37 protein-coding genes and 2 pseudogenes are annotated in these 57,292 nt (G+C 45.8%); 18 read left to right on the top strand and 21 right to left on the bottom strand.

Going from position 1 to position 57,292, the window contains the following annotated elements:
• The first annotated feature begins 507 nt into the window (after positions 1-507).
• From QZW47_RS21130 to moeB, 4 genes are all read left to right on the top strand, one after another.
• Positions 508-1,743 (top strand): ATP phosphoribosyltransferase regulatory subunit, encoded by a 1,236-nt coding sequence (locus tag QZW47_RS21130; protein ID WP_293130875.1) that lies wholly within the window; start codon positions 508-510, stop codon positions 1,741-1,743.
• 151 nt (positions 1,744-1,894) lie between these two features.
• Positions 1,895-2,122, top strand: coding sequence for a ferredoxin family protein (locus tag QZW47_RS21125; RefSeq protein WP_293130872.1), 228 nt, complete (start codon positions 1,895-1,897; stop codon positions 2,120-2,122).
• 205 nt (positions 2,123-2,327) lie between these two features.
• Positions 2,328-2,807 carry a M67 family metallopeptidase gene (locus QZW47_RS21120; RefSeq protein ID WP_293130864.1) on the top strand — a complete coding sequence of 160 codons (480 nt, stop codon included), beginning with the start codon at positions 2,328-2,330 and terminating at the stop codon, positions 2,805-2,807.
• A 79-nt stretch (positions 2,808-2,886) separates the two neighbouring features.
• Entirely contained in the window at positions 2,887-4,056 is a 1,170-nt protein-coding gene (gene moeB / locus QZW47_RS21115) for a molybdopterin-synthase adenylyltransferase MoeB (RefSeq protein WP_293130861.1), read from the top strand.
• A gap of 495 nt (positions 4,057-4,551) precedes the next feature.
• Here moeB and QZW47_RS21110 read toward each other — a convergent pair whose 3' ends face one another.
• The 4 genes from QZW47_RS21110 to alaS form a co-directional block, all read right to left on the bottom strand.
• Positions 4,552-6,072, bottom strand: a complete 1,521-nt coding sequence (locus tag QZW47_RS21110; protein WP_293130858.1) for a hypothetical protein — start codon at positions 6,070-6,072, stop codon at positions 4,552-4,554.
• Complete coding sequence (locus QZW47_RS21105) at positions 6,059-6,427, bottom strand: hypothetical protein (RefSeq protein WP_293130855.1); 369 nt, start codon at positions 6,425-6,427, stop codon at positions 6,059-6,061. Before QZW47_RS21105 ends, QZW47_RS21110 begins: the two co-directional genes overlap by 14 nt.
• 261 nt (positions 6,428-6,688) lie before the next feature.
• Positions 6,689-10,036 carry a CHAT domain-containing protein gene (locus QZW47_RS21100; protein WP_293130852.1) on the bottom strand — a complete coding sequence of 1,116 codons (3,348 nt, stop codon included), beginning with the start codon at positions 10,034-10,036 and terminating at the stop codon, positions 6,689-6,691.
• Between the two features lie 317 nt (positions 10,037-10,353).
• Positions 10,354-12,996, bottom strand: a complete 2,643-nt coding sequence (gene alaS, locus QZW47_RS21095; RefSeq protein ID WP_293130849.1) for an alanine--tRNA ligase — start codon at positions 12,994-12,996, stop codon at positions 10,354-10,356.
• Between the two features lie 1,235 nt (positions 12,997-14,231).
• On the opposite strand from alaS, the gene QZW47_RS21090 reads away from it, so the two are divergent.
• The 7 genes from QZW47_RS21090 (at position 14,232) to QZW47_RS21060 (ending at position 28,899) form a co-directional block, all read left to right on the top strand.
• On the top strand, positions 14,232-14,840 hold the full coding sequence (locus tag QZW47_RS21090) for a hypothetical protein (RefSeq protein WP_293130846.1): 609 nt from the start codon (positions 14,232-14,234) through the stop codon (positions 14,838-14,840).
• Positions 14,841-14,846: 6 nt separating this feature from the next.
• Positions 14,847-17,675, top strand: coding sequence for an OmpA family protein (locus QZW47_RS21085; protein WP_293130844.1), 2,829 nt, complete (start codon positions 14,847-14,849; stop codon positions 17,673-17,675).
• Positions 17,676-17,677: 2 nt separating this feature from the next.
• Positions 17,678-18,214 carry a Rab family GTPase gene (locus QZW47_RS21080; protein WP_293130841.1) on the top strand — a complete coding sequence of 179 codons (537 nt, stop codon included), beginning with the start codon at positions 17,678-17,680 and terminating at the stop codon, positions 18,212-18,214.
• Entirely contained in the window at positions 18,211-19,764 is a 1,554-nt protein-coding gene (locus tag QZW47_RS21075) for a PAS domain-containing sensor histidine kinase (protein WP_293130838.1), read from the top strand. Before QZW47_RS21080 ends, QZW47_RS21075 begins: the two co-directional genes overlap by 4 nt.
• 456 nt (positions 19,765-20,220) lie before the next feature.
• Entirely contained in the window at positions 20,221-23,013 is a 2,793-nt protein-coding gene (locus tag QZW47_RS21070) for an adenylate/guanylate cyclase domain-containing protein (protein ID WP_293130835.1), read from the top strand.
• A 335-nt stretch (positions 23,014-23,348) separates the two neighbouring features.
• On the top strand, positions 23,349-27,794 hold the full coding sequence (locus QZW47_RS21065) for a PAS domain S-box protein (protein ID WP_293130832.1): 4,446 nt from the start codon (positions 23,349-23,351) through the stop codon (positions 27,792-27,794).
• 4 nt (positions 27,795-27,798) lie between these two features.
• Positions 27,799-28,899 carry an ATP-binding protein gene (locus tag QZW47_RS21060; RefSeq protein ID WP_293130829.1) on the top strand — a complete coding sequence of 367 codons (1,101 nt, stop codon included), beginning with the start codon at positions 27,799-27,801 and terminating at the stop codon, positions 28,897-28,899.
• 259 nt (positions 28,900-29,158) lie between these two features.
• Here QZW47_RS21060 and QZW47_RS21055 read toward each other — a convergent pair whose 3' ends face one another.
• A complete protein-coding gene (locus tag QZW47_RS21055; RefSeq protein WP_293130826.1) occupies positions 29,159-30,364 on the bottom strand; it encodes an FAD-binding oxidoreductase in 1,206 nt (401 codons plus the stop codon).
• A gap of 176 nt (positions 30,365-30,540) precedes the next feature.
• Positions 30,541-30,714 carry a hypothetical protein gene (locus QZW47_RS21050; protein WP_293130823.1) on the bottom strand — a complete coding sequence of 58 codons (174 nt, stop codon included), beginning with the start codon at positions 30,712-30,714 and terminating at the stop codon, positions 30,541-30,543.
• 26 nt (positions 30,715-30,740) lie between these two features.
• Here QZW47_RS21050 and QZW47_RS21045 point away from each other — a divergent pair, with 26 nt between their 5' ends.
• Both QZW47_RS21045 and QZW47_RS21040 read left to right on the top strand, forming a co-directional pair.
• On the top strand, positions 30,741-31,019 hold the full coding sequence (locus tag QZW47_RS21045) for a hypothetical protein (RefSeq protein WP_293130821.1): 279 nt from the start codon (positions 30,741-30,743) through the stop codon (positions 31,017-31,019).
• Positions 31,020-31,068: 49 nt separating this feature from the next.
• Complete coding sequence (locus tag QZW47_RS21040) at positions 31,069-31,608, top strand: DUF2231 domain-containing protein (RefSeq protein WP_293130819.1); 540 nt, start codon at positions 31,069-31,071, stop codon at positions 31,606-31,608.
• Positions 31,609-32,166: 558 nt separating this feature from the next.
• Here the strand turns inward: QZW47_RS21040 and cutA are convergent.
• The 5 genes from cutA to QZW47_RS21015 all read right to left on the bottom strand — a co-directional run bounded on the left by cutA (position 32,167) and on the right by QZW47_RS21015 (position 36,946).
• The gene (gene cutA / locus QZW47_RS21035; protein ID WP_293130817.1) at positions 32,167-32,490 is read right to left on the bottom strand and encodes a divalent-cation tolerance protein CutA; all 324 of its coding nucleotides are present in this window, start codon (positions 32,488-32,490) and stop codon (positions 32,167-32,169) included.
• A 314-nt stretch (positions 32,491-32,804) separates the two neighbouring features.
• Positions 32,805-32,930, bottom strand: coding sequence for a hypothetical protein (locus QZW47_RS21030; protein ID WP_293130815.1), 126 nt, complete (start codon positions 32,928-32,930; stop codon positions 32,805-32,807).
• Complete coding sequence (locus tag QZW47_RS21025; protein WP_293130813.1) at positions 32,931-33,830, bottom strand: pentapeptide repeat-containing protein; 900 nt, start codon at positions 33,828-33,830, stop codon at positions 32,931-32,933.
• A gap of 251 nt (positions 33,831-34,081) precedes the next feature.
• Positions 34,082-36,595 (bottom strand): VIT domain-containing protein, encoded by a 2,514-nt coding sequence (locus QZW47_RS21020; RefSeq protein WP_293130811.1) that lies wholly within the window; start codon positions 36,593-36,595, stop codon positions 34,082-34,084.
• A gap of 126 nt (positions 36,596-36,721) precedes the next feature.
• On the bottom strand, positions 36,722-36,946 hold the full coding sequence (locus QZW47_RS21015; RefSeq protein WP_293130809.1) for a hypothetical protein: 225 nt from the start codon (positions 36,944-36,946) through the stop codon (positions 36,722-36,724).
• A 22-nt stretch (positions 36,947-36,968) separates the two neighbouring features.
• Between QZW47_RS21015 and QZW47_RS21010 the strand changes: the two genes are divergently transcribed.
• The 3 genes from QZW47_RS21010 (at position 36,969) to QZW47_RS21000 (ending at position 40,753) form a co-directional block, all read left to right on the top strand.
• Positions 36,969-37,982: an Rpn family recombination-promoting nuclease/putative transposase gene (locus QZW47_RS21010; RefSeq protein ID WP_293130807.1), complete on the top strand. Its 1,014-nt coding sequence runs from the start codon at positions 36,969-36,971 to the stop codon at positions 37,980-37,982.
• A 240-nt stretch (positions 37,983-38,222) separates the two neighbouring features.
• A complete protein-coding gene (locus QZW47_RS21005) occupies positions 38,223-39,881 on the top strand; it encodes a CTP synthase (RefSeq protein ID WP_293130805.1) in 1,659 nt (552 codons plus the stop codon).
• A 446-nt stretch (positions 39,882-40,327) separates the two neighbouring features.
• Complete coding sequence (locus tag QZW47_RS21000; RefSeq protein WP_293130803.1) at positions 40,328-40,753, top strand: hypothetical protein; 426 nt, start codon at positions 40,328-40,330, stop codon at positions 40,751-40,753.
• Between the two features lie 185 nt (positions 40,754-40,938).
• On the opposite strand, the gene QZW47_RS20995 is transcribed toward QZW47_RS21000, so the two are convergent.
• The 6 genes from QZW47_RS20995 to QZW47_RS20970 form a co-directional block, all read right to left on the bottom strand.
• Complete coding sequence (locus QZW47_RS20995; RefSeq protein ID WP_293130801.1) at positions 40,939-41,862, bottom strand: ROK family protein; 924 nt, start codon at positions 41,860-41,862, stop codon at positions 40,939-40,941.
• Positions 41,863-42,066: 204 nt separating this feature from the next.
• Entirely contained in the window at positions 42,067-43,485 is a 1,419-nt protein-coding gene (locus QZW47_RS20990; protein WP_293130798.1) for a hypothetical protein, read from the bottom strand.
• Positions 43,486-44,377: 892 nt separating this feature from the next.
• Positions 44,378-44,821 carry a hypothetical protein gene (locus tag QZW47_RS20985; protein WP_293130795.1) on the bottom strand — a complete coding sequence of 148 codons (444 nt, stop codon included), beginning with the start codon at positions 44,819-44,821 and terminating at the stop codon, positions 44,378-44,380.
• On the bottom strand, positions 44,818-48,042 hold the full coding sequence (locus QZW47_RS20980) for a tetratricopeptide repeat protein (RefSeq protein WP_293130792.1): 3,225 nt from the start codon (positions 48,040-48,042) through the stop codon (positions 44,818-44,820). Before QZW47_RS20980 ends, QZW47_RS20985 begins: the two co-directional genes overlap by 4 nt.
• A gap of 1,309 nt (positions 48,043-49,351) precedes the next feature.
• The gene (locus tag QZW47_RS20975; protein ID WP_366930911.1) at positions 49,352-50,533 is read right to left on the bottom strand and encodes a murein transglycosylase A; all 1,182 of its coding nucleotides are present in this window, start codon (positions 50,531-50,533) and stop codon (positions 49,352-49,354) included.
• A 41-nt stretch (positions 50,534-50,574) separates the two neighbouring features.
• Positions 50,575-50,832: a hypothetical protein gene (locus tag QZW47_RS20970; protein WP_293130789.1), complete on the bottom strand. Its 258-nt coding sequence runs from the start codon at positions 50,830-50,832 to the stop codon at positions 50,575-50,577.
• Between the two features lie 800 nt (positions 50,833-51,632).
• Between QZW47_RS20970 and QZW47_RS20965 the strand changes: the two genes are divergently transcribed.
• On the top strand, positions 51,633-52,586 hold the full coding sequence (locus QZW47_RS20965) for a glycosyltransferase (protein ID WP_293130786.1): 954 nt from the start codon (positions 51,633-51,635) through the stop codon (positions 52,584-52,586).
• 276 nt (positions 52,587-52,862) lie between these two features.
• On the opposite strand, the pseudogene QZW47_RS20960 reads toward QZW47_RS20965, so the two are convergent.
• Both QZW47_RS20960 and QZW47_RS20955 read right to left on the bottom strand, forming a co-directional pair.
• Positions 52,863-53,309 (bottom strand): annotated as a pseudogene (locus QZW47_RS20960) (MBL fold metallo-hydrolase); the annotation flags it as partial.
• Between the two features lie 58 nt (positions 53,310-53,367).
• Positions 53,368-54,651 (bottom strand): transposase, encoded by a 1,284-nt coding sequence (locus QZW47_RS20955; RefSeq protein WP_293130783.1) that lies wholly within the window; start codon positions 54,649-54,651, stop codon positions 53,368-53,370.
• Between the two features lie 68 nt (positions 54,652-54,719).
• On the opposite strand from QZW47_RS20955, the gene tnpA reads away from it, so the two are divergent.
• Entirely contained in the window at positions 54,720-55,133 is a 414-nt protein-coding gene (tnpA, locus tag QZW47_RS20950; RefSeq protein ID WP_293130780.1) for an IS200/IS605 family transposase, read from the top strand.
• Positions 55,134-55,205: 72 nt separating this feature from the next.
• On the opposite strand, the pseudogene QZW47_RS20945 reads toward tnpA, so the two are convergent.
• Both QZW47_RS20945 and QZW47_RS20940 read right to left on the bottom strand, forming a co-directional pair.
• Positions 55,206-55,631: pseudogene (locus QZW47_RS20945) on the bottom strand (ferredoxin); the annotation flags it as partial.
• A gap of 154 nt (positions 55,632-55,785) precedes the next feature.
• A complete protein-coding gene (locus QZW47_RS20940; RefSeq protein ID WP_293130777.1) occupies positions 55,786-57,033 on the bottom strand; it encodes an HhoA/HhoB/HtrA family serine endopeptidase in 1,248 nt (415 codons plus the stop codon).
• Between the last annotated feature and the right edge of the window lie 259 nt (positions 57,034-57,292).

Below are 57,292 nucleotides of genomic sequence, written 5' to 3'. Positions count from 1 at the left end.
AGTTGACAGTTGACAGTTGACAGTTGACAGTTGACAGTTGACAGTTGACAGTTGACAGTTGACAGTTGACAGTTGACAGTTGACAGTTGACAGTTGACAGTTGACAGTTGACAGTTGACAGTTGACAGTTTTGATAAACATATAGCCTTTCTCAAAAAGTTAAGGTATGTAGTTGGGATGAGAGCCCTATACGTTTAATGGTTATATAAGCTGTCAGTCATACCTCATCTATCTGAGAAAGGCTATAATACGATACGGTGGTTTCAAGCTTCCGGTGTTGTGAACCGAAGTGTATTGTTGATACTTTAATTTGTTAAAGTCGAATGTTAGACTGATGGCGTTCGACTTTAACACAGTCTCCTAAAGGCAAGCTTCTAAGTCCAATCAAATACGATTTTCAATTAAAGAATGGGGAATAACTGACTGCTTGAATGTTGGGAACTTGCCTAAAGTGGTATTCTTTTGTGAAATTGGTATAAAATCTAAGGTCTAAAATCTAAAATTGATATGGTTCACCAACCTCCATCGGGTGCAAGAGATTTATTGCCCCTTGACGTTGCTCAAAAAATTGCGATCGAACGGCGCTTACAGCAGGTGTTTCACCGCTGGGGCTATCACCGGATTATTACCTCTACTCTAGAAAGGCTGGAGACGTTGATGGCTGGGGGCGCGATCGACCGATCGACCTTAATTCAACTCCAAGATGCTGAAGATGGAGAACTTGGCTTGCGGCCGGAATTGACAGCATCCATCGCCCGCGCGGCTGCAATGCGGATGTCCGGGACAAACTGGCAGCCCCAGCGCCTCTACTACAACGCGAACGTCTTCCGCAAAGGCCCGGATACTGGTTCAGGCGGGCAACAGGAGTTCTATCAAGCGGGGGTAGAACTACTCGGCGCGGGCGGGAGCGTTGCAGATGCAGAAGTGCTGCTGCTGCTGTCTGAGTGCTTGCAAAACTTAGAAATTGATGACTGGCATTTGGTGCTGGGAGAAGCGGGCTTGACGGCAACTTTGCTAGAACCGTTTGGGCCAAACGTGCGCCAAAAAGTGCGATCGGCGATCGCAAATCTCGATCGCATAGCCTTGGAAACATTGCCACTGTCGGACGAATTGCGATCAAGAGCTCTGCTGTTATTTGACTTGCGCGGCCGGCCAGAAGATGTATTGGAGATTGTGGCGAAACTGGATTTAGATGTGCCACAGCAAGCCGCGTTAAATGAACTCAAATGTGCGATCGAGCTACTGGACAAATGTCAAGCAAAAATCCCCAACTTGAAATCTCACATCCACCTCGATTTGAGTTTAATTCAAACCTTTGACTACTACACTGGAATAGTGTTTGAAGTTGTCAGCGGCAGCAAAAGCGGACAGCGAGTGTTAGGACAAGGCGGACGGTACGACCAACTGTTAGGACTGTTCGACCCCCAAGGGCAAAATTCCCCCGGCATCGGGTTTTGTTTGAATATTGAAGATTTGCACCAAGTGTTGCTGACAGAGGGTCAATTACCCGCAGAGACAGCAGCCAGCGAATGGTTGGTAGTGCCTCAAATACCCGAAGCCGCAGCCGCCGCCTTTGATTATGCCCGGAAACTCCGAGAGTCTACTCCGCAAGTGCGAGTGGAGATAGATTTGGCAAATCGCGAGACAGAAGAGGAGGCCAGAGACTACGCGCGCGATCGTAGAATTGGTCAAATTGCCTGGGTAAATGCCGAAGGTTCCCCAACAATTGAAAAGGTAAATTAAGCTAATTGGTAATTGGTAATTGGTAATTGGTAATTGGCAATTGGTTAAAAATCACCCGATATGATATTATGTATCCTGCTGATTCAGAAAAGGTTTTGCCAATTGCTAATTGCTAATTCCCGATCTAACTAAAATGTTTTGAGAGAACACTATGGCGCACACTATCGTTACAAATATCTGCGAGGGAGTTGCTGATTGTGTCGGCGCTTGTCCAGTTGCTTGCATTCACCCCGGCCCCGGCAAAAACGTCAAAGGTACCGACTGGTTTTGGATTGATTTTGATACCTGCATAGACTGTGGCATTTGTTTGCAAGTGTGTCCAGTCGAAAATGCGATCGTTGCAGACGAAAGACCAGAATTGCAGCAAACACCAACTTGATAGTAATTGATGGCTAGATAGCCCATCACTTACAGACAGCATTATCAATCCGGTTTCTTCAAAAATTATGCGTTAACAAACTCAAAATTTATGAAAAGAAACCGGGAATATTTGACATTAGTTATAAACTCTTTCCCTTCCCTTCTCCTCTTTTCCTTCGCGCCCTTTGCGCCTTCGCGGTTCGTTAAAAAAAGCCTATAAAAAAATGCAAAATATCCTACTTACCCCCGAACAAATATTATCAATCCGCAGCCACGGCGAAAGCGCTTATCCCGCAGAATGCTGCGGTTTATTATTAGGTACAATCGCCGAGGGTGTGAAAACTTTAGTAGAAATTTGGCCGGCTGAGAATGCTTGGAGTGCAGAAGCCCAGGAGAATTGGCCCGAACAAAAAGACTTGACAGAAAAACGCAGATATGCTATCAAGCCAGAAGAGATGTTGCGGGCGATGAAACATGGGCGCGATCGCAATTTCCACATCATCGGCATCTACCATTCTCACCCGGATTGTGCCGCAGTGCCCTCAGAGTGCGATCGGACAATGGCCTGGGCCGAATACTCTTACATCATCGTATCCGTCAAACAAGGCAGTTCAGAAGACCTCCGCAGTTGGAGTCTCGACGCCGAGGGGAACTTTCAATCAGAGGAAATTGTCACAGCCGAACCGACTCAGATTAAGAAATAATTACTAAACATAACAAACACGCAAAAATGCGAAAGATTCAGATAGGATGTAATTCAAAATCTGGATATAACAGAATATCATGCTAAATCCTAATCTGGACGAGATCCAGCTCAACAAACAAGAATACGAACGCTACTCTCGCCACCTCATCCTCCCAGAAGTTGGATTGGAAGGCCAGAAGCGTCTCAAAGCCGCGAGTGTGCTCTGCGTCGGTACGGGAGGACTTGGTTCGCCACTGTTGCTGTATTTAGCAGCCGCTGGTGTTGGCCGCATTGGGATTGTAGACTTTGATGTTGTTGACCATTCCAATTTGCAGCGCCAAGTAATTCACGGCACTTCTTGGGTTGGGAAGCCGAAGATTGAATCGGCGAAAAATCGGATTTTAGAAATCAATCCTTTTTGTCAGGTTGATTTGTACGAAACTCGCGTTAGTTCCGAAAATGCGATCGCCATTGCCACTCCCTACGATATCATCATCGATGGCACCGACAACTTTCCGACTCGCTATTTAATGAACGACGTTTCCGTGCTTTTGAACAAGCCCAACGTCTACGGTTCCATCTTCCGATTTGAAGGACAAGCAACTGTTTTCAACTACGAAGGCGGCCCGAATTACCGCGATTTGTACCCAGAACCCCCACCTCCTGGGATGGTTCCTTCCTGTGCCGAAGGCGGCGTTTTAGGCGTTTTACCTGGAGTCATTGGCTGCATTCAAGCCACAGAAGCTATCAAAATTATCTTAGGTCAAGGCACAACTTTAAGCGGCAGATTGTTGCTGTACAACGCCTTAGATATGACATTCCGCCAGTTGAAATTACGGCCGAATCCAGTGCGCCCCGTAATTGACAAATTAATCGATTACGAACAATTCTGCGGCATTCCTCAAGCGAAAGCCGAGGAAGCAGAACAACAGAAAATTCCCGAAATGACTGTCACCGAACTTAAAAAGTTAATCGACAGCGGCGCCAAGGATTTTGTATTATTAGATGTTCGCAATCCCAACGAATATCAAATTGCTCAAATTCCTGGGTCGGTTTTAGTGCCTTTACCGGATATCGAACACGGCCAAGGCGTTGCTAAAGTTAAGGAATTGTTGAACGGACATCGCTTGATTGCACATTGCAAAATGGGCGGCCGTTCCGCGAAGGCCTTGGCTATTTTGAAGGAAGCGGGAATTGAGGGAATTAATGTTAAGGGCGGGATTACTGCTTGGAGTCAAGAAGTAGATTCGTCTGTTCCTCAATATTAAGAAGACGGGGCGAATGGAATTCGCGGCGACATAGCCCCGGCGATTGAAATCGCGGCGACACAGACAAAACCCGCCTCCGCGGGTTGAAGATGTCCCGGTGATTGAAATCGCGGCGACACAGCCCCGGTGATTGAAATCGCGGCGACACAGCCCCGGCGATTGAAATCGCGGCGACACAGACAAAACCCGCCTCCGCGGGTTGAAGATGTCCCGGTGATTGAAATTATCTCATTTTCTTGAGTCCGCGGAGGCGGACATTGTTTGTGTAGACGCGGTTTCAACCGCCGGGGCATCTTCGTTTAATTTTACCGAGTAGATTGTTTTGTTCCTTAATATTAAGAAAACCCGGCGATTGAAATCGCGGCGACACAGACAAAACCCACCTCCGTGGGTTGAAGATGTCCCCGGTGATTGAAATTATCTCATTTTCTTGAGTCCGCGGAGGCGGACATTGTTTGTGTAGACGCGGTTTCAACCGCCGTCTCAACCGCCGTCTCATCTTCCCTTAATTTTACCTAGTACATTCTTGAAATTAGCGCCAAACATCACCAAAGACCAAACCACAACCCCCGCGCCAATACTAATCAACAAAACCAGCACAAACGAATTGATTCCCACCTTCATAAAAGGCAAAACAACCACCTGATTCGGAGGGTCTTGTTTGATCAAATAAGGAGAACTCCCAGCCACTACGCCCGCAACTCCCAAACCAAACCCCACAGCTTGAATCGTCACCTCTAATTTCGCATCCCGATAAGCTTCTTCAATGGCGACAACACCTCGAATGGCTTCCATTGCTTTGTCTAGCAAGCCGATGCCGTGGGCGAAATAGCCTAAGTCGGCTTTGATTTGTGCTTGAAACTGCGGCGACGTTTCTTTGCTGAATAATTCGAGAAAGCTTAAATCGCACTGAGTATCAGTGTACAGCTTCCGGGATTTTAAGTCAAGACTTATCTGATTTAACTTATCTTCGTAGTTTTTGGCGTTAATTGCGATCGTATTTTGCCGAAATTCCAAATCTATCAGCAAGCGCGAATACTTGACAGCGCGTTGCGGCATCTCCATTGTCTGACGTTTTAGACCTTCTAATTCCTCTTCCTTTAAACCCGCACCTTTCAATTGCCGCTGCTGGGCTTCGTGTGGCTGCAAATACTTAAAAGTCGCCTCGATATTGAGTTCAATTTGTTTGTATTCCTCGCGAGTCACCAAGTAAAGTTTGCGGGTGTCTCGATAGGCGCGGATAATCTTATTGCGGTACAAAAATAACTCGACAAAATCGCTGTACCGCGTCTCATCCCAGATTTCATCAGTTGCAGAAGTGTTGAAAAACCAGACTATAACGTGGCATTCAGTATCTTGGCGACTGGGATTGCCGTATTCTAAAATTGGGCTACCAAATAACTCGCCTTGACGGTAAAAACTCGGCAGATTGTCACCGGAAATCAACTTTTCTAAACACTGTTGGGCTAATTTATTAAGAAACTGCCCATCTTCCCGCGCCGCCTGGTTTTGTTCGACACTCAGCCAAGCCGTAACTAGCAGAGTTTGACCGAAATAGCTTTGCACAAAATCCGGTAGCAAGCAGTTATCGGGATTAAAGTGTTTGAAAATGCTAACATCGACAGAGGGCGTTTTAGTATTGTTAACTTTTTCGGGAACGTAAATTTTCAAACCCAAAGCATAGCTATCATCAATCCGCAGCGGTTGGGCGAAACCTTTGAGGCTAATTTGCTGGTTATCGTGGGAAATATCCTTAGCAAAACCGAGAGAATTGCGGCCGCCGACAACTTGTTTATCAATCAGGTTAACTCGCCATCCGAGAGGTTCATCTTTTTTGGATAAATAGCTGCCGTTGAATGCTTTACCGACTGCTAATTTAGCTTGCAATATCTCGTTGCACTTTTCCCACAGTTTGGTTAATTCTCCAGGAGAACTTGACTCTGTTTCTGAGGGTTTGCAGAGGTGATAGGCAAATAGATAGACATTTGGGGCATAGATTTTACTATTTTGAGTCATTGCCTTTATCTGATTTCTGTGCATCGAGTTGTTGAAGTTTTTGACAAGCTTCTTCAATGGCTTGACGCAGAGTTTGAGTGGTATTGGTTAACATCTGTTGTGTAGCTGGAGTTGGTTCGCCCGCATCGCCGAAATCTTTTTTATTGTTAGCTACATCTGCTTTTAAAGTTTCTCCCAATCCATGATGGGCACACCACTTGCTGATAGTCATCGCAATCGGGAATAATTCATCATCGGCTGATTCAGCTATTTCTGTATCTAGTTTGGGTAAATCTTGCCATGCTGTCGGCATGAAAATGCTCGGATTTTCGCGCAGCCATTTGAAGAAAATAATGATAACTTTTTCAGGTTCCATAAAACAAGTCTCCGTTAATAAAATACAGGTTCGTAGTGAGGACTTCAGTCCTTCTCCCAGGTTCGTAGTGAGGACTTCAGTCCTTCTTCCAGTTTCGGTTCGTAGTGAGGACTTCAGTCCTTCTTCCCAAAGCCTCAAAGGACTAAAGTCCCTACTACGAACCTATGCTGGACTTTAGTCCTTCTTCCCAAAGCCTCAAAGGACTAAAGTCCCTACTACGAACCTATGCTGAATATTTTACCTTAAATTTGGTGTTTCCACCTAATATCCAGTAGCACAAAATGCCGCCCAATATATGGGATCACTAAAAGGCTGTTCCTCTGTCGATGCCGCTAACCACAGTTCCACACGTTGCCCAGATTCTTTATCTAAACTTAAGGATTTCACCCAAACTCCAAAATCTTCCTTGCTGACTGCGCGCATCCAGTTTTGGGCGGCGTTCAAAGCGACGGCGACTGAAACTTGATGTAGCAATTCCTGATAAAATCTGATCATTAAAATCGCCGTTTCAAATTCATGGACTGACCACAAAGTGCTCACAACATTCATACTCCCAGCATACAAGAAGCCGCTGGGTAAACCAATGTACTCATCAGTCATTTCAGTTGAACTGGTTAACCCGGTTTCGCAGGCGGAGAGTGTCACGAGATTGCACTTGCTTAACTCTAAATTGGCAAAGATTTCTCGCAAGGTTAGGCATTTTTCCGGCATGGCTTTTCGCCCGCTTCGCATTGTCACGTAGCGGGGAGTTTCGGGATTATCATCTTGAAGCCCCCCCTTAGCAAGGGGGGGTTGGGGGGGGTTAATTTCTGATTCAAGCCCCCCCTTAGCAAGGGGGGGTTGGGGGGGGTTAATTTCGGGGATTGATTCGATGGAATCGGCTAGGACTAGAAGGGACAGCAGCGGATCGTCAAAGTTAAATAATCCGTGACAGGAAAAGTGGATGTAGCTGGCATTCGAGAGGTTTTTGAGGTTTTCTTTGAAGGCGATTTTTGTGGCTTGTTGTTTGATTAAAATGTCATGGGTATCGAATCTTTGTTTGATGATTTGTACTTCCATGTCGGCGTTCTTTAAATCTTCGGTGGGATTCTGAATCGCAAATAATGGCTGAAGTTCGGGGGCGGGAGATGTGCGGGTTTGGATGCGGTTTTGGACGAGTTGCAGGAGTTGCAAACTGGGGGCGTATTTCACGCCGCTGGGGAAGCAGTCTAGGAGGTTTCCGCGAAACATTGTTTCTTGGGTGAACCGGGTTTGTGATGTGAATGGTAGGGCGTGGAGGGGGAATAGGTGCAGGTAGCGATGGGGTACTAATATTAGTTGGTGGCAATGTTTGGGGATTTTGGCGATTATCTCGTTGAGGCGCAAGATTTCGGAGAGTTTGTGCAGTTTGGCGGATAGGGTTTGTTGCCAGATTTTTTGTTTGGCTTGGTCGCGGTATTCGTTGAGATAGTCGTTTTTCCAGGTTTCTAATTCGGCTAATTCGGTGGCGGTTATTTGTATTAAATCTATTTGGTTGCGGGTGATGATGAAGGCTGCACCTCCCCAGTCTTGGTTGTTAAATTTGGGGTTGCCGATGTACCATTCTACTATTGCTGTTTCTGGATCTAATGTTTGTTGGAATTCGGCGATGTTTATGGGTTCGACTTTTTGGGTTAGGGTGAATTCTGGTTCTCGCTGTTTTATCTGTTGCAGCAGTTGTTCTAATTGTTGTAATGTTGTTTCTAGTTTGTCTTTTTGTTGTTGCAATGATTCGGGGCTGAGGGTGCGGGTTTGAGTTGCGCGTTGTGTGTCGAAGTCTTCTGGAACCCCCCCCAGCCCCCCCTTGGTAAGGGGGGGAGTTGGAGTGGGAGAGGATGATTGTGTTTCTAGGAATTGTTGGGAGGCGGCGATTTGGCTGCGTAAGTTTCTGAGTTGTTGTTTTTCTGATTCTGTGGCCGTTTTGGGATAGATTTCGCTGTTGGTGAAGAGTTCGACTAGGTAGCGGGATTTGCTGCGTTCTACGGTTTGGATGGCTTTGTGATATTGTTGGTGGTTGATGCAGGATTGCATCATTTTTTCGTAGATGTTGAGATTTTCTTCTATTAGCTGTCGTTTGCGGCTTGGGGATGTTACCCACTCGCGGGTTTGTTCGACTGATTGGATGGCTTTTTCGTAGCCGAAGATGGCTGTTTCCCACAAGCTTTCGTCAAATCCTAAATCGCCTAAGTTCTGCGCCATTAGAAGACAATTAAGGGGTAAGGTAGTAGGAGTATAAACTTGTAAAGCAGCTTGATAAAATTTAATTGCAATTTCTAAATTATCACCCGTGTCTCCCTTGATTCTGTTACTGTAAGCAGCAGCCAAATTATGTTGAATCATTGCCCAATTTTGGGGAAAAGCATCGCGGGTACAAACTTGTAAAGCTGCTTCATAAAATTTAATCGCCGTTTCTAAATTATCACCCGTGTCTCCCTTGATTCTGTTACTGTAAGCAGCAGCCAAATTATGTTGAGTCATTGCCCATCTTTCGGGAAAAGCTGTGCGGGTATAAACTTGTAAAGCTGCTTCAAAAAATTTAATCGCCGTTTCTAAATTATCACCCCTGTCTCCCTGGATTCTGTCACGGTAAGCATTTGCCAAATTATTTTGAATCGTTGCCGATGTTTCGGGAAAAGCTGGGCGGGTGAGAACTTGTAAAGCTGCTTCAAAAGATTTAATCGCCCTTTCTAAATTATCACCCCTGTCTCCCTGGATTCTGGAATAGTAAGCATTTGCCAAATTATTTTGAGTCGTTGCCCAATCTTTGGGAAAATCTTCGTAGGTGTAAACTTGTAAAGCTGCTTCAAAAAATTTAATCGCCGTTTCTAAATTATCACCCCTGTCTCCCTTGATTCTGTTTTTGTAAGCAATTGCCAAATTATTTTGAGTGTCTGCCCATTTTTCGGGAAAAGCTGCGCGGGTGCGAACTTGTAAAGCTGCTTCATAAAATTTAATCGCCGTTTCTAAATTATCACCCCTGTCTTCCCTGATTCTGTCACCGTAAGCATTTGCCAAATTATTTTGAATATCAGCCCATTCTTCGGGAAAAGCTGGGCGGGTGTAAACTTGTAAAGCTGCTTCATAAAAGGCGATCGCTCTTTCTAAATTATCACCCCTGTCTCCCTTGATTCTCTGACAGTAAGCAATTGCCAAATTATTTTGAGTATCTGCCCGCATTGCCAGATAAACATTGCGGTAGTTCTGCATAAGTAGTGATGCGATTTGATATAACCGATTCTGTATGAGAAGATAAAATGTAAAAACCACTACTTGTTCAGCAGAATCGCGAGTCCAAACGGTTAATGCTATTTTGTTACAAATAATAGCAATTTCTAAGTTGCTTGCCCGACTACCTTGCTGAAGATTTGTAAATATAATACTCAAATTATTTAAAAATCTAGCGAAGAGGTCTGCTTTACCTACTACATCCAAACCTGCTAAAATTTTAGGAACGATATCTCGCAAAAATTCGGCAAATTCATCGTCTAATAATTCTAGATTGGTTTGCAGGATGGCGGTTTGTTCTTCGCTGTCCAAGGTGAGGAGAGATTCAATCAGAGTGAGATAGGCTTGGCGGCGTGCTTTGTTCATTTTTTATAACCCATGTTTGTTGAATTTTACATTTTTTGAGCTGGGAAATCAAGGGGTTTTTCACGATAATCTGAGGTTTGCATTTTAACCGCAGATAAAGGCAGATAAACACGGATGGACGCAGATGTAAGCGCCCAGAAATAACGCGCTTTCCCACATTCCGGCGGAGGTTAAAACCCCCGCCTCAAAGCGAAAGTCCTCTAAAGAGGACTAAAGAACTTATTACTCATTAGTCCTCTTCAGAGGACTTTCGCTATTAGCCAGGGGTTTTAACCCCTGGTGGCTTACGCACTGGCGGCTTACGCACAAAACCCCGATTAACCCAACCCTTCAACTAACAAATTGCGAGCACTATCCAACGCTTCCTGCAACTTACTAGCATCGCGTCCCCCAGCCTGCGCCAAATTAGGCCGCCCGCCGCCTTTTCCGCCGCAAAGTTGAGCAATTCCCCCGATAAACTTGCCAGCTTGCAATCCTTTCCGATTAACTTCTGGACTAAAAGCAGCCACCAAACTCACCTTATCTACATCAGCAACCGATGCCAAAACTACCGCAGCATTTCCTAACTTTTGCTGCAACCTTTCGGCCGCAGTTTTCAGCGCTTCTGCATCCACATCTCCCAATTGAGCTACAATGATTTTGAATTCACCGATCGCCTCAGCCGCATTTAACAACTGGTCAGATTTCACGATCGCCAATTCCGACTTCACAGCAGCCAACTGCTTCTGAGTATCCTTCAACTCATTCTGCAAATTAGTAATCCGGTTCGGCAATTCTTCCGGCTTCGCCTTAAATCGATCGCCCAAATCGCGTACTACCCTGTCTCGCACGTTCAAATAATCCAACACAGCCTGGCCCGAAACCGCCTCAATCCGGCGAGTACCGGCGGCCACCCCAGCCTCGGAAACAATCTTAAACAGCCCGATTTCTGCCGTATTGCTGACGTGAGTCCCCCCGCACAATTCCATTGAAACGCCCGGAAAATCGATAACCCGCACCACGTCGCCGTACTTCTCGCCAAACATCGCCGTAGCGCCTTTTTCTCGCGCTTGGGCGATCGGCATTTCCGCAACTTCCGCAGCGTGGGCTTCGGAAATCCAACTATTAATTAAATCCTCAATTTTCTCCAACTCTTCTGCTGTCACAGCGCGCGGAGAATTGAAGTCAAACCGCAATCTGTCTGTCGATACCAAGGAACCAGCTTGGGAAATTGAATTATCCACAATTTGCCGCAAAGCTGCTTGTAATAAGTGAGTTGCTGTGTGGTTCGATTGAATTCGGCGGCGGCCGCTATTGTCAATTTTGGCTGTCAAACTATCGCCAACTTTCAGTGTTCCCCGTTCTACAAAGCCGAAATGTACAAAGAAATCGGATTCCTTCTTCACATCATCAACTCTCACCAACAAACTCTCTCCACTGTTCAAATAACCTTTGTCCCCAAGTTGTCCGCCGGATTCTGCATAAAACGGCGTTTGGTTCAACACAACTTGTATCTCGGTTCCCGCCTCTGCTGATTCCACAACTTCACCGTCAACCAAGATAACTTTTACTTCGGCTAAACTCGATAATTCAGTATAACCGAGAAACTCGGTTTTCTGAATTGTATTAGCCAATTTATCCAAGGAACCTTGCACCGTTAAATCAATAGTTTGATGAGCTTCTTTGGCGCGAGTTTGCTGTTCCTTCATCGCGACTTCAAAGCCGTTCAAATCGACAGTAATTCCCTGTTCCTCAGCAATTTCTTGTGTCAGTTCTAACGGAAAACCGTAGGTATCGTAAAGCGTGAAAGCATCTTGTCCGCTGATTTGGAGATTGGCTTGTTGTTTTGTGCGATCGACAATTTCCTCAAGCAGCTTCTCTCCCCGTTCCAAAGTCTTGAGAAACTGCGCCTCTTCCCTTGCCAATTCTGCCTTAATTTGAGCTTCGCGGAGGCGCACATTCGGATAAGCAGCTTCCGAAAGGCCGATCGCACTTTCAGCCACCCGCACCGTAAACTCACCTTCAATCCCAATCAGCCGCCCGTGGCGCACCACCCGCCGAATCAACCGCCGTAAAATGTAACCGCGGCCCACATTTGACGCGCGAATTTCGTCTGCAATCATGTGCACCACAGCCCGAATGTGGTCGCCAATTACTTTTAGCGAAACCTTGACATTTTCATCGCTATTGTGGTAATCAATTCCGGCAATTTCCGCTGCCGATTGGACGATCGGGAAAATCAAATCTGTCTCGTAATTGTTAGGGACTTTCTGGAGGATTTGCGCCATCCGTTCCAATCCCATCCCAGTATCAATATTTTGATTTTGCAGCGGTGTTAAATTGCCCTCTGCATCCTTATTGTACTGCATGAAAACCAGGTTATAAAATTCGATAAACCTGCTATCATCTTCGAGGTCAATATTATCGCCTCTTTCCGGGTGGAAATCGTAATAAATCTCGGAACATGGGCCGCACGGGCCTGTGGGGCCAGATTGCCAGAAATTGTCGGCTTCTCCCATGCGTTGAATACGATCGCCCGGAATGCCAATTTCATCGCGCCAAATCGCAAAAGCCTCGTCATCTTCGCGGAAAACGCTAACAACTAAATTGGATGCTGGTAAACCGAAAACTTCCGTAGAAAGTTCCCAAGCCCACGCAATTGCCTGTTTCTTGAAATAATCCCCAAAACTGAAATTCCCCAACATCTCAAAAAACGTGTGATGGCGGGCGGTGCGGCCCACGTTTTCGATGTCGTTAGTGCGGATGCACTTTTGCGAAGTCGTGGCGCGCGGTGATTCTGCCGCCCGCTGGCCGAGAAATATCGGTTTGAATTGTAGCATTCCGGCGATCGTCAGCAACACCGTCGGATCTTCGGGCACTAAGGAAGCGCTGGGCAGAATTTTGTGTCCCCGCTGGGCGTAAAAATCGAGGAATGTTTCGCGGATTTGGCTGCCGCTTAGAGACTTAGGAGTAATAGACATGACAAAAATTGTTAAGTATGTAAAGTTGTAGCAACAATAGAATTTATAGGAATTGAGCACAGGTGTCCAGAAACCGGGTTTTTATACCAGAATAGTTGCTTAAAATCCTCAATCTCGGTGAAAAAACCCGGTTTCTTTGCGGATGAGTGCGTGAGTCCTAACTGACATCTATGTGGATATTTATATCATTATACTTAGTAATGTAAAGACCTATCAAGTTTTACAAATTGTGCTTTACTCGTTTCAAAGACCGTGCTAACTTAACAATAGACACCGGGACAGAAAGAAACAGGAGGTCGCTATATTTAGAAGCAAAGTTCAAGGATATAGACATGGTGTCTCCGGTCTAAATTCCCAGGCGCAGCCGAAATTAACCGAACACAACTTGGAATAGTGGCGACGCTGCCATCGTGCAGTCAAGCCAAACCGCAGTCGAGTCAGACTTATTGTGCTTGCGGAATAAAAGTAAAGCTGCACAAGTTGTAAACCCTAGTAAGAAATTGTTCTCTACCGGAAACACATCTCGTTTGTTAAACAAAACAAAGCTCTCATATTATTGGGTCTGGTCGCTGTCGATCGGGCCCTACGCTTTTTGATAGGGGAAGGGGGAGAGAGGGATAGGGGGAGAGAGGGATAGGGGGAGAGGGGAATTATCTCGATTTTATCAAAAGCTTTTTTGGGGAGTGCGATCTTTGGGCTCGCTTGCTGATATTTAGCGAGATATCCGACTCGGACTGCTGTGAGTCGATCGAGCTTTTAAGTTATATCTTATACATTACGGGCGATCGTCGGGCCCGCTTTTTGCCGTGGGCCGGCGGTGTGGCATTAGGCACGGTCAAAGATGCGATATCATTGAAAAGTAAGTACCAGAGATTAAAACCTACCTCGCGATCGGGGCGAAAGTCTACGAGTGAGGAGCTTGCTGCAAGGCAAGGATAGCAAATCGCTATTTTTGGGGTGCCTGGTTCTGGCTCTGATGATTGCCTCCAAAAACCTCAATTTCAGGAGATTTAAAGTTAAACTTCTCAAAAATATCATCCCCGACTAAGGGGTGGGAGTGTCTAACCGTCGAGCTGTGCCAAGTCAAAAAGCCCCTGTATCTGACAACTGTCAGCAATCACAGTAAAAGTCGGCATCACCTCTTTTGGGCCTGGTTAAACGGTTTGACTAGCAGTTTAACAAAAAATATAGTACAGTTCTTAAACTCACAATTTTAGGAGATTCGAGGTAAAATCATGGCCGAAATCACCAAAGAAGAAATGCGCGAACGCCTGGGAAATATTGACCAGATTCGCGATATCATTTTCGGAGCGCAGCTTAGAGAATACGACAATCGTTTCGATAAAATAGATTCTGAATTGTCGATGATGCAGCAAGATATGCAGGCTCGCATCGAACAGGTGAAAACAGTTCTGACGGCCGAAATGAGGGCGGCAGTTGATTCGTTTGAAAAGAAAGTTAAATCCCTTACCTTAAACACGCAAGAAGAAAGCGCCGACCTGCGGCAGCAAATCGATCGCGTTAACCGCAAATTTTCCAGCAGCATCGAAGCCCTCGACGAGGCGATCGACAATCAAACCAATTCGATTCGCGACGAACTCGGACAAAGCAGAGACCGACTCTCCGAAGAAACCCGCACTCTAAAAACACAGGTTTTTGAAGAACTCGACCGCCGCTTTTCCATGCTCAGAGATGTTAAAGTGTCTAGAGACGACATGGCAGAAATTCTGTTTGAACTCGGCATGAGGCTGAAAGGAACAGAATTTGTGCCCGAACTAAAAGGCGTTGCTGATAATAAGTTAAATACCGACTTTCTGTTACCGGAGCGCCACCACAACGGATAATAACGCATGGCTTTACCGAAAGAAAATCCGGAAGTTGAAAATCAGCTAGAGGGTTTTGTTTCTCAACCTGACGAGCCTGCTGCCGAGGCAGCAACCCAGCTAGAACCCTTGCTGAATCTGTTAGTCGAACTCAAAATTATTGCCTGTTCAAAACAGCAAAATCCCGAGTCTGAAGGTGACAAAAGCAGCAAAAACGGTCAAGCTGGGGCCCTCGGCGGGTTGATGGATTTGTTGAGTATTTCCTCGCCCGAGCCAGAGTCCATTGCAGCACAGCAAAATCCAGCTCCCGAAGGTGACAGCAGCAACAACCACGTTCAAGCTGGGGATCTCGGCGGGTTGATGGATTTGTTAGGTATTTCCTCGCCCGAGCCAGAGTCCATTGCACCCGTTGGGCCAGAAACTGTATCTCCCCAACCTCAGTCTGCTAGTTCGCCGGATGTTACAGGCGATTCCAAAAGTTGGCTGTTCGCTACTCACAAACTCCGCACTTCCGAACTGGAAAAAAACTATTCTTCAGCTAAAACTATAGATGTTTCAGCAGATGTTTCGGATTTTGAGACAGAATCGCCACCCCTACAGGCATTGTCTGACTTGACAATCTCCGATTCTCCCCAGCACCTACAGGCAGAAAAATCCCAGGATTTTGACACCGCTTTAGATGATTTGGCAGGCCCAACTCTGGCATCACCCGCACTAACTGAGCCTCATACACCACTTCCCACACTTTCACAGCCTTCAGAAAAAATCTATGTAGATGCGGTGGTTGCTTCGCTGCAATCGAGTTCAAACTTGCCAGAAGAGCTGATACCGCTATCGCAGCGATCAGAAATCTTGGGGGAAATTAAACAAGACTTAAATGAAGCCGACAACGCGATGGGAAGGCTGCAAAATCTGATTTTTGGCTCCCAAATGTCAGATATCGAGCAAGTGAAAACTCTCCTGGCAGAAACCGATTTGCCCGGGGTGCGCCACCTGCTGGTAACCATCAACGATAAATTAGGAAAACTCGAAGATCAAATCTACAATCCCCAAGAGCTGATCGCGCTGATGTTACCTTGGATCGCAGAAATTCTCAGCCGCAAAATTGTAGATTCTAGAGAAGAAGTTGTCAACGCGATCGTCCCAATTATTGACGAAGTGATTAGGGCGAAAACTGTGGAAAACAAGTCAGCCATGAGTGCGGCAATCGCTGAATTGCTCCCCGACGCACTTTCTCAACAAATAGTCAATTCGCCAGAGGATATTGCTAAGGCGATCGCCCCAGAAATCGGCCTGGCCATTAAAGAGCAAATTCGCCTCGATCAAGAGTCGATCGCCCAAGCCCTCGCCCCGGAAATGGGCAAAGCGATTACAGCCCAGATTGCCCTCGAACGCGACTCTATGGTGGATGCTCTCTATCCGGTAATTGGCAGTACGATCTCTAAATACTTGGCAGAAGCGATTCAAACTATCAATGAAAAAGTGTCAAATAGCTTAAGCATGGAAGGAGTTGGGCGCAAAATTCGCTCCCAAGTACAAGGAGTCTCCGAAGCTGAATTAATCCTCAAAGAATCAATCCCTTTTACCGTCCAAGCAGCCTTCTTAATTCACAAAGCATCCGGCTTGGTAATTTCCGAAGTTCAAAACTCAGAAACCCACCAGTTAGAATCAGAAATGGTAGCAGGAATGCTCACAGCTATTCGCAGCTTTGTTAACGAGTGTATCGTTCAGCCAGGAGAAATTTCCGAACTCAATCAAATTGAATACGGCGACTCCAAAATCATGCTAGAAGTAGCCGGATACTGTTACATGGCAGTCGTGATTAAAGGACAACCGCCCAAGTTTTTTGTTGACAAAATGCGAAAAACAGTTAGTAATCTCATCCTGAATTACGCTAAATTAATTCACGAATTTAACGGCGACCCCGGTACTATACCCGACTCGCTGCACCCGTTTATCAAAAGTTTATTCGACCCGCCTGAAAAGGAAAAATCAAAGAAACCCCCGATCCTGTTGCTCGGCCTGAGCATGGCAGCCCTCAGCTTAATCTTAATACCATGGGGAATTTATCAGCACCGCCGCAGCATCGACCGCAGCATCGAAGCAAGTACCGCTTTAGCTTTAGCCTCGACCCCAGAATTAGCCGTTTACCGCTTAAATGCTGATGTTGACGGCAACACTCTCAAGTTAACCGGAAAATTGCCAAATGCAGAATTGCGCGCCCAAGCTGAAAAAATAGCCGCATCAACTGCACCAAATCTGAAATTAGACAATAAAATTATCGCTGTATATGTACCTCCCGATCCGGTGTTGACGGCGGCCCAGGTGCAGCGGCTCACTGCTGTTTTGAACCGGTTGTCGGGCGTTTCTATTTCTAGTCGGTATGGCGATCGCAAAGTTACTGTATACGGTACAGTCACCGACGGTGCAGACCTCGATAAAATTGCTCAGTCCTTCAAGGAAATTCCCGGCGTTGAGTCGGTAGTCAGCACTGTTAAACTAGATCCGCTCAAAATTGCCAGCCGCATCTACTTCGAGCAAGGAACGACAACATTAGACTCAACATCAGCAGGCATTATCGCCAGTGTCAAAAGTTTCATGGATCAATATCCTCAAAAACATATTAAGATAATTGGGCACAGCGATCGCACTGGGGAACTTGTCATAAATCAACGGTTGTCGCTCCAGCGTGCCGCAGCAGTGCGAGATGCTTTGGTGCGGCAAGGTGCTGACCCCAAGCGCCTCCAAACGGCTTGGAGTTTAAATCCTCCACCCGGCGTGGAACCCAATCAACCGCTAATTTTAAGCAGATGCGTGCTATTTGAACCCATAACTAAGATCGTAAACAGCAAATAATTATGTCAGTTACTATATCTAAGAAAATGTGCATGATTGGCGACTTTGGCGTAGGCAAAACCAGCCTGATCCGCCGTTTTGTCGATCGGCAATTCAGCGACCAGTACCTCTCGACAGTAGGAGTTAAAATTTCCCGCAGAAGTATCGTACTAGAGAACGTAAAACAGCAAGAAATTGTCACAGCCCAGTTGCTGATTTGGGACTTAGAAGGTCATACAAAATTCAAAGGAATCGCACCGACTTACTTGCAGGGAGCTAGCGGCGTTTTAATCGTTGCCGATGTCACCCGCTCCGAAACAGTTGAGCGAATCTCAGAACACATTAAACTTTTTTCTTCAGTCAATCCCAAAGGCTCAATAATCATCGCTTTGAACAAAGTAGACTTGATTGACGAGGAAAAATTAGCACTGCTAGTGGAAATCTCCCACTCAATCGGTCAAGACAAAGTAATAGCAGTTTACACGACATCTGCTAAAACAGGTAAAGACGTTGACGAAATTTTCCACAAGCTAGCTTACACAATGGTAGAACAAGTATGAACCCCCTTTTTCAGAAGCTTTTGGGCCCGCGACAAACAGAGTATCTGGTAGTAAATCACAATTTCATCATTCAGGAAATCTCTGCCGAAGTCCAGAATTATGCCGATACTCCCGGCGACGCGCTCCCCGGTGCAGATGCTCGCATCTGTTTTCCCGAGCTAATTGGCATTGAAAATATCCTGATGTCTATCGTCATGGGACGGCGGCCGAGTTTTGAACTCAAAGGTATCGCTCGGTTTGCCGACAACAACCGCCCTTTATACTTCGATATGTTGGCGATAGAGCATGAAAACGAACAAGATATGGCAAGTAATTTGCTAATTTTGATTGAAGATACCACCGAAAAAATGGTGATGAAGCAGTCATTGATTCAGAGAGCGAATGAAGCCAATCTTTTGGTCAGCGCCTTAGCTGCTTCCAAAGATTATATAGATAAAGTTATTCGCTCCATGGGGGATGCTTTATTGGTGACAACAACATTAGGAATTATCAAAACCGTCAATCAATCGGCACAATGGTTGTTTGGATACAGCGAAGCAGAATTGATCGACCATCCCCTCTCGATAATAGTAGTCGAAGAAAAATTGCTGTACCAAGCTCGCCACCGCTATATTTTGTCTCAAAAAGAGCTGCTCAGAGAACTGGAAGTAGTCTGCGTTACTAAAAGTGGAGAAGAAATTTGGGTAGAATTTTCATGTTCGGCAATTCAGACAGAATTAGAGGGACTGTACGATTTTATCTATATCGGTAGGGACATCACAGAACGCAAGCAAGAAGAAATAGAAATTCGCCGCTCTTTGGCAAAAGAGCAAGAACTCAGACAAGTGAAATCTCGTTTTTTCTCAATGCTCGCTCACGAATTCGGCAATCCTTTGAATACTGTATTATTTGCTACTCAAATCCTCAAAGAATACGGAGACGAGATCACCAACGAGGAAAAACAAGAATACCTAGAACACGTTAAATCAGCATCTAAACACATGGCTCAGCTATTAGATGACGTGCGGTTGCTCAGCAGCGCCGAAGCTGGAAAACTCAAATTCAATCCCGCGCCAGTTGACTTGCCAAAATTTTGCAGCGAGTTAGTGGACTCAATTAAAATTAGTTACGGGAGAAATCATAGAATTAACTTAAGTTGCAGAAAAAAGAATACTTCATCAGCGAAAAAAACACTGCGGGAGTCAGACGAAACCCAACACTGGCCAGCACTTGATGCAAAATTGCTGCGACACATCTTGACAAATTTGCTGTCAAATGCTGTAAAATATTCGCCGATCGACAGCTACATTGATTTTGAATTAAATTGGCATAATGAAGAAGCTACATTTAAAATTAAAGACGCAGGCATTGGCATTCCGATAGAAGACCAAGAACAACTGTTTGAATCTTATTACCGAGCTCAAAATGTGGGAAAAATACCCGGTACAGGACTGGGTTTATCCATAGTCAAGCAGTGTGTGGACTTGCACGGAGGTCAAATCGAATTTGCCAGCGACACAGGGTTAGGCACTACATTTATAGTCACAATTCCATTTGACAAACAGAAGTAATACAATTTTCGCTTTTGGATTTGACAATTGGGAATGACCCAGCCAAAAAATGGAAGCCCCCGACGCTGATGAGCGTCTATCCCAAAATTTGAGACTCCAGTTCAATCTCCCAAATTATCTGCTGTAAAGTAAACCTCAAATCGACTAATGACTAATAACTAATGACGTTGGACGCTGGACGCTGCACGTTAGCGAGCGGGGACAGAACTTATAATGACCAATGACAAATGACCAATGACAAATGACAAATGACCAATGACAAATGACCACCCTTCGACTCCCCTCGACTTCGCGGGCGGGCAAGTCGCTCTTCGGGCGAGATGACAAATGACCAATGACCAATGACAAATGACAAATGACAAATGACAAATGACAAATGACAAATGACAAATGACAAATAACAAATGACAAATGACTATCACGAACAGAGGGCGCGTTCACTACTAAAAATCCAACATGACAAAGCTGTTAAAAAAACTGTTGGTTCCCCACCACTTGGAGTACCTAGCACTGGATCGAGACTTTTTAATCCAAGAGACATCTCTTCAAGTGCAGCGCTTTGCGGACTGTCCCGCAGAAGTAGCGGCCGGCAACGATGTCCGCATTCCGTTTCCCGAATTGGTGGGAACTGAAGAAATTTTAATCGATATTTTTGAAGGGCGGTTGCCAAATTTTGAATTAAAATCGATGACGCGGGTATTAGAAAATGGCTCGCGCCTTTATTTTGATATGTATATCGTCGAGTTCACCAATGACGATGATTATCAGAGATTAATTGTATTTTTTGAAGACGTAACCGACAGGATGGGTTTGGAACAAACTCTCGTCCAAGCTACCAATGAAATGAATATTTTATTGAGTACCTTAGCTGCCACTAATAATTATGTAGAAAAAATTATTACTTCCATGGCCGAAGTTTTGTTGGTAACAACAGCCTCGGGAAAAATTAAAAAAGTTAATCAAGCCGCTCAAGATTTGTTCGGTTACAGCGAATCAGAATTAGTGGGCCAGCAAATAGACGCTCTTGCTGCTGAGGGTGAATCTTTGCAAGCAGTCAGCCAATATCAGAGTCAACTTTCTCAAACGAACACGGAAGTAATTTGCACAGCAAAAACTGGAGAAAAGCTCACAGTTGCCTTTTCCTGTACGGCGATTCCCAGTGAAATGCAAAGGATTTATGAATCTTCGGCCGCCCTCCAAGATTTCGTGTACATTGGTCGCGACGTTACAGACAGACAGCGCTCCCGCAAGCGAAAAGTAGCTCAGTACGTCACCACTCGCATCCTGTCAGCATCTGAAACTATCAAAAAAGCTTTAGCAGCAATTCTTCCCGTGATTTGCGACAGCTTGGGATGGGATATCGCAGAACTTTGGATGCCAGAATCTGGGGAAAAATTGGTGTCAGGAAATAAGAGAATAACTGCGGTTTCCGACCCCAATCTGCTGCGGTGCGTCGCCAGTTGGCAAAAACGCTCAGTTTCGCTCCCCAAATTTTCCGAATCGGCCCAACAAATGACCTGTGGATTAGGCGAAGGATTGCCAGGTCTCGTTTGGACAAGCGGTGCCTCTCAGTGGATTGCAGATGTCACAGAAAACGACTCGTTTCTGCGCCGAGAAGTTGCCACTGAACAAGGAATGCACGGAGCTTTTGGATTCCCGATTTTGGGGGACTACGAGCTGGAAAATTCTGCAAGGTCTGTGTTGGGGGTGATTACTTTGTTTAGCTGCGAAGTGCAGTGTTTTGACGAAGAATTGCTCCAGACAATGGCAACAATCGGCAGCCAAATCGGTCAATTTATCAAGCGCAAACAAGCCGAAATAGCTTTGCGGGAAAGCGAAGAACAACTGCGAGACTTATTTGAAAATGCTACTGACTTAATTCAAAGTATTGGAGCGGACGGTCATTTTTTGTATGTAAATCGGGCTTGGCGGGAAACTCTGGGGTACAGCGAAGCAGAAATTGCTGAAATGACTGTTTTTGATATCATTCATCCTAACAGTTCCCCGGAGTCAATGGATATACTGTATCAAGCTATTACCAAAAAAAATGTTACTGAAAATACAGTTTATCCCGACTATATTCAAGCAATATTTATTACTAAACATTCTGAACAAATTTTGCTAGAAGGCAGCATAAGCTGTAAATTTTCGGAAGGTTCCCTAGTAGCAATTCGTGCTATATTGCGAGATATAACTGCTAGAAAAATGGCTGAAGATGCCTTGGCAAAGTCTGTGTCATTGCTGCAAGCAACCTTTGATTCAACTGCTGACGGTATTTTAGCTATTGACAGAAGCGGAAAAATAGTAACTTTCAATCGAGAATTTGTGGAAATGTGGGGCATACCTAACGAAGTGATGGCACTGCGAGATGACGCCACACAGATCGCTTTTGTCCTCAACCAACTCAAAGACCCCCAAGGATTTCTAGACAGAATTGAATCGCTTTACGATCAGCCGGAAGCCGAAAGTTTTGATTTGTTGGAATTTCAAGACGGCAGATTTTTTGAACGCTATTCGGAACCGCAGCGGCTGGGAGATAAAATTATCGGCAGAGTCTGGAGTTATCACGACATTACCGAACGCAAACAAGCAGAAGATGCTCTGCGGGAAGAACAAGAAAAATCAGAAAAGCTGCTGTTAAATATCTTGCCCAAGGCAATAGCAGAACGGCTGAAAAAAAATGAAACTACTATTGCTGAATACTTTCCGGAAGTGACTGTTTTGTTCGCAGATATTGTGGGGTTTACACATTTGTCTGCTCAGATGAATCCGATCGACCTCGTGGAAATCCTGAATAAGATTTTCTCAAGATTTGATTTGTTGTGCGAACAGCATGGTCTAGAAAAAATTAAGACCATCGGCGACGCATACATGGTGGTGGGAGGGCTGCCCAATCCCCGAACAGACCACGCAGAGGCGATCGCCCAAATGGCTCTGGATATGCAAACAGAAATGGCTCGGTTTAATGCTCAGAATAAGAAATATTTTAGCATCCGCCTCGGCATCCACAGCGGCCCTGTGGTTGCCGGAGTAATTGGCATCAAAAAGTTTATTTACGATTTGTGGGGCGATACGGTAAATATTGCTTCCAGGATGGAATCTCACGGTTTGTCTTGGCGGATTCAAGTCAGCGAAACTACTTATCACTTATTGAAGCACAAATATTTGTTTCAGGAGCGGGGAATTATTGAAGTTAAAGGCAAAGGTGGAATGACAACTTATCTGCTTGTTGGGAAAAAGTCCATTTAGTCAGTTGACAGTTGACAGTTGACAGTTGACAGTTGACTGTTGACTGTTGACTGTTGTCAGTTGACTGTTGACTGTTGACTGTTGTCAGTTGTCATACCATTTTTATAAAGTACCGCTACACAATTACCCCCCCAACCCCCCCTTACTAAGGGGGGGCTAAGAGTTCATTCATAGCACATCTTTAAAAAAATGGTATCAGTTGTCAGTTGTCAGTTGTCAGTTGACTGTTGACTGTTGTCAGTTGTCATTGGTCATTGGTCATTGGTCATTGGTCATCAGACCGATCGCTAAGAGTGTTGCTAGAGTTAGTTAGCAACACTTTTAGGCTCAGACTTATGCAACTTGCTAACTTGTTGGCAAATTTACGATCGCCCTTAGAATTTGTCGATCGCCATCCTGCGATCGTTGCACCGTCAACTTCTCTCGATGAGGCGATCGCCCTGATGTCTCGGGCGAGAAACCTTTGCCCGCTTCCGGGCTCAAACACCAGGGTAAAAACATCGATTAATTGCCTTTTAGTTGTCGAGGAAAACCAGCTAGTCGGTGTGCTCAGCCCGCCAGATGTGCTGAACTTAGTTGCCGCATCTGGCGGGCAAGAAATGAAAGTTGCCGACGCTATGACGCGGAATTTAATAGTATTAAAAGAATCAGAATTTACCGATATTTTTACCGCATTTAAGCTATTTTGTCAACACTCGATCGACTGTTTGCCAATTGTGGACGAACGAGGTCAACCCGTAGGTTCAGTCACCGCAGACACGATCCGCCCAGCCATGTATAGCTGCGTGGAGGTGCTGCACCGAGAAGTTGCAAAACTCACGGAAGCACAATCGGAAGTGTTAGACGCCCCGCCACAGTTCGCCTGTGCCACCAGCGGCAGCAGACAGGAACAACTGCAACTTACCCTAGATTTGACCCGTACCGGCAGTTGGCATTGGCACATCGCCACGGGCAAAATCGTGGGAAACGACAGCGGTTTCCAACTGATGGGTTTAAGGCCTGGAATTGACGAGTTAAATTATCAGGTTTGGCGCGATCGCGTGCATCCAGAGGATATCGGCCGAGTCGAGTTAGCCCTTGCCCGCGCCCTAGAGACCCGCAAGGACTACGAAAGCGAATTTCGCCTGATTTATCCCGACGGCAAGCTGTGCTGGATTTTGGAAAGGGGTAGAGGCATTTACAGCGAGACGGGTGAGGCTTTGGAGATGGCGGGAATCTCGATCGACATTACCGATCGCAAACACCTAGAAATCGCCCTCCAAACTTCGCAAGCCCAACTTTCAGACATTCTCAACAGCGCCACTCCCTCAATTTGCAGCTTTCGAGTATTTGGCGATCGAGATTGGGACTACGAGTATTTCTCCCGCGGCCACGAGCAAATCTTTGGCTACACTCCAGAGGAACTGATCGCAGACAAACACCTGTGGCTGTCGCGGGTGCTGCCAGAAGACGTGGAAAACATCATCTATAACCAATATGACAACATCTTTGCCGAACGGGCAGTTTCATTAGAGTATCGGTTTTGCCGATCGGACGGAACTTGGCGCTGGATTTCCGATGCGATCAATTCCCGGCGCGACAGTGCGGCAGACTGCTGGATTGTTACCAGCGTCGCCACAGACATCACCGATCGCAAAAATGCCGAAACAGCCCTGCGCCAGAGCGAAGCCCGCTACCGGGCGATTGTGGAAGACCAAACCGAACTGATTTGCCGCTACCTCCCCGACGGCAAAATCACATTTGTCAATCAAGCTTACTGCCGCTATTTTGGCGTGGAGGCGTCCGACTTGCTCGGCAACAGCTTTATGCCGCTCATCCCAGAAGCAGACTGGGAAATTATTCAAGACAAATATGCTTCTCTGTCTCCCTCTCATCCTGTTGCTACTTGCGAACACCGAGTAATTTTGCCGAGCGGGGAAATTCGCTGGCACCAGTGGAGCGATCGGGCGCTCTTCGACGACAACGGAGCGATCGTGGAGTATCAAGCTGCGGGCCGGGATGTCACCGATCGCAAACAAGCAGAAATCGCTTTGTGGCAACTCAATGCAGAATTAGAACGGAGAGTCCAGCAGCGGACTGAATTCTACGAACTGGCAGTATCGGCGGGCAAAGTGGGGGTTTGGGACTGGAATTTGGAAACCCACGAAATCTACGTCGATCCGTCTTTGAAAGCTTTGTTGGGCTTTCAAGACGCAGAGATTTCCAACCGCATCGAAGATTGGTGGTGTCTCGTTCATCCCGACGATCGAGTTGCAGTCGAGGCAACAATAAATGCTTATCTAGAGGGCGCGACAGAAATTTTTGAAGTCGAACACCGGATGCAGCGCAAAGACGGCAGCACTTGCTGGATGCTTGGCCGCGGGACTGCTGTTCGATCGCCCGACGGCACAGCCTACCGGCTCATGGGGACTGACACCGACATTACCGATCGCAAATTGACCGCAGAAAAACTGCAAAACTCCGAAGCCGAACTGCTGGCGCTGTTTAATGCGATGACGGATATCGTGCTGGTTTTCGATGCCAGCGGCCGCTATCTCAAAATTGCCCCCACGCCTCCCCAACTGCTGTACAAACGGGCGGCTTCAGCGCTGGGCAAAACCCTCGCCGAAATGTTGCCATTCGCGGAAGCTAATTTTGCCCTGGCACACATTCGCCAAACCTTGGCATCTGGGGAAACCCACAGAGTTGAATACAGCATGAACATTGAGGGCAAGTTAATCTGGTTTGATGGCAGTATTTCGCCGCTGGGAGTCGATCGAGTGATGTGGGTCGCCCGAGACATTACTGCGAGCAAACAGGCAGAAGCTGCACTGCAAAAGAGTGAGGCAAAGTTCCGCAATTTGTTTGACGATGCTCCTATCGCGATCGGTTTGGCAAGCGCGCGCGACTACCGGATGATCGAGGTGAATGAAGCTCACCGCCTAATGTTGGGCTACAGCGATGTGGAGTGGGCGGCAATGAGTTTCACTGATGTCACCCACCCAGAAGATTTACAAGCAGATTTAGAGCAAGTCAAGCAGTTGGTAGAGGGCAATATTCCTCGCTTCCAAATGGAAAAACGCTTGATTAAGAAGAATGGCGAGCTGATGTGGGCCAACTTGACGGTGACGCTGATTCGCGATCGCGACGGCCTTCCTCTCTACAGCATGGCGGCGATCGAAGATATCAGTTACCGCAAGGGGGCAGAAATAGAATTGCAGCAGTTAAAAGAACGCCTGCATTTTTTACTGGCTTCTAATCCGGCAGTAATTTTTACTGCTGCACCGGGCGACAATTTTTGTACTACTTATATCAGCGACAACGTTCAGGCAATCGTGGGCTACAATCCCCAAGAGGTCTTGGCAGATTCTAACTTTTGGTCGAGCCGGATTCACTCCCAAGAGCGAGGGCAATTTCTGGTAAATTTTTCGGCTTTGTCCGAGGCCGAAAACTGCATTTGCGAGTACCGCTTTCTGCACGGAGACGGAATTTACCGCTGGCTGCGGACGGAACTAAAACTATTAGTTGACAGCAAGGGCATTCCGATCGAAATTATTGGTTACGCGGCGGACATCAGCAATTCTAAACACGCAGAAATAGCTTTGCGCCAGCAGTTCGAGCAAGAACGGCTAGTGGAGGCGATCGCCCGTCGCGTCCGCCAGTCTTTGCAATTAGAGGAAATTCTCAATACTACGGTTGCCGAACTCCAGCAAGTCTTGTTAGCCGATCGAGTTTTGGTTTATCAAATTTTACCCGAAAGTGGCGGTTTAGTCTTTGCGGAAGCTGTGGCACCCGGATGCAGCCAACTCGTGGATCGATCTTTTGGCGAAGAAGTTTTTCCTCCCCAATGTTATCAGTTTTATTTGCAAGGGCGAATTTGTGCAATTTCCGAACTAGATGACCCCTCGATTACACCTTGTATGTTGGAGTTTATGCAACAAATTGAAGTGAGGGCGAAGTTAGTAGTGCCGATTATTCAGCACGGCGAAGTTTGGGGATTGCTGATTGCACACCAGTGCGATGGGCCCCGGGAGTGGCAAGAATGGGAAATCAATTTATTTCAGCAGTTGGTTAATCAATTGGCGATCGCCATTCAGCAATCTCTACTCTACCAGCAACTGCAAGCTGAGCTGAGCGATCGCTTCCAAGCCGAAGCAAATTTGAAAAACTCCCTCAAAGAAAAAGAAATTTTGCTCAAAGAGATTCACCACCGCGTCAAAAACAACCTTTGCGTAGTTGCCAGTTTATTAGAATTGCAATCTAACACAGTTGCCGACGCGCAATTAGCCAAGATGTTTGAACAAAGTCAGAACCGCCTTTATTCTATGGCTCTGATTCATGAGAAACTCTACCGCTCGACCAACCTAGCCAAAATTAATTTTGGCGAATATCTCGAAGATTTGGTAACAAACTTGTTTGACTCCTACAATATAAGTGACAACCGGATTCTGTTGCAGGTAATAGCTGAACCGATTTCCCTAAATCTTGAGACCGCTACTCCCTGTGGCTTAATTGCTAATGAACTGGTTTCAAATACCCTGAAACACGCTTTTCCTGACGGTGCGATCGGTACAGTTAGTGTAGAATGCTACCAAGGGGGCGATCGAGAAATCCACCTCTTGGTAAAAGACAACGGCATTGGCTTTCCTGAAAACTTAGATTTTCGGAAAACTAACTCGATGGGTTTTCAAGTTGTCTGTACTTTAACCGAGCAGTTAGAAGGAACCCTGGAACTGTCAAGACAAACAGGCACAGCATTTCACTTGATATTTAACGAGTTAATCTACTTTAAAAGGTTTTAAAGTTATGAATTTCACAGACATAATAAAAATTAATATTTTGATTGTCGAAGACGAACTATTAATCGCTAAAAATTTGTCACAAAAATTAGAAAAGTTGGGATATAGAATCGCCGGCATCGTTTCTTCAGGAGCCGATGCTATCCAGCGCAGCGAGGAGCAAAAACCAGATTTAATCTTAATGGATATAGTCATCAAAGGTGAGATAGATGGCATAGAAACCGCAGCAATAATTAATCAAAGATTTGACATTCCAATTATCTATACAACTGCTTATGCTGACGACGAAACTTTGCAGCGAGCTGAAAAGACAGGTTCTTACGGCTACCTGCTCAAACCGTTTAAAGAAAGAGAACTGCACGCCACTATCAAGATAGCCCTGAGCAAACATCAAGAAGCACTTAGGATGAAAAATATAATTGCACTCGCAGCAGCGAAAAGTGAAAACAGATCGCGATTTATTTCAATGGCTTACCACGATTTAAATACTCCTTTGACTACCATACAGCTATCGGCTGAAATGCTGGAATATAGCGATGCCGGAACTAAAAAAAGTGTCACTCGCATCAAAAAAGCAGTCAGCAACATGAGTGAATTGCTGGACGATATTTTAATGCTCAGTAAAGCAGAATCAGGCAAACTTTGCTTAAATTTAAGTCAGCTTAACGTGACGGATGTCTGCACATCTATCTTAGAAGAACTGCAACCGATCGTCACAGAAAAACACCTTGTAACTTTCGTCGCCCAAACCGAGCCGCTGCACGTCAATCTCGATGCAAAACTGCTGCACCACCTCCTGACTAATTTGCTTTCAAACGCTATAAAATATTCTCCGCAGGGCGGCAATATTAGTTTAGAATTAAGCTGCAAAAACCAGAAAATAATATTTTGCGTTCGAGATGAGGGAATTGGGATGACAGCGGAATATGAAGCAAAACTATTTCAGCAGTTTGAACGGGGTGCGAATGTCGGCAAAATTAAAGGTTCGGGTTTGGGACTGTGCATTGTCAAACACATAGTTGACCTGCACGGCGGTACCATAAGTGTGGAAAGTGCGATCGGCAAAGGTACTACATTTATTGTCGCGCTGCCTTTTTTGAGTCATTAGTCATTGGTCATTGGTCAACTGTTAACTGTTAACTGTTAGCTGTTAACTGTTAGCTGTCAACTGTTAACTGTTAGCTGTTAACTGTTAGCTGTTAACTGTTAGCTGTTAACTGTTAGCTGTCAACTGTCAACTGTCAACTGTCAACTGTCAACTGTTAGCTGTCAACTGTCAACTGTCAACTGTCAACTGTCAACTGTCAACTGTCAACTGTCAACTGTCAACTGTCAACTGTCAACTGTCAACTGTCAACTGTCAACTGTCAACTGTCAGTCCTAAATCTATTGGGAGACAAAATCTCGTGAAGCGAAGCTATCCCGGAGGGAATCGCCCCATCTTTTTGTCCCGCCGCCGAATTAGCAAATCGCTCCGCTAAAGCAGGTACGATCGCCAAAGGATTGCTCAAACCCGAAAAAACGTGCAATCCGGGGCGATCGCCAATTTCCCCCACTACGGGCAGCTTATCAGCGCTAAATGCCACAATACAATCGTGCCAAGTTGCGGGTAAATTTGCCAAAGCTGGCAAAACCTTGCCAATACCTGCGCGAATTGCCGTTTCGCTGGTTTTGCGATCGACTTTCTCGTTCAAATCGCTCAAAGTGCGAGACAATTGCCCGATCCGCAAACTGCCATCATTAAACCCAATTGCACCAGCATCTAAAATCGGCGGTAGCAACTCTTTACCCGGTTCATCCCAAAGGTTATCTACCTCAATTTTACTTGATGCAGATTCCAATTCAAAACGTTTTAATAGCGCAGGCATCACCAAAGTCCTGAGTTTCAAATCCACAGGTGCAGTCTCCAAAAGCTCGGCGCGACTAAAATAAACTCCCACAGAAATACCCGCCACTTTTAGCAAACTGCGAGTCCAACCTCCAGCACAAATCACCACATTTTCGCAGGCATAACTTTCGCCTACAGTCTTGACTCCAGAAATCCGATTTCCTTCTGCTATTAAATTAGTTACTTCAGCAATTTCTATAGTTCCTCCCAACCGCAAAAACCCTTGACAATAAGCTTGATTTGTGGCGGTTGGCGAAAAGTGACCGTGACGGACAGTTAGAGCTCCGGCGATCGCACTTTTGTTCAACAAAGGTTCCAACTCCCCAGCTTCTGCAACGCTCAAAAGCTGCGGGGGTATCGCAAAGTGCGCGTAATTAGCCGCTACTTTTTCGGCATCAGTACCTGCATCAATTGTCAGCAACAAATCCAACTCGCGAAACTCCGTATCAGCATCTAATTGAGCCGATAAATTGCGGTGGCGTTCGATACCTTCTGCACACAATTCACGAGTTAAATCTGTCGTACCCGACCAATAAGCCAAGCCGCCGTAACTAAAACGAGTCGCGTTTTGCATCGTGGCATCTCGTTCTAAAAGCAGCACCGCAAAACCTTTTTTTGCGAGTTCGTAACTCACCGCAGCACCCGTAATCCCGCCACCGACAACAATCCAGTCGTAACTTTTCATGGGAAATTCACAGGTAAAGAGAAGGGAATGCTTCGATTTTATACTAATTCGCAAGAGTAGGGAAACGGCATTGCCGTGTCAGGTGCGGCCATTAGGACAGCACATTGCCGTTTCCCTACTTTTTACCAAATCGGGACGATCCCGAAAAGCCTCTACAATGCACAAAAACAAAATTTTTAAATTTTTATTGGCTTCTTCCTTCTTCCTTCTTCCTTCTTCCTTCTTCCTTCAAAAAAGCCTCTACCTACAGAAAGAGCTGATGTGCGATCGCCCTTACAGAAACTTCCACCCCTTGGGAGATGCTCGCAACCGGAGATTTTTCGTTCAATAGTAGCAATTAGAGCTAACAAAAAATTAGAAACACCAGAGAGGTTTTATGAGTATCGACAAACCGGGCAAAGATATGAGCCGTACTACCAATCCGGGCGATCGCATTTCCGATGAACCGCAAAGCATCGAAGAAAAAGCTCAGCAATTAGCCGTTGACCACGTGCCAGACATCACGGGAGATACAGTTACAGTTCCCACTTATTTTGTCGTAGAGGAAGCTGAGGGGGAAAAGAAAGCTTTGCACCACGTCAAAGACGCCGAGGAAATTTCCGACGTAATTCGGCAGGCCCGCGTTGACGAAAATGGCGAGCGGATTTGGGATTAACTTCAATCCAATAAAAACGGGTTTTGAACAAAAATTATCGCTAGAAATCATGGAAACAAATCAAAGAAATAGTACGCCCTTTCCCAATGTTCCGCCGATTCTCGAAAGTGACGACAGAGAGTATCGCGATGCCGGCATTACCAGTACAGTTTCAGTTGCAGGCCATCCGCTTCACCCCGTAATCGTCACCTTTCCGATCGCCTTTTTAGTCGCAGCCGCCGGCACAGATATTGGTTATTGGCTCACCAGCGATCCGTTTTGGGCGAGAGCTTCGGTTTGGCTGATTGGTGCAGGTTTTGCTGCGGGGATTTTGGCCGGTATCACGGGGTTTTTAGATTTTGCCAGAATTAAAAGAGTGCGCGATCGCAGTGCTGGCTGGTTGCACATGGGCGGGAATGTGGCGGCTCTGGTACTTTCTCTGATTAACCTGTTGTTGCGACAAGGAAATCCAGCGGAGCCGATCGTCTTTACAGGTTTAGCTTTGTCGATCGTAGTTGCCACCTTGCTGGGCGTTACAGGGTGGTTCGGCGGCGAACTAAGTTTTCGCCACAAAGTGGGCGTAATCGGCCCTAGCAGTCAAAATATCTAGGTTTCCGATGTTTGTAGTGCGGACTTCAGTCCGTCTTCATAGGTAAATAATCAAGGACTAAAGTCCTCACTACGAACCTGGATGTTTTGGTTTGTAGTAAGGACTTCAGTCCGTCTTCATAGGTAAATAATCAAGGACTAAAGTCCTCACTACGAACCTGGATGTTTTGGTTTGTAGTAAGGACTTCAGTCCGTCTTCATAGGTAAATAATCAAGGACTAAAGTCCTCACTACGAACCTGGATGTTTTGGTTTGTAGTAAGGACTTCAGTCCGTTTTCACAGGTAAATAATCAAGGACTAAAGTCCTCACTACGAACCTGGATGTTTTGGTTTGTAGTGCGGACTTCAGTCCGTTTTTACAGGTAAATAATCAAGGACTAAAGTCCTCACTACGAACCTGGATGTTTTGGTTTGTAGTAAGGACTTCAGTCCGTTTTCACAGGTAAATAATCAAGGACTAAAGTCCTCACTACGAACCTGGATGTTTTGGTTTGTAGTAAGGACTTCAGTCCGTCTTCATAGGTAAATAATCAAGGACTAAAGTCCTCACTACGAACCTCACTGCGAACCTAAAGATTGTCCGATCCAATTCAGATAAGCCTGACTACCCGCGACAATGGGAATAGCAATAATTTCGGGAACTTCATAGGAATGGAGTTCCTGAATTTTTGTTTTTAAAGCCTCAAATTTAGCCAAATCAGTTTTAATCACCAACTGCCACTCTGACTCGGCATGAATCTCACCTTGCCAAGTATAAATCGATCGAATTGGTGACAAACTCACACAAGCAGCCAGCTTGTGTTCAACTAGATATTTAGCGAGATTTTCCGCCTCCGCCTCCGATGCAGCAGTTACCAACACCACCCCAAAATTAACTGTCATAACGGTCTTATATTTGAGATTAAAGAATTGATTTAACACAAAACATTGATCGCTTGTAGGCAAACGGCACTGCCGTCTCCGGCGCGGATCTCTGCCACTTTTAATAATTATAGTTATACCAATTTTTACTCGTTACTTTCGCGATCGGCTGGTAGCGCAGATCCGGAGGCAGAGCAAAAGTGATATGGTTTCCCAGGCTAAAGCTTAGGAACCAGTTAGCCTCAATTTTATACAAATTATCTTTCATTCACGCCTGCCCCGCACCGGACACGGCAATGCCGTTTCCCTACTTACCATTGGTGTACAACCAACAATTACCAATTCCCCATGCCCCATGCCCCATGCCCCATGCCCCATTCCCAATTACCAATTACCCATGCCCCATGCCCCATGCCCCATGCCCCATGCCCCATGCCCCATGCCCAATTACCAATTCCCAATTACCCATTCTTAAGTTCCGTAACTTCCCAAGAATTGACTTTGCACGCCCCAGCTAAGGAAAAATAGCGCCTTGTAGATTCCGGCAAAATAGCCCCCGCCAATAAAGCATTATCTAAATTAGCCCCTATTAACGTCGCCTCGCTCAAATCGGCCGCCATCAAGTCTGCTTGACACAGCTTTGCCCAATTCAGATTTGCCCCTCTCAAACAACTTCCTCTAAACTTAGCCCCGGTTAAGTTTGCTCCCGCCAACTTCACTCCCCGCAACTGAGCGGCGCTGAAATTTGCCCCCGCCAAATTCGAGCCTTCCAAATTAGCTCCCATCAATTTAGCTTCGCTGACGTTGACGCCGCTCAAATCCGCACCGCAAAGATTCACTCCTGTCAACTGTGCTCGCCGCAGACTGACTCCGGTTAATTGAGCTCCAAAAAGTTTGGCACTGTTGAGCTTTGCACCGTAAAGGTTGGCCCATTTAAAATTAGCTCCCGTGAGGTTGGCCCCCAGCAAGTTAACTAATTGCAAGTCGGCGCTGCACAAATTGGCATTCCACAACACTGCACTCCGCAGGTTGGCGCCGGTTAAAGTTGCACCGCTTAACTTGACTCTGGGCAATTTGGCTTTTACCAAAAAAGCTCCGCTCAAATTAGCTTTTGTCAAATCTGCGCCTGAGAGTTTGGCTTCGCCCATTTTGGCAAAACTCAGATTTGTTCTTTGCATCAGTGCGCCTTTGAGCGTTGCTTTGGTAAGAAATGCTCTGCTGAGGTTCGCCCCGGAAAGATTAGCCCGCGAAAGGTTGACCCCGATTAATATTGCTCCGCTGAGGTTTGCACCGCTCAGATCGGCTCCAGCAAAGTCTCTTTGTCCTTTTTCGTAATTGTTGAGCAGTTCGCTAACTTCCATAGGGCGTGATACCTTCTCTGATTGGGGGGTTCGATCGAGAAATCTTTACTCTTCAGGTCGTTTCAGAAATTCTACTGTTAGAAAAATTAGACTGTTTCAGCCTTGGCCTCAAACCGTATAACTCCTGTTAACATCAGTTTTTGTTCAAACGCGATCTCTTAATAAAGATTTTATATTGTTCCGGGGTAGAGATCCCGGTTGCGGCACTTTTGACTTAAAAGTTAATGTTTCGTGACATAGATAGTCATTCCTTAACGATCGACATTAATCTGTAATTTCAGCCTCAGCGTGCCTTTGAATCCTGCGGGAGGTTTCCAGGAGTTTAAGGCTGCTTTGAGACTCTCAAGGGCGTCTGTTGGTTGCAGCGTGGACGTTTTGTCGTTAGCGAAGCCCTCGAAGAGGATCGCCACTTTCTGTACGCGGCCGTCTTGTACGGATAACTCCCACACCGTCTCGCCGCTAACCGCCGCTGGAAGATTAACAGATCGCAGGTATTGATTCAAAGATGCGATCGCCCCAGCATCCAATCCCGGAGCGCTGACTACTTGCAATCTACCCACAATTTGCTGCTGGCGCGATCGTTGGCTATCAGCGGCTTGCCGCGGGAGAGGAGCGGCTTGGCTCACCGGAACCGGGCTGTTAATTCCGCCAAAGTTGCGAGGAGCGCCGCCTCTGGTTTGCTCGATCGCGTCGAACTGACTAACAGCCTCATAGCTGACACCCTGCGGCAATTCCACAGGCACCTGCACCCGACGGCGAGCACCATCAGGTTCGACTCGCACTTCTTCGCTCACCGCCACAAAAGCCGTGTATTCCGTCAGTAAGCGATAAGTCAGAGCGGTATTAGTCACAGATTCCACCAAAGATTTAGTCTCGCCACCAAACATTTGATTCATTAAATCTTGAATGCGCGATCGCCCCCAAAGTTGAGCTACCGCCGGATTGCCAAAATCGGTAACATTTGCGGAGACTGATGTTGACTCCCGCTGGCGCCCGCCGGAGCGAGCAAAATTAACAGGTAAAATCTGCTCGTAAGCTTTGCCGCCCGCTTGAGTGCCGCGGATGCGAAGTTGGCCGTTAGTTCGATCGCTCTTTTTGCCAAACAAAACCAGCGGCTGGCTCGCAAACAAATCCGGCGGTGCGATCGGATAAATCTCAGGTTTTTCGCCCATACCTTCCCAACTAATTTGAATATTTGTCAATACCGGGCTGTTAATTTGGCGGAAAAACTTTTCTGCCGCGGATGCTGACGGTTCATCTTGACGGATTACTTGAGACGTGCCTCTTCCGACTTGGGCCAAACGGTTGAGCAAAAACCGATTCACCGAACTACCGACACCAAAACTGTAAAGTCGATTTCCCGGTTTTAGACTCCGCTGCACCAGGGCGAGCACTTCGTTTTCATTACCAATATAACCGTCCGTAATCAGTACAATACTCCGCAGCCTTCCCGTTGGTGCAGCCGGAAAATTCATCACAGATTGAATGCCGTTGAGCAGTTCGGTGCCGCCGTTAGCCTGCAACTTGTCGATGTAATTAATAGCACTTTGTCGGTTGGCAGCCGTATTGGCTAAAGGAGTAGCTGAAAGTGCTTTTGTAGTGTTGGCAAAATCCATGATCGTAAAAGTATCATTGGGATTTAGCCCTTGAATAAAACGCCGCATCAACTCCTGAGATTTTACTAGCGGATCGCCCTGTTGAGAACCGGAAGTGTCCATCAGAAACACGACATCTTTCGGGACAATTTGATTAGTTTTGTAGTTTAATGCCGGAATCAAATAAGTCGCAAAATGACCGCCCCGTTGGTCGGCTTGACTCAGGACTGTGGCGCGCGTATTTTCCCCTGCTACTCGATAGCGCAAAATTAAATCTTTATTGGGAATTGTGTCAGAATTGGCTAATTGGACTTGTACCAGATTGCCGCTGCGGTTGGTGGTAATTTGATGGGAAGTAGAGCGGACATTGCCGATCGCCACTCCGGCATCTATTTCTACCGAAACCGCGATATCCTGACCCGATCGCGTGCCTGGAAACAAAACAGGCGGGTTAATGCGATCGGCATCAGTCGTATTTTGCGAAATATAGCGCGGGCCTACGACTGTGGGAAACACAAATTCGTAATCGCCACCGGCAAATTTGAGACTTTCGGTGTAGCGAATCGTCACTTCAATTTTTTCTCCCGGTTTGATATTAGCGAGAGATTGAGTAAAAATATTAGATCGTTCTTGTTCCAACAAACCCGCAGTGCGGCCTTGTTGTCGGGCTTTTTGGTATATTTCCAAAGCTTCATCGCGCCGTTTGATATCAGCTTTAATAATGCGATCGCCTATTTTAATTTCCATATCGTCCACCGCCGCTTCGTCGGGCAGAGGAAATACATAAACAGCTTCTAAAGATTCGGGAAAAGGATTTTCAAACTTCTGTACAACTTCGACGCGGGAGATATTCCCAGCAATTTTTGCTTTAACTTCAGTCCGCTTGAGAGCAAAAGCTTGTTCTCTGGCTGTATTTGGAGTGTTGACGAACAAACCGCCGACTCGACAGCGAGTTTCGGGCGATCGCGCGCCCTTGCAACTAACATCATTACTAGCGAGGATTTTCGGCGACACAGACGAATAATTTTGCCCAGGAGTGTTTGCCCGCGCCCCATTGGGAGCGAGCCACACGCCACACTCGTTAGCGAAGCCCTCGAAGAGGATCGCTGCGAGCAATGCGATACCAGCAGAAAGCCACCGTTGAGGGGATAGAACGCAGACAAACTTCATAGCTATTTTTTGATGAGACTTGAGATGTTCTATTTACGATGACCTTACCACTCGCGAAACGTTCCTGAGTTAGCTATTTGGGAAAAATGACACAAGAGGATTTTAGATTTTAGACTTCGACTTCGCTCAGTCGAACGATTTTGGATTTTGGATTGAGTCCACAGGCTGGCTGTGAGGGCTGGAACTTTTGTCTATTTTGTCAAAACCACGATCGCTCTGGGCGACTTCTGTCGGGGCGGAAGCATCCGCCTTGGGGTGAGGTTGTTTCGGGCGATCGACCGCGAACCGATCCAACGCCCAAGATTGTATAATAGTTAGATAGCTTAAATAATTTTCAGATCGACTTGTCAACCTCTAATAAATTCAAAACACCATGAATTTTATCAATCCCAAAACAGACTTTGCCTTTAAGAAAATCTTCGGCTCTGCTGACAGCAAAGACATTTTGATTAGCTTCTTAAATGCCATTCTATACGAAGCAAATCCCATCATCGAAGATTTAGAAATCCTCGACCCTTATTTGGCTCCAAAAATTAAAGGTGTAAAGAATACTTATTTGGATGTCAAAGCTAAAATTGGTGGTAGCAAAACTGTGATCATTGAAATGCAGGTGTTGAATGTAGAATCTTTTGAAAAGCGGATTTTGTATAATGCCACTAGAGCTTATTCGGTGCAATTGAAAACCGGAGAAAACTATAACCTGCTAAATCCAGTGATTGCATTGACAATTACCGATTTTCAAATGTTTGAGCATCTGGAAACAGTAGTTTCGCGGTTCTGCATTAAAGAAAAAAACAACTTAGCAGACTATTTAGCCGAAGAATTAGAATTTGTTTTTGTTGAGTTACCCAAATTCGACAAAACGTTAGAAGAATTAGAGACTCTGACTGATAAGTGGATATATTTCATGAAAACTGCTCGGACTTTAAGGTCTATCCCGGAAGAGTTGGGAAATGTACCCGAGCTCCGCAAAGCTTTTGGAATTGCCAATGAAGCAAATTTAGATCCTGATGAATTGGAAGATTTGGAAAAACGAGAAATTTTTATTCAAGACCAGCGCGGTGCAATTACCAAAGCTACCAGAATAGGGATGGAACAAGGTATCGAACAAGGTATCAAACAAGGTATCAGACAAGGTATCGAACAAGGTATCGAACAAGGTATCGAACAAGGTATTGAACAAGGTATTGAACAAGGAAAACAGCAATTTCAGCAATTCATTGTCTCGCTGCTAGAATCCCGTGTCGGCCCGCTGTCGCCGGAGATCAGAACTCGCATCAGTCAGTTATCGAGCGAGCAATTAGATAATTTAGGGAAGGCTGTTTTAGATTTGGCTAGTGTGTCAGATTTGACCGATCGCTTGCAGACATATTCTCGATCGAGGTAAAAGAAGCATTGGTTTCTGTACTCTCAAAGCGAACTGAGGAACAATCAACCCTTGGGAAATTGGCCAGAAGAACTCAAAAACCATGCAAATCGGGCGATCGAGCAAATACCCCACTCGTCGTATCCGCACCCGTATTTAAGAAATGGTGAAACACTGCTGGACAATTTTCGATCTTAGCCGTTAGATTTGAGTGTTACCTTAACTGAAACATCTAAAGTCGAAACTCTTAGATAACATACTATGAGCAAATTTGTGTTTGTGACCGGGGGCGTGGTTTCTAGTATCGGCAAGGGAATAGTCGCTGCTTCCCTCGGCCGTCTGTTGAAGTCCCGAGACTACTCTGTCTCGATTTTGAAGCTAGACCCCTATATTAACGTTGACCCCGGCACCCTCAGCCCATTTCAGCACGGAGAAGTCTTTGTCACGGAAGACGGTGCGGAAACTGACCTGGATTTGGGGCACTACGAGCGTTTTACCGATACTTCCATGTCGCGCCTCAACAGCGTCACGACGGGTTCCATTTATCAAGCCGTGATTAATAAGGAACGCCGCGGCGAGTATCAAGGAAGTACAGTACAGGTGATTCCGCACATCACTAATGAGATTAAAGATCGTATTTTTCGGGTAGCAAAAAATACAAATCCTGATGTGGTAATTACGGAGATCGGCGGCACGGTGGGAGATATTGAATCTTTGCCGTTTTTGGAGGCAATTCGCCAGTTTCGCAAGGCTGTCGGGCGGCAAAATGTGGTGTATCTGCACGTCACGCTGATACCTTGGATTCCGTCGGCTGGGGAGATGAAAACTAAACCGACTCAGCACTCGGTTAAGGAACTGCGGTCGATCGGCATTCAACCAGATATTCTAGTCTGTAGGTGCGATCGGCCTTTACCTTTGGGCCTCAAACAAAAATTGTCGGAATTCTGCAACGTACCCGAAGAATGCGTCATCACAGCTCAAGATGCCAAAAGTATCTACGAAGTGCCGTTGATGATGGAACAGGAAGGCTTGGCCGAACAAACCATCAATTTGCTGCAACTCGAACAGCGACAACCCGATTTGACTCAGTGGCAAACCTTAGTCAAGCGGTTGTACAGTCCCACACACAAGATTGATATTGCTTTGGTTGGCAAATACGTGCGCTTGAACGATGCTTATCTTTCTGTAGTGGAAGCTTTGCGGCACGGCGCAATCTCGATCGGCTGCGATATAAATTTGCACTGGATTAACTCAGAAGATTTAGAATCGGGAAACATCGAAAACTATCTCAAACAGATGAACGGAATTGTTGTCCCGGGAGGTTTTGGGATTCGGGGAGTTGACGGCAAAATCGCTGCCATTGAATATGCCAAACACCATAAAATACCGTTTTTGGGATTGTGTTTGGGGATGCAATGTGCTGTGATTGAATGGGCGCGCCACACCGCCCAACTACATGATGCCAACAGCGCAGAATTTAACCCGGATACAGCAAATCCAGTCATTAACTTATTGCCAGAACAGCAAGATGTAGTCGATTTGGGCGGTACCATGCGACTGGGTTTGTATCCGTGTCGAGTCAACCCAGACACCCTCGCTTTCCAACTTTACCAAAAAGAAGTGATTTACGAGCGGCACCGCCACCGCTACGAATTCAACAACGCCTACCGCAATCTTTTCTTAGAATCAGGTTATGTAGTCTCCGGCACATCTCCTGACGGCCGATTGGTAGAAATGATCGAATTACCAAACCATCCGTTTTTTATCGCCAGTCAATTTCACCCGGAATTCCAATCTCGACCCAGCGCCCCCCACCCATTGTTTCATGGGTTTATGCAGGCCGCCAGCGTCCGGGGAAACCAGGATTTGTTAGAAAATGAGGCCCGCGACTTGGTGGCAGGGAAACTTGCCGGCAGCTAATTTCCTATCATGTGCGCTCCTGGAGTTCTGATATATTAGAAGTCTGTAGCGGCGGGTGAGTGCAGTCAATATTCAAATAGGGCAGATAGTCGATCGTACTCTCACCCGCCCAACCCAAAAATTAGATTTGATTCGGGAGCAACTTAGCGGACATGATATCGGGCAGAATTCTCAACGAGTGTGACACCTCACCCCTGCCCTAGCATCAGGGTTGGGGGGGCTAGTACCCGAAGGGAGAAGGTAAAAATTGAGGATCTTTATTACTTAGCTTTTTAGCTGTAGTTTCAATGGTGATACCAATAAAAAAAATACAACTGTAAGCAATATCCAAACCCCCATAGTCATCTGTCATGCTCAATCTAAAATCTAAAATCTAAAATCTAAAATTGTATGAGTTGTCAAACTATCCTAAAATACCATGAAACGCAGGTCTGAGGAGGGTTTTTGTGGCTTATTGGAGTAGAATTACTTATGAGAAAACTACATACATAATTGACCTTGACACTATTAGTGCTTTTTCTAGCGAACTGGATAACAAGCGTATCACATTTTGGCTCCCTAATAGCAGTCAACCGATTATCCTGAATCCCCAAGGAAATCAGGAGGCTTACAAGCAAATTCTAGAATACATCAAAAAAACGGTCGAGCGCAATTCTAAAGGTTCGTGGATTAAAGTTAATTACGATCGCAAAGATTTTGCGATCGATCTGAGTCGAATTAGCTCTTTTGCTAGCGAGCAGAACGGTCGGCTAATCAGCTTTTGCCTGCCTGACAGCGCCACTAATATTATTATCATGCGCGAAGGCAACTCGGACGATTATCAAAAAATTCAGGAATACATTAAAACTATGACTGGCCATTCTTTGCCATAAAGAAGTCATTCAGTTGATAGTTGACAGTTGACAGTTGATAGTTGATAGTTGACAGTTGACAGTTGACAGTTGACAGTTGACAGTTGACAGTTGACAGTTGACAGTTGACAGCTACCTCTGGCTAAAAGCAAGAGGATTGAAACAGTCAAGAATTTTGTTTTATTTCCCCCTAGAATGAGGAGGCTTTAAACCCATTCTTTTTGGTCATTTGTCATTGGAGTGATTTTAGCGACTTGCAAAGCTAATTTTGCTGCGCCTACCATGCCTGCTTCATTGCCCAATTTAGCAACTAATAACTGCAAATTTTCGCGAGAACTCGGCAGCACTCGCCGCTCTATTTCGGCTTGGACTGCTGGCAAGAAAAATTCTGAAGCAGCACTAATTCCGCCGCCGATAATAATAGCTTCCGGCGTTAGAACATAAATAAGACTTGCTAAACCGATGCCGAGATAGCGGCCATAATTTTGCCAATATTCTAAAGCTTTGGCATCTCCAGACTTTGCTAAATTCGCTAATTCTAGAGGTTCTAAACCAGTGTCGCGCCGAATTGCTTCTATACAAACATACTGTTCTAAAGAACCATGATTGCCACTATTACACTCTGGGCCATCGGCATTTATAGAAATTAATCCTAATTCTCCGGCTGCGGCTTGATGACCTGCAAATAGCTTACCATCTAGGATAATTGCACCGCCAACTCCTGTTCCTAATGTTAGTAAAATTAGGTTTTTAAAGTTTTTTCCTGCACCTAACCAAGCTTCTCCCAATCCGGCGCAGTTGGCATCATTTGCTAATATTGTCGGTAGTCCAGTTTTGGCTTCCAACCAGTCGGCTAGGGGGACGTTATGCCAGTCTTTGAGGTTGATTGCGACTCTGGCTATGCGGCCGGTTGTGTCTGCTGGGCCGGGGGTGCCAATGCCGATCGCCCCTACAGCATTTTCCCCTGGGTTAAGTTGTACAATAGCATCGGTCATCGTCGCTAAAACGGCTTCAGGCGTAGCGGGTTGAGGCGTTGGAACGGTTAAGGATTGGTGACAAATCCCGTCTGCGCTAAATCTGCCGAGTTTGATTGCGGTGCCGCCTAAGTCGATGCCGATTACTTGTGTCATGACGATTTGAGATTGTGGATTTGAGATTCGATATCGGGGCTGGAAACGGCACTGCCGTGTCCCTACGGTGGGCGATATCTGTAGGGAAACGGCACTGCCTTGTCCCTACGGTGGGCGATATCGGGGCTGGAAACGGCACTGCCGTGTCCCTACGGTGGGCGATATCTGTAGGGAAACGGCACTGCCGTGTCCGGGATTTCGACTTTAGAATTTAATGCGGCGCTTAATTGCTAAGAATATCATGCCGATCGCCACTGGGAAGATGCCGATCGCCATACTCAACCAAAATGCGGGATAGGGCGCTATCTTATTGGCGGGTGTTGGGGGATTTGAGACTTGGGTGGAGATGATGCTGGCTGCGACTCCGCTGGTGGCTAGTCCGATACCGACAATGGCGATCGTAGCATTTAACGCGCGATCGCTCTTAGTCTGCTCTATCTCGATAATTCCCTTGATGGTTTCAATGGCATTTTCCAACAATCTTAACCCGGCAGTGAGGCTAGCGCGATCGGACTTAACTTGTTCCACATATTTGTCGCTGGCAAAATCGCTAAAAGTCTTCAGAAATAGCAAAGCATCGGGACTGCTTTCTCCGTCAGTGGCAATTTGCAAAGCATCGGGATTGCTTTCTCGGTCAGTGGCAATTTTTTTAAGCCGTTTCTTATAATTCTTTAAGTTGGTTTTGATTGTATTTTCTTGTTCTTCCAACCTACTGATATAATTAGCATAAATCGAGAAAATTGTCAAGCTTTTAACCAGATTTTTCTGCAAATCTTTCAGATCAAGATTATCTGCTGTTACCTGTTGTGGCAGTTTATCGACAATATTTTGAATCGCCACAGCAGCTTTCTTGAGATCCGATTTTAGTTGGCGGCTTTGCTGGTAAGCCCAAATCACTTTATTGCGAAATCTAAACAGTTGAATGAAATCGGGATAAAGCAATGTCATAATTTCAGCAGCAGCAGAGATTGAACCGTCGGCGGTGTGAGGAAATAAGCAAATTAACAAATGCCGGTTTGTGCTGATATCCTCTCTGTCAGACGGATGTTGCCACAATTCGTAAAAATTAGCGCCTAGAAATTCCCCTGTCTTTTGGAAGTTTCCTTCCCATTGGCAATTCTCGAATAACTTGAATTCTTGGTAGCAATTTTTAGCAGTCGCTAAGGCATCTTGGTCACTAGCGGTGAGTTGTCCCCAGATTAGCCAACTTTGACCGATTGTAGCATTCGAGTTGTGAATACGGCGATCGCAAATTTCTCTCCTGATAGCTTCCAAACAACCGATTTCCTGCGGTTGAAGTTGCTTTTCCGGCGGTTGTGCGTTTCCCGAAGAGTCAATTTGCAAGGCGTAGGTGTCGCCCAACTTTACCGGATAATAATAACCATCGACAGCATCTTTAAAATCTTCACATTGCTTATCGCCCAGCAAATCTATGTAATTAGCATTGGTTTCTGCTATCTTCAGTTTTTCGAGTAACTGCGGAGTCAACGTTTCGCCGTAAACTTTTTGCCAAAACTGTTGGCGATTTTGGTTGACTTCGCTGTCAGTTTGTCCTAAACCGTCGGCTAAATCGTAGAGAAATAAATCGACGGTGGGATAAATTAGCAAATTTTCTTGAGTCATGGACTAGAAAGCCTAGATGAGGGGCGATACAAAAATTTTAGCCGTAGGGTGTGTCGCCTTGAACAATCCCAAATAAATATCGACAATCTAATAGCGACGCACCTCCCAAATTACCATAATATCAATACAAAAATTTGAGCCGTAGGGTGTGTCGCCTTGAAAAATTCCCAACTAAATATCGACAATCTAATAGCGACGCACCTCCCAAATTAGCATAATATCAATACAAAAATTTGAGCCGTAGGGTGTGTCGCCTTGAACAATTCTCAAATAAATATCGACAATCTAATAGCGACGCACCTCCCAAATTAGCATAATATCAATACAAAAATTTGAGCCGTAGGGTGTGTCGCCTTGAACAATCCCAAATAAATATCGACAATCTAATAGCGACGCACCTCCCAAATTACCATAATATCAATACAAAGCTTTGAGTGTAGGGTGTGTCGCCTTGAACAATCCTCAAATAAATATCGACAATCTAATAGCGACGCACCTCCCAAATTAGCATAAACGCAATACAAAAATTTTAGCCGTAGGGTGTGTCGCCTTGAACAATTCTCAAATAAATATCGACAATCTAATAGCGACGCACCTCCCAAATTACCATAATATCAATACAAAAAATTTGATACAACATCATTGTTCGGTTTGTTTGTAAAAGTTGACAATAGCACAGGTGCGTCGCTATAGAGATTGTTGCTTTTTGTTGGGGATTGTTGAGGGCGACACACCCTACAAATATTGTTTGAGGTGCGTCGCTATGGAGATTGTTGCTTTTTGTTTGGGATTGTTGAGGGCGACACACCCTACAAATATTGTTTGAGGTGCGTCGCTATGGAGATTGTTGCTTTTTGTTTGGAATTGTTGAGGGCGACACACCCTACAAATACTACAATAAAGGTAATACAAAACTTTGAGCCGCTTGTCTGGAATCGCTAGCCGAGAAAATCTTACCAATCAATTCTGTTAGTTGATTAGACGAAACCTTTTGCTCGATTTGTTCGATAATATCAGGCAAACTTTGCAAATTCGATATACTGCTAGAAGTATTATCAAGTTCCGTATTCATCGTATTTTGCTTTTCCGGTGCAGAATTCGGGCGAACCCCTTTTCCTTTGTTGCGTATGCTGCTGTGAGAGTTTTGCCAATCCGTAGCTTTTTGGTAAAAGCTTCGTAGAGATGCGTTATCCTCAGCAATGTTATGGAGTTGTTCAATCTCGAAAGTTTGACCAATTGTATTTAATGCTGATTGCACTTCAACAGACAAGGGTTCTGTTTGCAGCATTAGTGCGGCAATAAAAGCTTTAGCGATTTCGGCATCTGTGTCTGTCATAATCCGGTGAGGGTGAAAGCAGCCCAGTAGTAGGGATGCTGATAAGGTTGATTTAATTCTATTGTAGCTAACCGTCGCAAATTGCTGCTGAAATCTCGGTGCAGTTTCACATTATCTTTCGGAAGTTTGTCAATTTCCCCTTGATACCAAGCGGCTAAATCTTCGCGGGTGGCATCTCGCAGCCATTTTTGAGTCGCGGCTAGGGCTTCGGGTTTCGAGAGGCCTGTTTCTTGCCATTGTTGGTAAAAGTAAATCGTAAATAAGGCACTCGCGGCAGATTGTACGGGCCACAATGTACTGATGACGCAAGCTGCGCCCGCACGCATAAAACCGCTGACTAATCCTACATATTCTGAGGTGATATTTTGGTTGGCTGTCACCGCTGTTTCGCAAGCAGAAAGGCAGATAAGTTCGTAGTTGCTGAGGTTGAGGTGGATGATTTCTGCGACTGTCAATCGTTCTAGTTTACTTAAATATAAAGTAGATTCGAGAGGATTGGTAAATTCATAGCTGCCGTGCCCTGTGAAGTTAAAAATACTGTGTTGCTGTTGCAATAATTTTTTGACTTCCTCGAAAGTGATGCTGTTGTTTTTCAGTCGGGTGGAGTTGGGAAATATTTGGCAAATCCTTTCTGATTCTATTTCGGCGGCGGGTAGGAGAGGAAACCTGATTTCTTCGCCGTTTTCGCTGTAGGTACTGTCGGGATTTTCTATGCTGAGGAGTGAATGGGTTTCCCAGAATTGTAGGGGCAATCCCCCCGTGGTTGCCCCGGTTTGGTTGGTCAATCGATGTTTCAATTTTAGCCCAACTTTAGCGCTAGGCAAATAAGTAATCACAAATTCATCGCTAAACAAGGCATGAATCGGGAAGCGGTGCAAGTCGCGGTGAGGAATCAGAATTAAGTTGGTAATGCCGTTTGATTTTAATTGCTCTTCGATGAGGGGAATCTGCAAGATTTCCTGGAGTTGGGCAAATTTATTTGGCATTTCCAAGCGCCAAGGATGTTCTTGTTGATTGGCTTCATCCTTAGATTTATCTTGATGATCGGCATATTGTTGATTCCAATCTTTCACCCATGCTTCTAATTTTTCGGGGAAAGCGCTAAGACAGTTTTCTGGCGACAGCAACCCATCGGAGTTGATGATGAATGTTGTCAAGGCTGCATCGCTGAGATGCCAGAAAATCGCGCAGGTGGTGGGATTGAGAAGTTGCTGAATTTGGGCGTGGGTGGCTGTCTCGGCTATGGGTTCTTGGTAAGCGGGAATTGGTAAGGAATCCAGCAGCCAAGACAAGCAGACGTTTTTATCTAATTCTGCGGTGTCTAATGCTTTGACTATTTCCCCAGACTGCATGAAAATATTTACTGTTAATTGGTGAAACCTAACTAATTTGTCGGTGAGTTGTTGTTTGCTGAGTTGGGAATAGTTTTGCTGTTGCAGCAAGCGATGCACTAAATCGGTGGCATCTCGCCGTAATTTATCGGCTTTCTCAGTTTTGTGTGCACGTAGCAATGCTTTGATTAATTCTTGTAAAACTTCTAGATGTAGTGCGAGAAAGGCATCTTTACTTAGAGTTTCGAGGGCGAGATAGTAACTGTTGATGGCTTGGGATAACAAGTTGGGAAAGAGGCGGGGATTGCTTTGCCATCGGCTATAGTGAACTCTGCCAATTTCCCGATGCAATTGACCCCATCCTTCAGGTTCTTTGTTTTTGTCAACATACTTTAACCCTTCTTGGTAACTTGTCAATGCTCCTTGATAGCCGCGGTGATTTAAGGCAGGATTTTGGATTGCTATGGCAGAGATGAAGGGAGATCGGTTATTTTCGGTTTCTACTTTGCCAGCAGCCTGAGCTCTACCGCTCCAAGATCTCCATAAGTCCTGTTTAATAGTAATGGCTTTGTCGTAGGAGTCGATCGCATCTTCCCATCTGCCTAATTTATTCAGTGCATTGCCCCGATTGTTCCAGGCTGCGTGGTAATCTGGTTTGAATTCTAAGGCTTTGTCGTAGGAGGCGATCACATCTTCCCATCTGCCTAAATTACCCAGTGCACCGCCCCGATTGCTCCAGGCTTCGTGGTTATCTGGTTTGAATTCTAAGGCTTTGTCGAAGGAGGTGATCGCATCTTCCGATCTGCCTAAATTACCCAGTGCAACGCCCCGATTGTACCAGGCTGCGTGTAAATCTGGTTTGAATTCTAAGGCTTTGTCGTAGGAGGCGATCGCATCTTCCAACCTGCCTAAATTACGCAGTGCAAGACCCCGATTGTTCGAGGCTGCGTGTAAATCTGGTTTGAATTCTAAGGCTTTGTCGTAGGAGGCGATCGCATCTTCCAACCTGCCTAATTTATACAGTGCCCTGCCCCGATTGTACCAGGCTTCGTGGTCATCTGATTTGAATTCTAAGGCTTTGTCGTAGGAGGCGATCGCTTCTTCCAATCTGCCTAAATTACGCAGTGCACTGCCCCGATTGTGCCAGGCTTCGTGTAAATCTGGTTTGAATTCTAAGGCTTTGTCGAAGGAGGCGATCGCTTCTTCCCATCTGCCTAAAAGATTAAGTAAACAGCCCTGAAGATTCCAGCCTGTGTCGTCATCTGGTTTGAATTCTAAGGCCTTGTCGAAGGAGGCGATCGCACCTAAAACATCTCCTCTCATATAGTGCTCATTCCCTCGATCGAACCAAGCTTCAGCCTCAGCATCTACATCCGATTCACCCTCTCCACCTCCACGATTCCCATCCCCAGAAACACCCAAACCATTCCCAACAAACACCGCCTCAATCAAATTCCCATACCCACCATCATCCTCAACCACCGGCAACGGAAATCGCGTCAAAATCTCCAGCCCAATATTCCCCGCCACCTGCGACAATTCCCCGCTACCAATTCTCCCCAACAATCCCATCCGGCGCGCCAATTCCTGAAGCGAAGCCACCGCATCTGTAGGGGCGGTGTCATCATATTCGCCCTCAAATAATCCATTCCCAAACCGTCGCAACCAAGCCGCCAATTCACCATCTTTCAGGCGTTTTGCGATTAAGAATCCCGCTACATCGCCTCGACTCCAGTCGGTATTCACTCCTTCGAGGATTTCCATGAATTTCGACTCGTATTCGGCGTCTGTGAGGGTGGGGCGGGGTGCAGGTGGTGGCGGTGGTGGCGGTGTGGTTCCCAATAGGCGCTGGATTAGTCGTTTGAGGAATTGCCAAATTTTGTTTAGCATTTGTGGGGTTGGGTGGGGTTGTTTGTATTTTAGTATGTTTTGCTGGCCATGGGTGAGTATCGAAGAAACCGGGTTTTTTTGTGGATTTGTCGGTTATCGCAAATAATTGTCGTAAAAACCCGGTTTCTGGCCACGCGTGAAGCTCGAAGAAACCGGGTTTTTTCCTAATTTGTCGGTTATCGCAAATAATTGTCGTAAAAACCCGGTTTCTGGCCATGCGTGAGTATCGAAGAAACCGGGTTTTTTCCTAATTTGTCGATGGTGGCGAATAATTCTCGTAAAAACCCGGTTTCTGGCCACTCGTGAGTATCGAAGAAACCGGGTTTTTTTGTATATTTATCGATGGTAGTGAATAATTTTCGTAAAAACCAGGTTTCTGGCCCTGCGTGAGTATCGAAGAAACCGGGTTTTTTCCTAATTTGTCGATGGTGGCGAATAATTGTCGTAAAAACCAGGTTTCTGGCCACGCGTGAAGCTCGAAGAAACCGGGTTTTTTCCTAATTTGTCGGTTATCGCAAATAATTGTCGTAAAAACCCGGTTTCTGGCCATGCGTGAGTATCGAAGAAACCGGGTTTTTTCCTAATTTGTCGATGGTAGCGAATATTTTTGGTAAAAACCCGGTTTCTGGCCATGCGTGAGTATCGAAGAAACCGGGTTTTTTCCTAATTTGTCGATGGTAGCGAATATTTTTGGTAAAAACCCGGTTTCTGGCCACTCGTGAGTATCGAAGAAACCGGGTTTTTTCCTAATTTGTCGATGGTGGCGAATAATTCTCGTAAAAACCCGGTTTCTGGCCACTCGTGAGTATCGAAGAAACCGGGTTTTTTCCTAATTTGTCGATGGTGGCGAATAATTCTCGTAAAAACCCGGTTTCTGGCCACTCGTGAGTATCGAAGAAACCGGGTTTTTTCCTAATTTGTCGATGGTGGCGAATAATTCTCGTAAAAACCCGGTTTCTGGCCACTCGTGAGTATCGAAGAAACCGGGTTTTTTCCTAATTTGTCGATGGTGGCGAATAATTCTCGTAAAAACCCGGTTTCTGGCCACTCGTGAGTATCGAAGAAACCGGGTTTTTTTGTATATTTATCGATGGTAGTGAATAATTTTCGTAAAAACCCGGTTTCTGGCCCTGCGTGAGTATCGAAGAAACCGGGTTTTTTCCTAATTTGTCGATGGTAGTGAATAATTGTCGTAAAAACCCGGTTTCTGGCCCTGGGTGAGTATCGAAGAAACCGGGTTTTTTCTTAATTTGTCGATGGTGGCGAATAATTGTCGTAAAAACCCGGTTTCTGGCCCTGCGTGAAGATCCTACTTTAATAGCGGATAATACAGTTCTCCAGTAGAGTTGATATAACCCGCCCGATCGCCCGCCAAGTCACCAGTCCCCATAAATACGTCAACTCTCCCCGCGCCTTTAATTGCACCACCAGTATCTTGATCCAGTACAAACCGATTCACTGCACTTTGTTCGAGTTTCCCTGCTGCATTGGGATAGGGCAGTTTTGTGCTAATTAATGCTAGCGCGCCGGGGGGCATTAAACCTTTGTCGGTGGCGATCGACCTTTCGGCAGTTACAGGCACTCCAATGCTGCCGGTAGCAGGCGATCCGTTGGTATCTCGGAAGAAGACAAAGCTTTGATTTTTCGGCAAATACTTGTCCATCTCTGCTGGAAAATTGCTAAAATATTCGTTTAGTTTGGGCAATGTTAGCTGGTCTAAACTAAACTTGCCGTCCTTAACTAATTCTCGCCCGACACCTGTATAACTCTGACTGGTTTTCCCCGCGAAACCTACTGTCATGACGCCACCGTCTGTTAGTTGTAACTTCGCGGAACCTTGGACGTGGACGAGAAATGCTTGGAAGCGATCGCGCAACCAGACTAATTCTAATCCCCGCAGCAATCCTTTGTTTCCTTGCAAAGCATCCGCACCTTCCAATTCCAATCTGGTTGGGTGAGGTTTCGGCCAAGAACCCAGGTTTGGTGGCACTCTGTACAGGGGGTAACGGTATTCGGAATTAGGCGTGCGAGATGCCTGGTAAGTCGGCTCGAAATAACCGGTAAATGCAACTGTTCCTTTGTTGTCTTTGCCGATCGACTTATAAAACACAAACTCCCGCTTGACAGATTCCTGGAGTTGTGCTGGAGTTGTAGAACTGACAACTAATTCGCGGAATCGATCGAGCGATCGCCGAACTCGATCGCGGGTAATACCTGCGACCCGATAGCGACTGTAAGCACTCGCCGCCGCCTGGGAGTTAAGATAACCGAGGCTGTGGTCGATCGACTTTAACAGCAATTGCTTATCCCCCGGTTTGCCATTTTCGCCCCAGATTTGAGCATCAAAGGCGATCGACTCCAACTCACTCGCCTGCAATTGACTTATACTAATAGGTTGCAGCGCCGGAATTGCGATCGCGGGTACTGAAAAGGCGATCGCCAAAACACAACAGGCGATCGCCAATAGCTGATAACGAAAACTCTTACTCAATTTACAATCTTTCCTATTCAATTGATAATTTTCTCGATCGATCATTCATCATATCGTTCGATGCTAGAACTAAATATCGGTTCTACTCGAATGCCTAGAACGCTTGCAGGCCGAACTACCATGTATTCGCCTTGAATATTTTTGATCGGGACATTGAGAAATTCTGACGAATCTTGTTTGGGAACCAGAGTTTTGCTGTACCACAGTTGAAAATCTTGCAGCGTTGCAAAACGGATTTCTTCGCGGTGGCCGCCGTCTAGCAGCAGGTGCACGGAATATTCGCTGGGAGTTCTAGGCATAGCAGATGGGAGAGTTGTTGTACGATAATTTAAAATCTTAAATCTAAAATTGGTATGGCCGCAGTCTAGTAGCAGGTGCACGGAATATTCGCACTTGAGTTCTAGGCATATGTGTATTTTAGATTTTTGATTTTAAGCTTTTGGAACGATTTTACATTTTACCTGTTACTCGGCGTATTCTCTCATCTAATCGGTTGGAGAGCGGGGGAGGGGGGATAAGGGGAGATGACGCGGAACTTGTTGCAGAATTTTAACACTCTCTGTCGCCGTCGCGATCTCGCTTGCGGTTCGCGGCGGCTGAGTTTTTGGGTTTTTCCGGAAAACACTAAAAACCAGCAGATTATATTCTGTCACAGGAATTGATTGCTGCGGAGCGATCGTCCGCTAGCGCAGCCCGCCCTTACCAAGGCTAAGCCAACCAACAGCATCGTCCCAACTCCGACTTAGTAATAGTTGTTGTCCTAGATTGAAATAGTGACTCAATAATCAATGAAAGTCTTGTGGAACGTTGGTTGTAGCAGAGTTCCCAGTCTGCAATCTCAACGCAAAACAGCTTATCCCAACAACAAGTAGCGCGGCTGTCGATCGTCGTTTCTCCATAACAGGCGTTACAAAATATACACGTGTTTGAGAGACTGGGATTTCCAGCCTCAGTCGGCTATTGGTTGCTGTCGGCTGCTGCCAAACCGATCGGCGTTACGACGCGATTAAGTTAACGAACACAAGCATGAAAATCCTTGTCTTATAAGAACTTTTAGGCAGCGTGCAGCATCAAGTACAGCGGTGAGATTGTGGAGTTTTTGGGTGAGTCAGAAACTCTGTTGCCGCAAATTTTCGGGGAATTGGCGATCGGGTTTGACTTCCCCAAAAATTATGATATGGTTATTTTATATACACTTCAACCCATCAGTGGAATGAACATATCCATTATTGGCGATCAAAATTACATTTTGGGGATAGCAGCGCTGCTGAAGTCCATAGAACTCAATATCACTGAAGATCCAAACTTGCCCGTTAGCATTACGGTGGTATCGACAGGTATAAATACACAGCAAAGAAAACTGTTGCAAGATTGCTGCAAATATGAGATTGAATGGGAAGAAGTTAAGCCGAATTACGGGGGATTGCTTTCCCTGTCGGGTTCTAAGCTGACTTACGCGAGATTGGAACCGGAGAAATACACAAAAGCCAAAGATAGGCTGATTTGGCTTGACAGTGACATGATTGTTCTGGGGAGTTTAGATCCGCTGTGGAACCTAGACTTTGAAGGAATGCCGGTGGCCGCAGCGCTCAATGTCTGGGGAAATCCCAACAATCCGGCCGATAAAAAGCCTTATTTTAATGCTGGTCTTTTAGTTTTTAATCTCAAGCTTTGGGAGCAAGAAAATCTCTCAGAAAAAATGATCGATAACGCTCGGATTAACCTTTGGTGCGATTGCGATCAGGGTACATCAAATTCTGTGTTAGCGGGAAGGTGGAAGCGATTAGAGCAGATATGGAACAATCCCGATACAGATGATATGTCCACGAGAGTGATGCACTTTATCTCTAGTCCGAAACCTTGGGAAAGCCCGCAACCTAATGAATTATGGCTGGAGATGTTATCTCAAACACCGTTTAAGGACGAACTGAGCCGAATTAAAACTAATTCTGATTTGATGTCGAGGCTCAAGGTAAAATACAAAAGATGGGAGCCGTGGCTGACTGAACCAACCACAAAAATTAAGAGCTATATCAAAAATCGACAAAGGTAAGAGGATTTGAGATTGGCGGCTGGCACCACTTCGCAAAACTAATGCAACTGGCCCAGCAGCTCTCAGCAACGATCGCATGATATCCTCTCCAGATTAACCGCACGCGCGATCAGTTCGTAGTGCGGACTTCAGTCCGCAGTATTTTGCGGACTTCAGTCCGCACTACGAACCTTGCTGATTGGGGTTAATCGATCGCACACTAGATAACACAAAAAAGCTTGCATTCCTGAATGCAAGCTTTTTTTACCTGTTCGGACTCAGGAATGCAAGCCCTATTCAATAAGCCTCCATCCAAGCAATACATTTTCGCATCTGTTCGCCCATGGTTTCTCGATCGGCATGATACCTGCGGCCGTGTCCCGGCAAAACCCATTCAAACGAGTAATTAGCTAAGTTGTGCATAGATTTGATTTGTTCTGGCCAAGAATACCAACACGCAGTAGGAAAGCCAATTAGCTGCTGGAAATTGTCCGACCATGCTAGATGGTCGCCGCTAAACAAAAATTTGTGATTGTACAGCAAAACAGTGTGACCTTTCGTATGGCCTGGAACAGGTACAATAGACAAATCCTCAGCTATTTGATGCGGTTCGCTGCCGGATAATTGAATTTCTACACTGCGAGTATCCGCGTTAACTTCGTCAGCATGAAGAATGCGATCGCACCCAAAACGATCGCGATATTTTTGATGGTCGGCTACATCGTCGCGGTGAGTCAAGTACAATTGACTGCTCCCCGGCATAAATGCACGGGGATTCCCAAAGGCTGCTAGGAGACAGGAGTCAAAGCCGTGTCTCTCCGCTTTTCCTTTGAACTGTCACCCAGATATGACTCCGAGTGGGACGAGTCAAAGCGCCCCTAGACACTCGGCTAAGGTCTAACCCCAGCGTCATGCTTACTTTACGCAGAATGTTGGCAGCGCCATTACAATCTGCGTTGATGTACCAGTTTTGAGCAGTTCGATACAATCCGCGTTTTGTCCGTTTGCCCGATTCCTTCCACCCTTCGGGTTTTTCACCGAACGTAGGTAGCAAGTCAGCATCGACAAACGAAGCCTTAGAGGTGTATGATTCCTCAGTTTCGACAAACTGAATCCCATACTGTTGGCACAATTGGGCGATACGGGTCTTTAATCTAGCCGTGGGAATCTGCACAAACTTCTGATTGGTTTTTTTGCCCATGTTGGCGCTGTCTTTTTGTGCTTTATTCCAGCCAAAAACAACTGTGCCAATATGATTCTCCAAACAGTGGTTGACGACCTGTCGAGCAGCTTTGTTAACAGCATCTCTGACCTGCCGATTTCGCTTTTCAGTAATGGCGGCTAATCGCTTAGACCAAAACCCTTGGGGCTTATCGTCCTTCAGGGTTGAAACTTGTTTGTTATACCAGCGATTCAAAGACTTAAGATGCAAACCGTCCACAATCATTGACGTTCCTGCATTACTCACTATTGTCAGCCAATTGTTCAACCCTGGATCAATCCCCAGCGCTAATAACGGATCGAGTGTCACGTCAATCGCTCGAACTTTGTAGACGAACTCAGCATAAAAGCAGCCATTGCGCGGCAAGATTCTGAGTTCTCGAATCTCTGAATACTCAAGGTTTGCTGGCATTGCCAGCTTGAAGTTTTTCAACCCAAACCAAGCTTGAACTTTTTGCCCTAACGGGATAACAATTTGACCGTCCAGCAACTTCTTTCCCAGTGCTTGCTTTGGGTAGGCAATGAGATGAAGCCCGTCTTTTTCGCGGTAGTTAATGAGCTTCGGACGATGCTCTAAACCGCCTTCTTGAAACAGCTTAATCAAGCCCTTGTAGGACTTAATGGATTCTCCTACAGCGCCACAAACCTGTTGCGCGGCTTGAGCACATAACGCGCCGTAATGGGGATTGCGTTTCAGTTTGTTGATTAGGTCAAAAGGTCTGACAAACTGATGAGCCTTGAAATACATCTGACGACCGTAGTAAACCGCACAATTATGTAGCTTGTTTGCTTCGCCACAAATGAACTCTAGAATCGCCTGAAGCTCTTGATCTGGCTTGATTAAAACTTGTTGGCATCCAAACATATTTGCTTAACCTCCTGTCGCTATTATCTATTACAATTGTCTTCAATACAACTTACAGATACAAAATTATGGCTAGTTTATCAAAAACAGACTTGGAGTATCGGCACGAAGGAAATGCCGTGTCGATGATTAACTATCACTTTGTCTTTGTTCCAAAGCGTCGCCGCCCTGTGCTAACCCAAAAGGTCGCAGAACGGCTTCAAGAAATCATTTTTGAGCTTGTTGTAGAAAATCGATGGAAGTTAATCGCTGTTGAAATAATGCCTGACCATGTTCATTTGCTGCTAAACATCAAGCCGAGCGATTCAGCTTCGGACGTAATGCGAAGAATTAAAGGCAGGTCAGCAAAGCTTCTAAGAGATGAGTTCCCGCAATTGCTAAAACTGCCTTGTATGTGGACTCCTAGTTATTTTGTTGGGAGTGTTGGCAATGTCTCGACTGAAATTGTTCGCAAGTATATCGAGCAGCAAAATGGAAAATAGTAATTGCAGCTTAAAAGCTTCCCCTAGCTTTCATCCCCGGCTTAAAAGACCGGGGTTCTCAGCATGGTTTTTATAGCGAATTCCGCCCATTGCTTCGAGATTTTTGACTAGCGGCGGCACAAAACGAGGAGAATCAACTAAAATGTTTCCTTCGGGGCGGACAATTAAATAACTCGCTGCACCGTAGGATTTCTCTGAGTGGTAGCCGCAGTGGTAGATATTTTCGGTTACTAATGCGGGTAAAAGTTCCTGAACTTCTTTAATAATTTTCGGTTTTTCTACAGTACCGATCGAACTTGTCGGACAAGACAAAAGAGCCGCAAAACTTCGTATTTGAGCGATTTCGTCTGTTGGCTGGTGGTAAACCGCAGATTGTTCTCCAGCTTTAGTAAAGACTTCCGGGGCCATCCACCGACAAGTATCGCAGTCTATGCAGCTACTGTCTACATAAAAATTACCGCTGATATTTTCGGGACGGCGCAAATTGATGTGAGCCATTTTTTCACCTCTCAATCACAAATCAGGGCTAGAAGTCCATAATATAAAAATTGTGGGCTGGCTATAAGGCCGACCCCACAATAATTCTACTCTCTTGTTGTGGAACGGGCATCTTGCCCGTTCCCAAGCAGACTACCAACTCAAAGTTTAAATTCTACTGCTGCTTGTCGGCTGCTGGAAAAGCACCAGCTTTCACTGCCACAGTAACAGGTTGTCCGCCGCGGCTCAACTCAAGTTCCAGATTGGTGCCTACTTTGCTATTCTCGACAATTTGCTGTACGCTGCCAGCATCGCTGACTTCTTTACCGTTGATTTTCTTAATCACGTCAGCAAGACGAATCCCAGCTTGTGCCGCCGGAGAATCTTTGGCAATTCCCAAAACTAACACGCCTTTATCCTCAGTCAGCCTCAATTTGGGGTTGGGATTTTTATTAAATTCTGCCTTGACTTCGGGAGTAATGCCCAACATCCGAACGCCGAGATAGGGATGTTCGGCTTTTCCTGCTGTGACTAATTGGTTGGCAATTTGTTGTGCTCGATCGATCGGAATCGCAAAACCCAACCCTTGGGCGCCTTGAATAATCGCCGTATTCATGCCGATAACTTGACCGCGCTGGTTCAGCAACGGGCCGCCGGAATTGCCGGGATTGATTGCAGCATCGGTTTGAATAAAGCTAACGCGCTTGTCGGGAACGCCAACATCGGCGCTAGAGCGGCCTGTGGCGCTAATAATCCCCACAGTGACGGTATTATCTAAACCGAGGGGATTGCCGATCGCGATCGCCCATTCTCCCGGCTGTAACTCTTCAGATTTGCCCAAACTTACCACAGGTAAATTGGTAGCTTCAACCTTAACAACAGCCACATCAGTAACTGTATCTACCCCCAAAACTTTGCCTGCCAATTCGCGGCCGTCCTTAAATTTAACTGTCACCGTATCCGCGCCGTCAACAACGTGAGCGTTAGTCAAAATGCGACCGTCGGAACCAAACACAAAACCCGAACCGGAGCCCCGCTGAACCTGCTTTTCCGGTTGGCTCGTTGGAGAATCTGGGCCGAAGAAGCGGCGTAAAAACGGCTCGTCCAAAATATCAGGCTGTTGAGTTTTTACCGTGCGAGAAGAATTGATACGTACCACTGCCGGGCCGACTTCCTGCACAACTTTAGTCACAAAATTAGCATCTTGATTCGGCAGTATATTGGCAGGCAATGCTGAGATTGGTGCTGTTGCAGGTTCTGATTTGATTGCGTTAGAACTTCCAGGAACTTGGGCAGAACTTAGGCCGTTGCACCCAACTGTTGCGGTGGAGCCGAGCAAAACCAAGGATAAAAAAGCCAGTTTTTTCGGCAAGGAAAGACGGCGAGAAGGCAGATTGGTAGCAGGCATATTTTTGTTTGACATAGTATTGATTTGGTGGGATAATGGGTGGGAGTTATAATTATTTTTTGGCATTTTTAGCACCTACTGTAAATCACTTAAATTAATTGACTTAAATTCACCGAGAACTCAAGATTCTTTAATTTTAATTCAAGTCTTTCTGACCGCTGCGGGCGGTTGGGGTGGGATTTACCCTACAGGGTGGGGTAGAAACCGGAGTGTAGCAGGCAAATGATGGATTACATCGGGGCGATCGCGCGATCGCCAAACTGCTGCAAGCTGC

Origin of the sequence: Microcoleus sp. bin38.metabat.b11b12b14.051 (genome assembly GCF_013299165.1) — a bacterium.
Taxonomy (GTDB): Bacteria; Cyanobacteriota; Cyanobacteriia; order Cyanobacteriales; family Microcoleaceae; genus Microcoleus.
Note: the sequence above shows the minus strand (reverse complement) of the source record. Positions and strands in the feature narration are given on the sequence as shown.

Excerpts from the sequence above, each read along its gene's own strand:
- QZW47_RS21130 (WP_293130875.1), top strand. The coding sequence starts at position 508 with ATGGTTCACCAACCTCCATCGGGTGCAAGAGATTTATTGCCCCTTGAC.
- QZW47_RS21125 (WP_293130872.1), top strand. The coding sequence starts at position 1,895 with ATGGCGCACACTATCGTTACAAATATCTGCGAGGGAGTTGCTGATTGT.
- QZW47_RS21120 (WP_293130864.1), top strand. The coding sequence starts at position 2,328 with ATGCAAAATATCCTACTTACCCCCGAACAAATATTATCAATCCGCAGC.
- moeB (WP_293130861.1), top strand. The coding sequence starts at position 2,887 with ATGCTAAATCCTAATCTGGACGAGATCCAGCTCAACAAACAAGAATAC.
- QZW47_RS21110 (WP_293130858.1), bottom strand. The coding sequence starts at position 6,072 with ATGACTCAAAATAGTAAAATCTATGCCCCAAATGTCTATCTATTTGCC.
- QZW47_RS21105 (WP_293130855.1), bottom strand. The coding sequence starts at position 6,427 with ATGGAACCTGAAAAAGTTATCATTATTTTCTTCAAATGGCTGCGCGAA.
- QZW47_RS21100 (WP_293130852.1), bottom strand. The coding sequence starts at position 10,036 with ATGAACAAAGCACGCCGCCAAGCCTATCTCACTCTGATTGAATCTCTC.
- alaS (WP_293130849.1), bottom strand. The coding sequence starts at position 12,996 with ATGTCTATTACTCCTAAGTCTCTAAGCGGCAGCCAAATCCGCGAAACA.
- QZW47_RS21090 (WP_293130846.1), top strand. The coding sequence starts at position 14,232 with ATGGCCGAAATCACCAAAGAAGAAATGCGCGAACGCCTGGGAAATATT.
- QZW47_RS21085 (WP_293130844.1), top strand. The coding sequence starts at position 14,847 with ATGGCTTTACCGAAAGAAAATCCGGAAGTTGAAAATCAGCTAGAGGGT.
- QZW47_RS21080 (WP_293130841.1), top strand. The coding sequence starts at position 17,678 with ATGTCAGTTACTATATCTAAGAAAATGTGCATGATTGGCGACTTTGGC.
- QZW47_RS21075 (WP_293130838.1), top strand. The coding sequence starts at position 18,211 with ATGAACCCCCTTTTTCAGAAGCTTTTGGGCCCGCGACAAACAGAGTAT.
- QZW47_RS21070 (WP_293130835.1), top strand. The coding sequence starts at position 20,221 with ATGACAAAGCTGTTAAAAAAACTGTTGGTTCCCCACCACTTGGAGTAC.
- QZW47_RS21065 (WP_293130832.1), top strand. The coding sequence starts at position 23,349 with ATGCAACTTGCTAACTTGTTGGCAAATTTACGATCGCCCTTAGAATTT.
- QZW47_RS21060 (WP_293130829.1), top strand. The coding sequence starts at position 27,799 with ATGAATTTCACAGACATAATAAAAATTAATATTTTGATTGTCGAAGAC.
- QZW47_RS21055 (WP_293130826.1), bottom strand. The coding sequence starts at position 30,364 with ATGAAAAGTTACGACTGGATTGTTGTCGGTGGCGGGATTACGGGTGCT.
- QZW47_RS21045 (WP_293130821.1), top strand. The coding sequence starts at position 30,741 with ATGAGTATCGACAAACCGGGCAAAGATATGAGCCGTACTACCAATCCG.
- QZW47_RS21040 (WP_293130819.1), top strand. The coding sequence starts at position 31,069 with ATGGAAACAAATCAAAGAAATAGTACGCCCTTTCCCAATGTTCCGCCG.
- cutA (WP_293130817.1), bottom strand. The coding sequence starts at position 32,490 with ATGACAGTTAATTTTGGGGTGGTGTTGGTAACTGCTGCATCGGAGGCG.
- QZW47_RS21025 (WP_293130813.1), bottom strand. The coding sequence starts at position 33,830 with ATGGAAGTTAGCGAACTGCTCAACAATTACGAAAAAGGACAAAGAGAC.
- QZW47_RS21020 (WP_293130811.1), bottom strand. The coding sequence starts at position 36,595 with ATGAAGTTTGTCTGCGTTCTATCCCCTCAACGGTGGCTTTCTGCTGGT.
- QZW47_RS21010 (WP_293130807.1), top strand. The coding sequence starts at position 36,969 with ATGAATTTTATCAATCCCAAAACAGACTTTGCCTTTAAGAAAATCTTC.
- QZW47_RS21005 (WP_293130805.1), top strand. The coding sequence starts at position 38,223 with ATGAGCAAATTTGTGTTTGTGACCGGGGGCGTGGTTTCTAGTATCGGC.
- QZW47_RS20995 (WP_293130801.1), bottom strand. The coding sequence starts at position 41,862 with ATGACACAAGTAATCGGCATCGACTTAGGCGGCACCGCAATCAAACTC.
- QZW47_RS20990 (WP_293130798.1), bottom strand. The coding sequence starts at position 43,485 with ATGACTCAAGAAAATTTGCTAATTTATCCCACCGTCGATTTATTTCTC.
- QZW47_RS20985 (WP_293130795.1), bottom strand. The coding sequence starts at position 44,821 with ATGACAGACACAGATGCCGAAATCGCTAAAGCTTTTATTGCCGCACTA.
- QZW47_RS20980 (WP_293130792.1), bottom strand. The coding sequence starts at position 48,042 with ATGCTAAACAAAATTTGGCAATTCCTCAAACGACTAATCCAGCGCCTA.
- QZW47_RS20970 (WP_293130789.1), bottom strand. The coding sequence starts at position 50,832 with ATGCCTAGAACTCCCAGCGAATATTCCGTGCACCTGCTGCTAGACGGC.
- QZW47_RS20955 (WP_293130783.1), bottom strand. The coding sequence starts at position 54,651 with ATGTTTGGATGCCAACAAGTTTTAATCAAGCCAGATCAAGAGCTTCAG.
- tnpA (WP_293130780.1), top strand. The coding sequence starts at position 54,720 with ATGGCTAGTTTATCAAAAACAGACTTGGAGTATCGGCACGAAGGAAAT.
- QZW47_RS20940 (WP_293130777.1), bottom strand. The coding sequence starts at position 57,033 with ATGTCAAACAAAAATATGCCTGCTACCAATCTGCCTTCTCGCCGTCTT.